The organism is Brevibacillus jepli (assembly GCF_047229145.1).
In the GTDB taxonomy this organism is placed as follows: Bacteria; Bacillota; Bacilli; order Brevibacillales; family Brevibacillaceae; genus Brevibacillus.
The window spans coordinates 1-56337 of the sequence record NZ_JBFEFW010000034.1; the positions used below are offsets into that span (position 1 = coordinate 1).

Sequence of the window (56337 nt, forward strand, 5' to 3'; positions counted from 1 at the left end):
ATGAACCGCCGTATACCGAACGGTACGTACGGTGGTGTGAGAGGACGGGGGTTAGTCACCCCCTCCTACTCGATTGCACAAAATTTGGGTCTGTCACTGCTACCTTAATCCCAGTTTTTCGGATGGTAAAGATAGGCGGTAAGCTTGTCATTAAAGCAGGCAAGACCCTTGACGAATTGTTTGAATGCAATTGCTTCACAGCCGGAACGAAAGTTTTGACAGATGAAGGGGAGAAATCTATCGAGGATATTGAAGTAGGGGATAAGGTTCTTTCGAAGTCTGACGAAACGGGAGAAGTAGCGCATAAAGTGGTCGTACGGCTATTCCAGAAACAGACAGACGAAATTTACTACCTCCATGTAGGAAATGAAATCATTGAGGTTACAGATGACCATCCGTTCTGGTTGGATAGCAAGGGTTGGACACTTGTCAAAGATCTGAAAGTTGGCGACTTGCTTGTTTCGAGTGACGGTACTAAACTGGCAATAGACAAGATTGAAAAAGAACCAAGGGAAGCCACTGTCTATAATTTTGAAGTAACTGATTATAACTCTTATTTTGTTTCGAATCTTGGTCTGTGGGTCCATAATTGCAGAGTAATATCATCTAGATTCGCAGATAACCCTATTTCATTTCAACTACAGACCCTGGATGACAATTTATATAATAAATGGAACAAAGGTTCATATGAAACAACTGGTGATTCACTAATAGACCATTATGACAGGCATGCTAAAGAAGTTGGAGCAAGTAACCTCGCTTAATATGTAAGAAAGGCTGATGGTTTTATGCAAAATCTCAAAGGGTCGAAAACTTATACTAATCCTGGTGGATATACAGAGGGGGCTGTGAAGTATGTTAAGAACGGAAAATACATCATTTTGGCTCCAGATAAAACAATATTATCTTTTGGGACTGTTAAATAGATAAAACAGGAGAATTCATTAATGGAAAAATGGAAAAGTATCGTTATTGATGGTGTTACAAGTATTGATAAAGTGGTTGCAAAGTTCAACATTTGGTCAATTAATAAGTTGCCATTTCCAAAGTTTAAAGTGAAAATTCGTGAAGAAAAATCAGGTGTACTCTTTGGTTCAACAAATGTCGCAGTCAAGAGTGACATTGATGGAGAGCCAGATTGGATAAGTGGACATGGAAGAATTATAGCTGAGGCGTTAGAGGATACAATAATAAGTTTTTTTAGCACTTTGGATGGATTTACAGATTTGGTGGAAGAGGATTTTGTGTGGGCCGATATTCACGATTTTTGATAAGTTCTTTATAAGATCTTGAGGGATATTGGTCAAGACCCCAATATGTAGACATTGAGAAAAACCCCGACCTTTAGGCCGATAGCTGACGCCTGAATTCTACGGGCGTCAGCTTTTTTAATTTTCTTTGCGGCCGATTATGGTTGTAAAATTGGATATACTCTTCAATTCGTCTTTGTGCCGTCACGGTTATATCGTTCAATGCTGGACAGCAGCCAAACTGTGTAATGAGCTGATGGAGGCCCAATCAGAGAGGCGTTTGCTTCAATTGGAGAAACAATGGTTAAAAGTCGATCTAGCCATTCTTGATGAGGTAGGGTTTGTTCCTTTAAGTAAAGCAGGTGCTGAGCTACTATTTCAATTCTGTGCTATTCGCTATGAAAAAGGAAGCATGATCCTTAAAGAGCAATTTGGACTTCGCTAACTGGACTCAAGTGTTCAAGGATGAACAAATGACGGCCGCTTTAGTGGATCGACTTACACACCGAGCTCACATTTTTGCAATGAACGGCGATACTTACCGATGTAAGCAAAGCCTGAAGCAATCGTGATCATGAAAAAGTTACCCACACGTCGGGTGGAATAATTTTTGCCGTGGTGGTCAATTTTTTGATGAGCACGATGGTCAACTATTTGATTGACATTCACAAAGGAAATCATTTACCAACTGAAAGTAGACGATCAAGTCATCGAAACAACCGAAAATCACCCATTTTGGGTCGAAGGTAAAGGCTGGGTGCTCGCATTTCAACTACAGGTAGGCGATAACCTTCACTAGAGCAACGGGAACATCTTGGAGATTGACAACATCAAGATTGTTAAGAATAATGTTAAAGTTGCAGTTTACAACTTTACTGTAGCAGATTTTCATACGTATTTTGTAAGTAGTTTGGGGATATGGGTTCGTAATATTACTTGTATTGACCCCAATACATTAAGAATACTTGGTGATGCCATCCTTGATAAGATGGAAAAGATAGGTGGGCATACAATTGAAAGGCACGTTTCCATGACTAATTCAGAATTGATAAAGCGAGCAAATCAAGGAGATAAACCGGGAGACTCAGGAAAGGATGCAACATCATATCCAGATCTAAAAACAGCTACTAAAGCAACACAAAATATATACGGGCAAATGCAGATGAAATAGCAAAGTGGTTAAATAATCCTACTGTAAAAAATGGTTTATCTAGACACTTTGAGTACGAGCATAATTTTGAAGTTGGGTACGGGGTGTACGCAAATAGTAAAAACGTACAGTACGGTATAAATTCAACACAAATTTAGATTAAAAAAGATACCACTAACGAGTATGGATTTGTTATTTCAACTTCGCATCCATTGCTGAATTCAAAATAGTGGAAGAACTGGCGGGGATATAATGTCAAAAACTATAAATATTACTATATCCGATTTATGGACAGCTAATATAAAAAATCCAAGGGTACGCCAACCCGTTTCCAGTTTCGATATGACTGAAAATATTTATATAAGAGTTAGGCTAGTCGTTGAGATGTCTGGAAAAACCATGCCTGGAATGGGTTACTTCGGTGAAGATGATGTAGATATATTTGAGTGGTTGAACATACTGCAAATGGTTAAAAATGAACTTGTATATGATAAAAATAAGACATTTAATTACCAAGTACCTGAGCAGGGCGAACCAATCTATCAATTTTCCCGTGAGGATAAATGGCTTTATAGCTCAATAGTCGCTTCTGCTGTCACAGGTGCAAAAGCTAATCCTTACTGGAAAAGGGTTCCTTGTTTATTTGCAGAGTTTATTGAAGAGCTTGATTTAATTCTAGGAAAATTATACAGATTATTAAAAACAGAATCCCCTAAGTATGCAGATGACATTTGGAGAAAACATGTTTGGATGTAGTGATCATCGACCTATGAGATAATATGCATCCCATTGACCTCTGGAAAGAAAATCTCCCGCAGCCAGTGGTCGATCAAGGCAATTTGAATGATCGTAATGAAGGAGATTGAAAAATGGATTTGAAATTCGAAAAATATAAACAAGAAATACTTCAGTTAAGTGAATTACTAAACATAAAGATCAATAACCTGGAAGGGATAGATTGTTTTCTTCCTTTTTTCACAAGAATCAAAGAGGATTCTTCTATACTTATAATAAAATTAGATGGGGAAAGAGAGAAAAACCTTTTCACACTAATGATTTCAGGGAATTTGCTGGGGCAAGGTGAGTATATAAGAGCAGAGACTTCTGACCTCGAAGGAGGCCTAAGCTATATTTTTGTAGAGTATGCCAAAAAAGTTTGGCAGTGGGAGCCTTTAGAATAAAGGGGGGAGTAATGATGACGAGAGAAGATTATATGAGAGAACTCTCAGAGCTATTCGACAAACAATTGAGCAACCCATTTCCTTATGGGGACACAAAGATAATGGAAAAAGAGTTGGAAGATCATTTTTCCGCACTTCAAGAAGATCATATATTTACCGCTGACTTTAGTGATTATTGTTCAGCTATTGCAGGGACGATTAGCTATATTGTAAAGGATAAGGCAATAAACATACCCAAAGGACAGATAGATTACATACAAAAGAGTTTTTTTGAAAGTTTTCCTCAGTATTGCTTTATCAAAGAAAGCTTAGGTAAATATCCAAATCTGTATAGCGAATATACGAGTTATGAACAAGCGAGGAAGTTAATTTTAGATTTTCTTAGCAAACATAAAGAGTAGAGTAAGAACATGTCCTGGACCGAGAGTTCGATCAGGAGGAAGCCAAACGCTTCGTCGTCAGCGATCTGACGTATGTGAAGGTCCAGAACCGAAGGCATTACATTTGTGTGCTGGTCGATTTGTTCAATCGAGAGATCATTGGGCATAGTGCAGGTCCATACAAGGACGCTGCACTGATTTCCCGCCCTTTTGCGACGGTACAAGACGATTTACGCCAGATTCAGTGGTTTCATACCGACCGTGGTAGCAAGTTCAAAAATCAAAAGATGGACGAGCTTTTGGAGACGTTTGAAATCGGCTGATCGCGATGAACTTCCAGAGTCTTCGTCATCTGGATCTGGAATTATACGATTACGTGAACTGGTTTAACAAACATCGTATTCATGGGACCTTAGGCTATATGACGCCTGTTCAGTATCGCCAAGAAGCCCTTAAAAAAGTTGTTTGATTCACTGTTGACAATCCAACTAACCGATTAGTTAATGGGGGACACGGACAAGAAAATATAGACTATTTAATTGTTTGCAGAATATAAAGGTGTTCGTGTTGGTATTATCAAAAACAACGGCTCAATTGGTACAGTAACCCCAGATAACAGTAGTCAACCATGAGGTGATTTTATTGAAAGAACTAGATATGATTAAAAAAATCATCGAAAAAAGAACATCCCTTCATCCGGATGATCCAAGAATCGTAGAATGTTGGGGTGAGCTTACAAAAATTTTTTCTAGAAATGAACAGTTTGTTATGGATGTTCTAGAGCAATGCTCTGAAGAAGAAATATTTTGGCTAAGTGAAATCTTTGAAGATATATCTTTGTATCTCCAAAGTAGATCATTTATACGTTTTCTACGATCTATCCAAAAGAAGTACCCGAATATTGATATTGAGCTAGATATTCAATATGCAGAAAAAGTACTGGAAGATAAGAGTTGTTAGTGTGCGCACCTTGATGGATTATCCTCTATCAAGGTCTTTTCTTTTTCTTATAAATCGTAATAATTACGTTTTATATTGACTTTGGTCATTTCAATGCGTTATGATAACAAACAAATCGAAATCATTACGTTTTAAACCTGATCAAAAAGGAGAAGCTTCCATGAACACGAACAACAATAAAATCCCCGTCACAGTCCTAAGTGGGTACCTGGGAGCAGGCAAAACAACACTGCTGAACCACGTCCTAAACAATCAGGACGGGCTACGAGTCGCCGTGATCGTAAACGACTTGAGCGAAGTAAATGTAGATGCCGTTCTTATTTCTTCTGGCAATGGTCTTTCACGTGTGGACGAAAAGGTCGTGGAGCTGTCTAATGGCTGCATTTGCTGCACCTTGCGAGAGGATTTGCTGACGGAGGTCGAGCGGCTGGCCTTGGAAGGACGGTATGACTACATACTGATTGAATCGACGGGGGTAGGAGAGCCGGTTCCTGTCGCCCAAACGTTCACCTACATAGACGAAGAAAATGGCATCAATTTATCGTCCCTGTGCCGACTGGACACGATGGTGACCGTGGTGGATGCGTACCGCTTCTGGCATGACTTTTCCTCTGGCGAAAACCTTTTGCACAGAGGGCAGGCAGTCGGCGAAGACGATACCCGTGAGGTGGCGGATCTTTTAATCGACCAGATTGAATTCTGCGATGTGTTGATCCTGAACAAATGTGATCGTGTAGCTCCAGACGATTTGATACAGCTGGAGGCAGTGCTGCGCAAGCTTCAGCCGAATGCTCGCTTCATCCGCACTGTTCGCGGGCAGGTAGACCCGCAAGAAATTTTGAATACCGGCCTTTTCGACTTCGAGGCTGCCAGTCAATCAGCGGGATGGCTTGCCGAGCTGCAAAAGGAGGAGCATACACCGGAGACGGACGAGTACGGAATTTCCTCCTTTGTCTATCGTGGACGCAGACCGTTTCATCCAGCGCGATTTGAAAAGTGGTTGGAGGCTTGGCCAGAAGAAGTCGTACGTGCCAAAGGCTTTTTCTGGCTGGCAACACGAAATGAGGTGGCAATGACACTCAGTCAGGCGGGACCATCCATCGAAATCGGAACGGCAGGATATTGGACAGCAGCGTTGTCGGCAGAAGAGCAGCAAGCGATTCTGGCAGAGGAACCGGACTGGCAACAAACATGGCATCCTGTCCATGGAGATCGCACAACAGAGCTCGTCTTCATTGGAATTGATTTGAACCAGGAGCAAATCGCGAAATATCTGAATGCATGTCTCTTGACGGACGAGGAATATGAGGCGGATTGGAGCAAGCTGCATGACCCACTTCCCTCAGCAAATGCCGTAATCGAGACGACACTTTAAGTTTTAACCCAAAAAAGGAGGCTGACATCCATGCGCGTGAACGTTACCTTGCAATGCACCGAAACAGGAGATCGCAATTACATCACATCCAAAAACAAGCGGAACCATCCAGAACGATTAGAACTGAAAAAATACTCACCCCGTCTGAAGCGCTATACTCTTCATCGAGAGACGAAGTGAACACGAAAAAAGCTCTCCCCAGGTCCCAAGATCAAGGGAGAGCTTTCCTTTTACAAAAGAATCAAAGCCAAGATAGCTACCACAACAATCCCCGTAACACCCTCCACTAGTGTCGCTAATGTCTGCGCACGATAAGCGGTGGTCAAGCTCATTTTGGAGAATTGGGACACGACCCAGAAGTAAGAGTCGTTGACATGGCTGACGACCATTGCACCGCTGCCGATTGCCATGACTGTCAAGATTTGACCGATCGGCACGGTACCCATCATGGCGTCCAGCCCCAGTGATGGCAAGAGCGGCATGACGAGAGTAGAGGTAATGACGAGTGAGGCTGTCGAGCTGCCTTGGGCTGTTTTGATCACGGCTGCAATCAAGAAAATCACAATCAATCCGCCGACGCCGACTAAAGCAGTGTTGCCATCCAGCAACGATTTCACATAGTCGGCAATCGGAGTCGCTTTGATAACGGCGCCCAAAGCACCACCAGCACCTGTAATCATGATGATAATAGCTGAATCCAGTAGTCCGGCACTCATCCAGTTGGTCAACGTTTCTTCATTTCGTTTTGGTAATAAACCGAAAATTGCGAACAAAAGTCCGATAAATAACGCATTCACAGGTGCACCCAAGAAAGAGAGCAGTGTATGGGTGAAGCCGCTTGTTAACAAAAGCTTTTTGTCCTCTGCACCAACTCCTACAGGGAAGTTGGCAACAGACCCGATTGCCATGAGCAGAATCGGGATGAGGATAGGAGCGAAGGCAGCGAAACCAGACGGCAGCTTGCCGAAACGCGCTTTGTATTCCTCAAATGTTTCTACCGCCTCATCCAAGTCAGCAGGGAGTTTGGCAGCGACTTTTCGTGCCCATATATGCCCGGCAAGAGCGACAGGGATGGAGACGATCAAACCGACGAAAATAACCCAAATCAAGCCTTCGGGTCCGATTCCTACATTGGTGGCAGCGGCAATCGGGCCAGGTGTAGGGGGTACCAGCGTATGAGTAGCGTACAGCCCAGTGGAGAGGGCGACTCCCAATGTGATAACGCTTACACCAGTGCGTTTGGCTAAAGATTTTTTTAGCGAAGACAAAATAACATAGCCGGAGTCGCAAAAAACAGGGATGGAAACGATCCAGCCGATGATGCTCATGGCGATTGCAGGATGGCGATCTCCGAGCAGACGCAGCACGACTTCCGCCATTTTGACGGCTGCCCCTGAGTTTTCCAGTATCTTTCCGATGAGCGTACCGAAAATGATCACGAGTCCGATGGAAGTGATGATTCCACCGAAGCCACCTGCGATTTCTTTTCCGATATCCGCAATCAAAGGCTTGTCGATGCCGCTAAGCGTGCCGGTGAGGTTGGTGAGCAGGGCAAAAATATACGTACTAGAAATGATAGATAAGAACGGATGGAGCTTCCACTTTGCCGTTGCATACACGATAAACACAATGCTGATGACGAGGAGAAGCAAAATAATCGGACCTAGCTGTACGACTTCAGGACTCATGACAAACCTCCTTTTAAGTAGTGGATATTATTTCAGGCTATAAATACGCATGACCTGCTCGGCTGTCTGCTCCAGAAGCGAAGCGGCTTCGCGCATCGATTGCTCCTGCGCCATCGGCTTGTTGGCGATGCTGACAACGGCGGAGATGCCTTTTTCATAGAGGGCATCGATACCATCGCCAATGGACCCAGCGAGGACGATGACCGGAATGCCGTATTGCTGCGCGACCTGTGCGACCCCACAGGGAGTCTTTCCTTGGGCCGTCTGGAAGTCGACTTGACCCTCTCCTGTGATAACGAGATCGGCTTTGTCCATGGCTTCCGCGAGTCCGGTTGTCTCGATAACGATCTCAATCCCGGATCGCAGCTGACCGTCCATAAAGGCGAGAAGAGCACCAGCGACACCACCCGCAGCACCTGTCCCCGGCAGATCGTGAATCGTAATGCTTCGGTTTTTTTCGATCAGGTCAGCGAAATGGCGCAAATGTTCGTCCAGTTGCAGCACCATTTCCGGTGTGGCTCCTTTTTGTGGGCCGAAAACATGAGAAGCGCCATTGGGTCCAACAAAAGGATTGGTGACATCGCACGCGATAATGAACTGACAGTCGGCCAAACGTTTATCGACTTGACTCGTATCAACGCGGCTCAGTCGTGATAGTTCACCTCCTCCAAAAGAGAGTGGCTGATCGTCCTGATCGAGGAGCATGTATCCGAGAGCTTGGAGCATGCCAGCCCCGCCATCATTGGTAGCGCTTCCACCGAGTCCGAGAATGAACCTGCGGCAGCCCTGATTCAGTCCGGCCGTAATTAATTGACCGAAGCCGTAGGTCGTGGTGACTAGCGGATTACGCTCCTTTGCAGATATCAAGTAGAGACCAGATGCAGCAGCCATTTCGATCACACAGGTGACACCGTCACCCAGGATGCCGAATGGAGCAGAGATCTCAACCCCGAGCGGGTTTTTTACGGTGGCTGTCAGTACTCTTCCATTAGTGGCATCGACCAGGCATTGCATAGTCCCTTCTCCGCCGTCAGCCATTGGCTTCACAATCAGTTCACTATGCGGGAGTACGCGTTGAATCCCGTAGCGGATGGCTTCGCCTGCTTGTTTGGCGGTCAGGCTGCCTTTAAAGGAGTCCGGTGCTATAACGATTTTCATGACGGTGTTCCTCCTGTTCAGCCAAGGGTCATACCGACCTGCTGCTAATGATGATTACTATACAAAAAGAGCCTTCCCAAAGCATTTTGCAAATCATACAAAGGATTGTGTCGAAAAATATTCTTTTTTGTATGAATTGTCTAGTCAATGAAAGCGGAGCAATTCCAGTGCCAGCTGAATTTTGAAGGCGTCTGCAAAATGGCGGGGCTGTAAACCCGATATTCGCTCGATTCTTTCCAGTCTGTAGAGCAGGGTGTTACGGTGAATGTTCAGGCGTTGGGACGCAAGCGTGAGGTTATGATCTGACGAAAAAAGAACCTGCAGCGTTTCGATAAGCTCATCGTGTTTGACGAGAGCCCCCAAAACTTCCTCAATCACACGTCGTCGGGATTCGTCTTTTGTCTCCAACAGGAGAATTTCCAGTGCGGCATCGTCGTAATGACAGATCGACCCCTTTTCGGGAAAGCGTTCGAGGACGTATAGCGTTTGCTGCGCTTCCTGAAAAGACTGCTGTAAAAGGGAGAGCTCAGCATATCCGTGCCCCATCGTGACAAGAAGCTTCTCCTGACTCAGAGGCTGAAAGAGAGCCAACAGCTTTTCGGCGCACTCGTACAAGTAGCGCTTTATTTTTTGCGGTCCGTAAAGCTTGCGCAAATCGGTGACAATGATCCATCGGTTATGATTGACGGCTGAGACGCAGACTTGATCCGCGTACTGAAAGCATGCTGCCATTTTGGATTGCCATTGCTTGGTCGAAGAAGACCTCGCTGTCCAATCGTTTTTGCCGCTTGTTCGTACGATGACAATCGAGCGTGGTCCGCTTAAATCGAGCCCGAGCAATTTTCCACGTGATTGCACGACTTCCGGGGAGGAATCGAGTGTCCCTGAAATCATATCCTGCACGAGGAAATTGAGAGAGCGTTCCTCCAGTGCCATCTGCTCCGTCAAGTACGCTTGCTGCAGCATCATTTCCGTCATCATTCGCACGGCTTTGCCAAAAGGAACGACCTCTTGCGGGGAACCCGAAATGCCAATTACTCCGACAATCTCCTGCTCAAAAAAGATTGGCATGTTGATACCCGGACGCGTACCGGACCATTTCTTGCTCTCCTGCGTAGACAAAACAATTTCTTCGCCCGACTTGATGACTTGCTGTGCAGCTTCATGGATGGTCGCGATCCGTGCGGGATTGCTGGAGCTGATGATGATGCCGTCTCGGTTCATAACATTGATGTTTAACTGAGTGACTTCCATCGTTCGTTTGACGATCTTGTCGGCCATCAATTTATTGAGTTTCATTCGAATGGTCTCCTTTTGGGCAAAAAGACTGTCCCCCGCGTCTATAGCGAAGAACAGTCTTGAATGAGTTAGGCATTCTTTTTCAGTGCGACATCTCCGGGTTGTGCATTTTTATCGGAGAAGAACCACTTCATCATTGGCGGTGTGACGATAGTCGTCAAGAGTACGACGACAATCAGGACGGCAAACATGTCATCGGACAGCAAATTGTTTTCCAAACCAATCGCAGCGATAATGAGGGCCACTTCCCCGCGGGATACCATGGCAGCACCGATGGCCATGGAGTTTTTCCAAGGGAATCCTGTGATCTTGGCACCAAATGCACCACCGACGAGCTTGGAGATGATCGCGATAACACTCAACATTACAATCAGACCGAGATTGTCTACGATTCCAGAGAACTGTGCAGTTACCCCGATCGAGGTGAAAAACACCGGAACGAAAACAGCGTAACTGATGGTTTCGACCTTGTGCGTTACTTCTTGCTTGAATTTGGTCAAGCTGATGGCAACACCGGCGATGTAGGAACCGATGATTGCGGCAACCCCTGTATATTCAGCAAAGTAAGCGAACATGAAACAGATGATAAGCGCCGCGGAAATGACAGATTCGGTGACCTGCAATGGAGCGAACTTTTTCAGTATCCACGGGACAACCTTCCAGGAGAGAACAATGACGATGGCGAAAAACGCAACCTTTTTCAAAACCACCATGCCGAGATTCACGTCGCCGCCAGCAAAGCTCATCAAGAAGGCGAGTGCCAAAATGACCAAAACGTCGTCAATAACAGCGGCTCCCATGATAGTTGCGCCTTCTCTTGATTTTAGCTTGCCCAATTCCTTCAGTGTTTGTACAGAAATACTTACACTAGTAGCGGAGAGCAACAGACCCAGGAAGATCGATTCGATGTTGGAGAGACCGATCGCAATCCCGGCGCCATAACCGAGTGCAAGCGGCATGACAATCCCTGCGACACCTACACTGGTTGAAGACTTGGCGGTGCGTTTGAACTCATCAATATCGGTCTCCAAGCCCGCGATGAACATGAGCAGGATAACCCCGATTTGACTAATTTCCTTGAGGATTTCTGTGTCCGTGACCAGTCCGAGAACGGTCGGACCCAAGACGATACCGATGAGCAGTTTCCCCAAAACGGATGGCTGCCCCAGCCGCACACTGATGTCCCCAGCGATTTTGGAGGCAATCAAGATGACAGCTAGCTGAAAAATAAGCATGTGGTTTCCCCCTTTTTACGAAATAAAAAAGAGCCCGCGATCACAGACTCCTTTTTGTCGGCTAAAAAAAGACAAAAAGAACCCTATGATGACAGGCTCCTCCAGAAACGAATCAAATATTCAATTGACGATATACAAACATTTTAACATCCTGGGCAGAAAAAGTAAACACTTGGTGACAATTGGTCCACAGCGTGTGAAGATATAACAAAAACTGGAGGAGGAGCAAGCATGGCAAAAATCAGTAAAGAAAATGCAGAGCATTATATTTGGGGCGATAATTGCGATGGCTGGCATCTGGTCAAAGGCCAAGAGCTCAGCGTCATCCATGAGCGGATGCCGGGAAATACAGAAGAAGTACGTCACTATCACGAGAGGTCGCGGCAGTTTTTCTTCGTACTGTCAGGACAGGCTATGCTGGAAGTGGATGGCGTACGGCATGTGCTGGGCAGGCAAGAAGGGGTAGAAGTGCCTCCGGGAGTCAAACACCAGATGAAAAACGAAGGAGCAGAGGATGTAGAATTTCTCGTGATCTCTCAGCCGACAATAAGAGGAGACCGTATCCAGGCAGATTAAAGAAAGCCTGACCGTCAAAGTGGCGGCCAGGCTTTTTGTATGCGTCAAGCTTATTTGAAATTGGTATAATCGGACATTTGAGCGAATATATCTGCCAACGCGTGCATTCCTTCGAATGTTTGGTAAGCGAAAATTGGCAGACCCACTACAAATAACAAAGCTTCTCCGATATATTTGGCGATCATATGATCAACCTCCTTTTGGATGTGTGTTACGCCAAGCGATCCAAAACGAAAGAATCATATGTCCCCATTTCGCCGTCTGTATGCTGTAAGCGCCTGAACAAGCGAAGGCGCTGCGGTTGCCTTGCCGCCATTGGATAAGTCTCAACCAACAAAAGGTTAATGGTAGGTCGGTACGTATCCGAAGCGTTCTGATGAAGAGCCCGGTTTTGCAGGTAACACTGTCTGAGACAAAAAGCAGAAGTGAAGCATCCTACAAAAAGCGCGACCAAGGCGAAGAAATCTTCCAGCGAAAACAGCAGCAATAGCATATCTTCCATGGCGATTCTCCTCCTTTCGTATTCATCATTCTACTCTTGTTCACAATGTCGAGCAACCCCGAAAAATCGTGAGAGCGGATACATTGGCACTTTGCCAACTATTTCAATTTATGAATGGATAGATTGACTCGGTAGTTCCCAAAAAGCTGGAACAGCATGGCTTCGAACAAATCATTGCCATCGAAGAGGAGTATGAATGGCAAGGGATTCATCTGCATCGGACAAGTGGTCGACACGGTACGGGTGAAATTGGTCAGCTGATGGGGCCAGTGTATGGCTTTGTCTTGGAGAGAGCTGGTGAACAGACGCTGTATGTGGCGGGTGATACGATTTGGTGTGGGGAAGTGGAGCAGGCCATTGCTGAGTATCATCCGGGTGTGATCGTCGTTTTCGCAGGTGCGGCCCGGTTTTTGACGGGAGACCCGATTACGATGACGAAGGAAGATATCGCCCATGTCGCGGTTGCCGCTCCAGAAAGCCGTATTCTCGTTGCCCAGGGGCTTTTGACGTTGTCGAAAAATAGGCTTATCCATCATTTGACAAACGAAAATCAACGTAATAAACTATTTTTACGTAAATGATTAATGTCATGAGGTGTTGTTGTGGCGCACGAACAACTGGAAACATATGTAGTCGAGAAACCGGAACAGGCGATGGCGTTATTGAACCCACTCCGTGCCGAGATTTTAAGCCGTTTGGCAGAGCCTGCTTCGGCAGCAGAAGTCGCACGTGGTATCAATGAAATCCCGCAGCGCGTTAATTATCATTTGAAGGCCTTGGAAAAAGTCGGCCTGGTTAGGCGGGTAGGAAGTCGTCAGGTGCGCAATCTCGTCGAGGTGCTATATTTGGCGATTGCGCGGACGTATGTGCTCTCGGAAGGACTGAACTGGGGGAATGATACCGTCCAGCAAATGAAGGATCAAGGATCGTTGTCTCATTTGGTCCAGACAGCAGAACGAATCAAACGCGATGCCATGCTCTTGCTGGAGCGGTCCGACCAAGAGGTGGAGGTTCCGAGTGCCTCTCTGAATGCGAGTATTCAGCTTGCCAGTGCTGAGCAGCGCAGTGCTTTTGTTGAGGAGTACGTTCAATTGGTGAATCAGCTTGTGACGAAGTATCAGCCAAAAGAAAAGGGACAAGAAACGTATCAGGTCGTTCTCGCGGTTTATCCAAAACAAGGAGGAGACGAGTCATGAAGGCACAAGCGACAGAGTCTAACAGGTCCAAACCCGTAATCGTCTGGGAAAATCGTATCCAGCCACAATCTGATCAGGTCATTTCCATGCCAGCCCGAATCGGAAATGGAGTTGCTGTCGAAAGCGAAGCAGCTGTTCAGACATGGTCAGTGGGTCCGGCGAGTAATCCGGCAGTGGTGACGCAGGTCTCTTCTGGATTCCACAAAAAATCGGTGGCAGTACCACAAGCAACCAGCATGCGAATGGCCGCATAAGAAAATCGAACGTAAACAAGCGAAGGAGGGCTTTTCATGAATCTCATTCCGGTAGTAGTCGAGCAAACGAGTTATGGAGAGAGGTCCTATGACATTTACTCCCGGTTGTTGAAGGATCGCATCATTTTTCTCGGTAGTGCCATAGATGATCAGGTAGCCAATGCAGTCGTTGCTCAGCTGCTGTTCCTGGCAGCAGATGACCCGAAAAAAGACATTCACCTTTATATCAATTCGCCTGGAGGCTCTGTCACAGCTGGGATGGCGATTATCGATACGATGAAATTCGTAGCGCCTGAGGTGTCCACGATCTGCACGGGGATGGCAGCGTCTATGGGCGCGATGCTTCTCGTAGCAGGCGCGCCGGGCAAACGCTATGCGCTGCCCAATGCGGAAGTGATGCTCCATCAGCCATGGGGAGGCAGCCAAGGACAGGCGAGCGATATCAAGATCGCAGCAGATCGTATTCTGCGACATCGCAACATGCTGTATACGATCATTTCGGAGCGTACGGGAAAGACAGTCGAGCAAATCGAAAAAGACGCAGACCGCGACTACTTCCTCACTGCCGAGGAAGCGCTCGAATACGGCTTGATTGATAAAGTAATCGAGAAATTGTAGAGCTGGGGGTGCCGGGGTTGAAGATCCTGTTTTTGGGGGGAACGCGTTTTATCGGTCCACATGCAGTAAAGCGCTTGGCAGAATCAGGTCATGAGGTTGCGATATTTAATAGGGGACTGTCCCTCGGCGCAGCCTCTCTTCCACAAGGTGTCGCCTCGATCACGGGGGATCGTGCCAGGCTCGGTGAGTACCGGGCGGCTTTTCGCTCCTTTGCTCCCGATGTCGTTATTGATCTGTTTCCGTACACAGAAGCGGATGCCCGCCTGCTGATAGAAACGTTTCAGGATATAGCAGGTCGTGTCGTAGTGATCAGCAGCTGTGACGTGTACCAGGCTTTTGGGCGGGTGAACAAGATCGAATCGGGTCCGATTACGACAGAGCCGCTTACGGAGGAGTCGACGCTTTGCGAGAATCGTTACCCGTTCCGCGGAGCCAGGCCAGATCGCGATGATTATGACAAGGTGCTCGTGGAACAAGTCGTAATGGGTCACAAGAGTCTGCCAGGCACGATTTTGCGCCTGCCGATGGTATATGGCCCACAAGATTACCAGCATCGTGTCTACCCGTATCTTCAGCAGATGCGTGACGGGCGTCCGTTCATTTTACTCGAAGAAGGCTTTGCCTCGTGGCGTTGGGCACGTAGCTACGTAGAAGACATTGCGCATGCCATTTGCCTGGTGGCCACCGACGATCGAGCAAAAAATCAGATTTACCACGTGGCAGAAGAGCAATGCTTGTCGATGCGAGAGTGGATTGAACGAATCGGCAGCGTCTATGGTTGGGAAGGCAAAGTGATTACAGCACCTTCTGCTGAGCTGCCAAATGAGTGGGTCCCACAGATCGAAACGAAGCAGCATATTCAGCTGGATACAGCAAAAATCAGGCGTGAGCTGGGGTATACGGAACAAGCTTCCGCAGAGGAGTCTATACGACGTACGATTGCATGGGAGCTCGATCATCCTCCTGAAAACATTTTACAAGGGACTAACTACTTCACAGAGGATAAACTGGTTGCGAAGCTCGGAATTTAATTCACAGTATGATACAACCGTCAGGATTTTGCCTGGCGGTTTTTTGTTTGCACATCAAATTGTTTGAAGGAAAGGGGAGCCGGGAATGAACAAGAGTAGCAGATGACGGGAGGCTCACCTTGTGAAAATCAGAACAAAAATCATCCTGGCTTTTGGTGTTATATTGGCCGTCATGTTCGGCTCAGGCACTTATATGTATGTACAAACGTTGGCAATCAAGGCTTCTTACACAGAAATCATCGAAGAGGAAGAATTGCTGACAGACCTGCGTGAAATGCAGTTTGTCCTGACGGGTAGAAATAATGACGAACGCGCCTATTTGTTAACGGGTGATGAAGAGTTTCGGAATGAACTGAAGGAAAAGGCAGCCAAGGTGGACAGCCTGTTTGCTAAAATGAAGGATTCGCTCGGGACTTCTCACCATCGCGAAGATTTAGAGGAGGCCGAAAGATTATACAGATCCTATCTGGAGTCGAGCCATAAAGCAGTGGAGGCACTGGATAAAGGGCAACGTGAAGAAGCCATCTCCCATCACTTCGGTCTCGAACGTCAATCGAGAAAAGAAATGGATTCCGTTGTGAGTGAAATGGTAGAAGAGGTACGAAATGAAATCGACGCAGATCAACAAGAGATGGCTGATAGCGAAGGAATAGCGGCCATGATTCAGCTGTTTTTTAATGCGCTGGGAATTCTTGTAGCCATCGTGGTGGGTGGTCTTCTGGTTCGCTCGATTGTAGCTCCTCTCCATCGGGTGAACAAACAGCTTCATGCTATCGCAGAGGGAAAAGGAGATTTGACGCAGGAATTGACTGTCTTTTCAAAGGACGAGATCGGACAATTGGCGGGCTCATTCAACCAGATGCTAGCCAACCTGAGAGAGCTGATTTCACAGATTCGGGAGCATGCCCAACAGGTTGCAGCCGCGGCTGAACAACTGACGGCGAGCTCGAAACAGACGAGCCAGGCAACGGAACAGATTGCTGTCACGATTCAGGAAATGACAGAAGGAACCGACAGGCAATCTCAAAACGTGGAGGAGAGTCAGCAGGAGGTCGAGGAAATATCCGCAGGCATTGAAAAAATTGCGGCCCGTGCACAAAGCGTGTCTGCTGCGGCAGCTAGTACCTCCGAATTGGCGACAGAGGGGAATCGAACTATCCAGATGTCAGTTTCCCAGATGAACGGCATTGGAGAAACGATGGGGCAGCTGACTGCACTGGTGGGTGGTTTGGGAGCACGCTCCGAGCAAATCGGTCAAATCGTCGAGGTCATTACGCAAATTTCCGGTCAAACGAATCTGTTGGCACTGAATGCCGCCATTGAAGCGGCGAGGGCGGGCGAGCATGGAAGAGGCTTTGCTGTCGTTGCGGATGAAGTGCGAAAGCTGGCGGAGCAGGCATCTGCATCTGCGCAAGAAATCACCCAGCTGGTAGCGACTATCCAAAGGGAGACGAGCGAAGCGGTCCTGACCATGGAAAAAGGCTCTCAAGAAGTGACAGCTGGTATGGGTGGTGTCGCACAGGCAGGAGAAGCGTTCTCCCAAATTCGCGATGCTGTTGTGGGAGTGACCAACGAGATTCAAGAGGTATCGACCGCCGCGCATACGCTTACGGAAAGCACAGGCAAGGTCGGACAATCGATGCAGATGATCTCAACTTTGGCGCAATCGGCGGTCTCCCTCACCTTGGGAGTATCATCTGCGACAGAAGAACAGCTTGCCTCGATGGAGGAAATCCACTCCTCTGCTGAATCGCTTGCGAGCCTCGCAGATGATTTGGAAAAACTGCTCGGACATTTCAAGGTATAAAGCTATCGTCAGAAGATACACCCCTTAGAATCGACAGAATGATTCTGAGGGGTGTTTTTTCGTTTACGCCAATCGCCACAAAGCCAGTCTTCGATATACGAGAAAAATCACGAAATTCCCAACTGCCGCTGCCAAAAAGACAGCCCAAGGCCCGAGCGACAGGGTCACCCAACCAGAACCATATATCGAAAAGACCATCCCGAGCTTGAAGATGGAGCCTGTGATTCCGCTAATTCTCCCGATCATATGAGCAGGCGTGGTCTCCTGGCGAAAGGTCCAAATACAGACATTTTCAATCGTGCTGATCAGACCTATGAGAAACAGAGACAGACAGAGCATCCACGTACTTTGCGCGAACACCATGAGTAGATAGGAGCAGCCGAGCAGCAGGATGGTCATGCCCATGATGCGACCGATGGGATAGCGCCTCCGCAGATAGGCAACTACTGAGCTACCGAGAAGACCGCCAAGTCCAGCGACGGAAAGCACCAGCCCTAATGTGGAATTGTCCAGCTTCAGATGATCCTTGGCAAAGAAAATGATCATGGCGTCGTACATGCCCGAGGTCGCATTGAGAAAAATCACGAGTACCGTAATGTGCCATAACGGTCGATTGCCCAAGAGCTCCTTCCAGCCATTTCGCAGCTCCTGCCAAAAGCCGCCTTGGGAGGGGGCAGGCGCATCTGTACGATCCAAGAGCGATATGGCGATGAAGGCCAGTAAATAGGCAACACCTGTAATGAGCAAACCTGTGTGCAGCGTCGACAATAGCAAGATGAACCCGGTCATTGCAGGCCCCATAATTTCTATAAACGTGCTCATAAATGAAAAGCGAGCGTTGGCGGAGGTTAACAGAGGGGTAGGCACAACCAGCTTGATCATGCTGACACGCGCGTTATGAAAGCCGTAATTAAACGCCATCAGGAGAAAGCCGGCAACATAATAATGAATAACCTGTGCATGTCCTGATTCGGTCAGCCCGTATAACACAAACAGCAAGACCATCTGGCCCAAAACCATCCATTGCGACCAGCGTTTTTTGGAGAAGCGATCCACCCACACACCGATGAACATGGCAAGCAGCAGATTCGGCAAAAACTCAATACTTTTCATGGTCGTCATCGTGACAGGTGATTGTGTCATGTCATACAAAATGAGCGGCAAGGCCAGTTCGTACACCTTAGCTCCACACGCTAAAAAGGCAGACGTGAAAAAGAGGACGAGAAAGGGCCGATTCCGCCAGATCGACATGTTCTCGTGCGCTTCAAGCTTCGTGGCGGGTTTGTGATTGGGCACTGGCATGAAAAAACCTCCTTCTTCGATCTCATTGTAGCTAGAAAAAGGGGAAGAAAAAGGGTAGAGTGTTGGGTGAGTATCGCCCCCTTTTATGGTTAGACATCTACCGTTTACGTAGAAAGAGTGATCATCCCTATGCAAAGTGCCTACTATTACTTGCGCTTGCGTCAGCATTTTGTCTCTGCGGCAGAGGGTGAACAGCAGGAGGTTACGCTTGCCGAGCTGGCTCGGATTTTTTGTTGCTCGATTCGCAATACGAAGAAAGTCATCAAGCAAATGGAGGAGCAGAAGTGGATTGCGTGGAGCCCGGGAAGAGGACGAGGCAATGTCTCGCGGATTGTCTTGCTATACGGGATCGAGCAGATTGTTTTGCCCATTGCCAAAGAACATATACAAGATGGCGATTTGGAAGGAGCCATGGAGCTGCTCAATGATTTCGCGATCTCTTCCAAAGGAAGGGAGCGTTTTTTTGAATGGCTCTCCGGGCAGTTTGGCTTCATTCAAGAAGAAACTCACGAACGCAAGCTAGATACGCTCCGAATGTCCTTTTACCGGACGATTCCGGCGCTTGATCCTGCCTTTGTGAATAGGCGTACAGAGTCACATATGGTGAAGCAAATCTTTGATACTCTCATTCGCTATGACGAAAAAAATGGATACATTCATCCCGCATGTCGCCCATCATTGGGAAGTAAATGAGACCGGAATAGAATGGAGCTTTTATTTGCGAAAAGGAGTGTTCTTCCACCACGGACGTGAACTGACCGCGCATGATGTTGTCTGGACGCTAGAGAGAATTGCTGATCCGAAGACGGGTTCACCCTATCGCTGGATGCTGCAAGATGTAGAGAAAGTGACAGCAGAAAAAGAGACGATGGTAAAAATCTTGCTCAGGCGTCCCAATCAATTGCTGTTGTCCATTCTGGCATCGGATCGACTGTCGATCGTTCCAGGAGATGTTGTTGCGGAAAAGGGACAAGCATTTAGTCGCTTGCCTGTGGGCAGTGGACCATTTTCGCTGGTAACGAATGACTCCCAGATGTTTATTTTGGAGGCCGTCCCCACGTATTTTCTCGGGAGAGCTCATTTGGATCGGGTGGAGATTTGGGTTGTTCCCTCAAGCAGCCAGGATCTAGGCAACGAGGATTACTTTCGGAAACGTGGAGACGTCCACTTCCAAACGTTTTGGAATACACTCGGACCGATGGATCAATGGCAGGAGCTGCAAAACCTGGAGAGAGGCTGCACGTATCTCGCTTTTAACCTGAATCGTCCAGGACCGCAGCAAGCTCTCGCTTTCCGGCAAGCTCTGGATCGGCTCATTGTTCGTGAGAAAATGATCACAGAGCTGCGAGGCAATCGGTACGCGCCTGCCTACGGATTTTCACCTGAAAACAAGGACTCGTGCGGTGATGAAGCGGGCTTGGATTTCGAGGTCGATCGGAGCCTTGATTTGATCGATCATCGCGTGTATCAGGGGCAGACGTTGCGGTTGTTTACATATGAAGGAGCAGGCAACGAAAATAATGCGGATTGGCTTGCGCAGCATTTGGCGGAGTGTGGCATCCATGTTGAGGTGACCGTCCTGCCGATTGAGGAATTGAAGAGACCAGAGATTATCCAACAGGCGGATATGGTGATTGCTGGTGAGGTTTTTGATGAGCAGTGGGTGTTAGGCATGGTGGAGTTCTTCAAGTCCGACATTAGCTTTTCACGGCAGCTGTGGAGCCCTGCTTTGCGCGAGCGTATCGATCAGGAGCTGGACGCCTTGATGCTGGGGAAGGGAGAAACGGGGCAGCATCATCACTTACAGGAGGTTGAGAGACTGCTGCGTGACCAGTGCGCGATGTTGTTTTTGTACCATACACGTCAGCATTCTGCTTATAACTCAGCTTTATCTGGTGTTTCGTTGAATGCACTTGGTCTCGTCGATTACAAAAATATTTGGTTTCGGCAGTAATCACAGAAGATGAGTCTGTCACAGCGGCGTCAGTTACGCTATGATAAGGCTTGCACGTCAAAAGGCGGAGGGGAAAGTTATGAAACGATTCCGATTTGATCAGCAAGCAGGCAAAACGATTGACCGCTTCAATTCCGTCCATGCCACTATTTCTCGTGTCGTGCGCACACCCGAAGCAGTTACGATTGGATGTATCCATTTGGAGGCAGGCGGGGTTGTCGGCTATCATCCGGCTGTTTGTCCGCAGCTCTTTCTCGTGGTGAATGGAGAAGGCTGGGTACGCGCCGAGGGCACGGAGCGCATTCCTATACAGAGTGGGCAAGCAGCATTCTGGATAACAGGGGAGGATCATGAATCAGGGACGGAGACCGGAATGACAGCGATCGTAATCGAGGGAGAAGGACTTGACCCGGAGAGCTTCATGCCGTTATTGGAGACGTAACACCCCTAGGTATGATGGTATTTGTTTGCCATTCCACCAACTGTACATAAGCTCATAGACTACCCTAGAAAGATGGTGTGAAAGGCGAATGAATTGGAAAACACATATGGCACTCGGTGCCATCGCAGGATACTGTGCCTATCCCTCGTGGAAAGGGAGCGTCATTGGCGCAACGATGGCACTTGTGCCTGATATCGATCAAGCAAATAGCAAGCTCGGAAACTTGATGGGACCTGTGTCCAAAATGCTGCAAAAAGGATTCGGTCATCGGACGGTGACGCACTCCTGGGTCATTTTGTTCCTTCCGTTTCTGATATTCGGTGATTCTCCGGCTGCTATGGCGGCATTGTGGGGGATATTGTCCCATCTGATTAGCGATATGCTGGTGGGGCGCATTCAGTTATTGTGGCCGTTGCGATTTGGATGGCTCGGCATGCGGGTGTCCAAGTCGATGTACCGGACTGTGGATCGAATCGTGTTTTATGTAGCGATCATTTATATCGTGATCAGAGGTTATCAGTAAGAACAAGAAACCCCGTCTTTATCATAGACGGGGTTACTCGTTATGGCCGTATTCGCATCATGCCATTATTGCATGAACTGTTGTACGAGCTCTGCGTTGTCAGCCATGAATTTGTCAGCGTTTTGCATGACTTCTTGTTGTGCTTCCATCATTTGTTGGTCAGTTACAGTTGCGAAATTGATGGAGTTGTCAGCAGACATAGCTGGAATTTCCAGTGCTTTGCCGAATTCTGCTTTGGACTTCAGCTTGAAGCTAAAGCCTTTTGGCATATCTGGAGTAGGGTTCGAGAAGTTCACTTTTACCGTGCCGTCAGAATCTACACCATTGTCCGTCTTCGTCTCGTTCACGGTAACATTACCGGTGAGAGCAACGGGGTTGGAGGAATATTCGTCTGCCACAACGAGGGCAAAGTTATAGTTTCCGGTTTTTTTCTTGTCTTGCTTGGTTGTCTCGAAAGTAGTAGAGAGGTCCAGAATTGGCTGGTCGGTCTCTTTCGCCAGAATGCTGAACTTGCCCTTTGTCTTGTCTTTTTCTTCTGTCGTTCTGTACGTGAAGGACATTTCGCCACGTTGCAGATCAGACAGGTTGTGCAGGGAGTAGCGGTAGTACGTTTCTGCACCCTTATCGTAAGAAACACTGCTGTAGACCAGATGATCTTTTTGCTCCTTGCCATCGAACAAGAGCTTGCGGGACAAGATTTGATGGTCGCCGTCTACGAGCACGACCATTCTCAATTGGTCGGTAGATTTCGTGTCCGTATCTTGTGTGTCCTTGATGATGTCATCAAAGACTTGCTCGTAATTTTTCTTGAATTCTTCTTTGCTGATTTCTTCTACTTTGTAGCCACTGTCGAGCATCAGGGTAGCCACATTGTGGTAGCGGCTGTAGATCAGGTCAAACAGCTTTTGGTCTGCTTTTGCCTTCTCAGCGATTTGTTTCGCCAGAGCCATTCCTTCTTCGGCATTAAACGTAACGGTGATCTCCCGTGCATCTTCCTTGAGTCCTTCTTCGGAGAAGGAAACGTCTTTTTTGATGCTTACCTGGCTGTCTTTGATGCTGTCAGCATACATCATGGCATACGGAGTCATTACCGTTTTGAGTTCATCTTGGTTAAAATTGATCGCTTCATGTAAATCGCTATAGCTTACGAGGCGCTTCGGCAGTTCCTCGCCCAGCTTTGCCTTAAGTGCCTTTTGATCTTTCAAGTCCATATAAGCGTATTTAGAGTAGAACTCTGGCAGCTTGAAGCCCATTATGGAATCATGCATGAAGTACTCAAGAGTAGCCAGCTTCTTATCTTGTAGGTGAACTTCCAGGTTACCTGCTTGCTGTTTTTTCTGATCATCGATGTTGCTTTGTATCACGAGCTTCGTTTTGCCCAGCATATCGAGAAATTTTTGCGCTTGCGGGTCTGGGATCGTTGCATCTAGGGCAAGTTCACTTACCTCAGTTGTGGAGTGAACAGGCTTTTCCACGTATGGCTTCATGTAATCTTGGTATTCTCCATAAGCCTTGGATACGTCGCTGGAGAATTTCATCATGCTCTCTGCTTCCGCTTGCAGGTAAATCGTTTTTGCGCTCTTAAACAAATCGTACTTGGCATAGGCGGTCCCTAATCCACCCAGCACAACGACAGCCGCTGCCCCCGCGATCAACCATACTTTTTTCTTGCTTTTGCGCGGTGGGTTCACGTTTGTTGCAGTTTCCATCATTTCTCTCCCCTTTGTGCTCTCTCTCTTTGGTGAATACGATGTGCAAATGTATTGCGCACTCGATTTTGTATTGTACCATAAGGAGAATGAAGGGGAACGATTTCCAGTAAATTTCTTCAAAAAAGAGGAAGAAAGACCCAAAAGTTGCATTCTTCTTGCTTTTGTATTCATATAGAACAAAGGAAAAAACGACAGCAGGGGGGAGATCACCGTGGATTTTCGGGTGCTGCAAACGTTTATGGTGGCGGCCACGACAGAAAATTTTCACCAGACAGCAGAAGCGTTGTTCATTGCACAGCCGACTGTCAGCCAGCATATACGCCAATTGGAAAAGGAACTGGGTATCGAGCTGTTTGAACGGGTCGGAAAACGCGTTCGGCTGACGGCTGCGGGCAAGCGCTATTTGCCACATGCAAAAGGACTGATCGAACAGTGGCATAGCAGCATGGAGGACTTGCAGGCGTGGCGACAGGGCTATCGGGAGAAGCTTCAGCTGGCAGTTTCCCCGATTATTGCCCGCGCCCGGTTTTCCCATTTGCTGCATCGTTACACCAAGCTCTATCCCGATGTAGATATCTCGATAAAAATTGTCGACTCGGTGGAAATCGGTCCGCTTGTTCAAAGTGGACAGGCTGATTTGGGCTTGACCCGGATGGTTCCGGGAGAATTCCAGTTGTCTACATATCTTCTGTATGAAGATCCGGTTGTCTTTGCGGTTCCTCACAGCGGCGGAGATATGGAAGCACCCTTGCCTGATTGGGAGCAGGAAGTGCAAGCGAACCGTTTGCTGACCCACAATCATCCGGGCTATTGGGATGAATTGCTGCTGCTCCTGCGCCAGAGGGGCTTTTCCCTGCGGACGATGGCTGTATCGCAGGTAGACATTACGAAACGGTTTATTGAAGATGGCCTGGGTGTCTCCTTTTTGCCTCGGACAGCTGTCGATCGGGATTTGTTCGAGAACCGCTTTATCGAGCTGCCTACGCCCGGACTTGTTTTGCCAAAAGTCGCGTCCTACTTGCTCGTACCCAAATCAGGGATAAGCGAGCCCGCGCAGCACTTTGTTGAAATCTTGCGGTCTCTGTATCCGCCGATGCCGCTTGTCGTTCCAGGGGACGGACATAAAAGATAACAGCGCTGTAAGATTCTGTTCGGGTTGTATGCGGGTAGACGTGGCCTGATTGCTCAAATACGGGAGCATAAGCCATTATGGAGATGAATCGCTGTGACCACCCTGGTGATCAGTCTTCCTATCGCCATAGGGATCGTTTGGGCAAGTGGTGTCGTCTTTGGACCGAAGCTCGAACAGGTGAATGCGATTTTGGTTGATTTAAGCACGTTGCCCACGGCGTTATTCTTTATAGCCAGCTTGTTCTTGCTGTTGGATAGAGAGCTGGTTCGAAATTTCTCCAACCGTTTGCCTACACGGGACAGATGGGGTTAAGCGCTTTGACCGGGGGCCGATGGAAAAGCTGTGGCGCTTCCTGACGTATGGACGCAAAAAGAAGACGATTCCAGCGCCTGCTAATTGATTGTAAAAAGTGATCAAAACCCCGTTTTTCTTCTATTTCCCTTTATGATTTTTAATCGATATACTGGAGGGTAAAAGAGACGAAAATGGAGTGGTGATGATGACAAAACAACATCCTTTGGCAATTGGTTTGGATGGTATCGCCGTAGCAGAAACAGACCTTAGTTTGGTAGATGGAATTAATGGACTGTTGGTGTACCGCGGTCACTGGGCACGTGATTTGGCGATTCACCACACATTTGAGGAAGTGGCACACCTGCTCTGGTTCGGACATTTGCCAAGCGAGCAGGAGCTGACTGCTTTAAAAGATAAGCTCAAAGCAAACCGTGAGCTGCCGGAGCACGTAAAGGGAATTCTGAAGCTGATCCCGGCAGATGTAGATATGATGAGTGTGCTGCGTACAGGTGTTTCGGCGTTGGGCAGCTCCTCGCATGGCTTCCCGCCAACCATCGATGAGGTGATTTCGCTGGCTGCCAAGATGCCGACAATCGTCGCCTATCGCTTCGCTTGTTTGGAGGGCCGTGAGCCACTTGCACCGAATTCAGAGCTGGATCATACAGCGAACTATCTGTATATGCTCAAGGGAGAAAAGCCGAATGCGGCACATGTTCGCGCATTGGATGCCTACCTGATTTTGACGCAGGAGCATGGCATGAATGCCTCGACATTCTCCGGTCGTGTCGTCAGTTCTACCGAATCCGATCTGATTTCTTCCATTACGGCGGCAATCGGCACCCTGAAGGGTCCTTTGCACGGCGGTGCTCCATCTGAAGTGACGGAGATGATTGAGGCAATCGGCACGAAGGAAAATGCGGAGCCATGGCTGCGCAACAAGCTGGAGAATGGTGGACGACTGATGGGCTTCGGACACCGCGTCTATAAAACGGTTGATCCGCGTGCAACTGCGCTGCGCGTAGTCGCTTCCGAGCTGTCGTCCAACGATCCGTGGTTCGATCTGGCGACACATGTAGAAAAAGTAGGCTTGCAGCTGCTGGAAGAGTACAAACCAGGCCGCAAGCTAAATACAAACGTAGAGTTTTTTGCCGCAGCTGTCATGCGCGCGGTGGGATTGGACGATAATTTGTTCACACCGACATTTGCTGTCAGCCGTGTGGTTGGTTGGAGTGCGCATATTCTGGAGCAGGCAGGCAAAAACCGCATTATCCGCCCGCAATCCAATTACATTGGCACGATGCCAGAATAATCGAGAAGTGCCTTGTACAAAAGCTATCTGTTGCTGCAGATAGCTTTTTGCGCTTTGTCCAGAATGAAGAAGATGATAGTACCACCTAAATAAGAAGGAAAGGCTGTCGATATTATCGACAGCCTGAGAAGAGTTTTAAAAAACTTTATGCTTCTCCCTATCTTATTTCGATATTACTCACCTAGGTTAGTCAGCATCTTCATTAATTGCTTTCTGGGGTAAATAAGATAAGCAATATGAATAGAAAAAGAAATACTGTAGCCCATCTAGTATATGATCCAGCAGGTCCGGTTCCTAGTTGAACTACTGCTTGTGGAGGGTTATTTGCGGCGTTTAACAGAGCAAATGGGTCTGTCACATCAACATTTGGTATTCTTGGAGGAACTACATTTTGAAAAGCACCTGGGTTCAAAAATCCACCTTCATTTAAAGTCTCATTAGCAGCATCTACTAAAGCGAGAAACGAAGACTCTTGGTTGTTTTCACTTCTTATAAACTTTTCAAATCTTTTTCGTGTTTCCTTAAAATTTGCTTTTGTGTTTTTCTTTTTATTTGACATTATTGTGCATCTTCCTTTCATTTGTTGTCCTATAAAATATGTTTGAGAAAATAACTTGTACATTATGTAAACCTATATGAGGATTAGGGAAATATACAATTATAAAAGATTGTTGAAAAAGCCCTGGCTTTTAACGGGGTTTTTATCTACATTTCAACATATGAAAGGCTGTCGACTGTATCGATAGCCTGAGAGGATGAATTTTCGTTCTCTTTTCTTTTTTAACGATCGAGGTATGTGACCCGCACATTCTGGGATTGCAGAACAAGCTTACTTTTGGCATGATAATAAAAAAAAGTAAGGAGTGGAACGCATGGCTTTGTTGTCTACCCCGTTTCAATTCAAAGGACTTACCTTGAAAAATCGGATTGTCATGCCACCGATGTGCCAATACTCTGTGGATGCACACGATGGAACGCCAACGGACTGGCATTTTGTGCATTACGTTTCTCGTGCAGTAGGTGGAACAGGTCTGATCATCGTGGAAATGACAGATGTGGAGCCAGACGGCCGAATTTCCAACGGCGATTTGGGCTTGTGGTCTGACGAACAGATTCCTGCATATGCGCGGATCGTCTCCGAGGTTCGTAAATATGGGGCTAAAATCGGCATTCAGATCGCTCATGCGGGCCGCAAAGCGGAAGACGCGGAAGTGCCTGTATCTGCGTCCGCGATTGCTTTCCCAGGATCACGCTACAAAACACCACGGGCATTGACGACAGAAGAGGTCAAGCAAATGGTCGTCAAGTTCAAGGATTCGGCGAGACGTGCAGTGGAGGCTGGTTTTGATACCATCGAAATCCACGGTGCGCACGGATATTTGATTCACCAGTTCCACTCCCCTTTGACGAATCAGCGTGACGATGAATACGGGCGGGATAAAGCGCAGTTTGGCGTGGAAATTATTCAGGCGATCAAAGAGGTCATGCCAGCTGACATGCCGCTGATCATGCGTGTCTCTGCCGTAGAGTACGTGGATGGTGGATATGGGCTGGATTACAGCACGGAGCTGTGCCGCCGTTACAAGGAGGCGGGCGTAGACATTTTCCATCTGTCCAGCGGTGGGGAAGGACCGATTGGCTCAGGAGGCCGCCCGGGTATTCATCCTGGCTATCAGGTACCATTGGCTCGTGCGATTAAGCAGGCACTGGATGTACCTGTTATTGCAGTTGGCAACCTCGATGATCCAAAAGTGGCGGAAGCATCGATCGGCAATGGCGACACAGATCTGGTGGCAGTCGGACGCGGCATGCTGCGTGATCCTTATTGGGCACTCCATGCCATTCATGAGCTGTCGGCGGATGAGCTGCAACCACCGAAGCAATATGCAAGAGCGTTTTAATCGTAGCAGGAGAGCAAGTGGCTTCCTTTCGACTGTAGCAGTCGGAGGGGAGCCCTTTTGTATGGTGACTCCCTTGACACTTTTTGGCAGTCGTTTTATTATAAATGTCAGTCAGTACTGACAATCAATTCTGGGAATGAGGGTAACCATGAGCAGCAGCAAAAGCCATACAAGCAGCGAAAAACTGATGATAGCCGCAATCGATCTCATCGCGGAAAGAGGCTACAACGGTGTAACCACGCAAGAAATTGCCACAGCGGCAGGGCTGAGCGAGAAGACGTTGTTTCGTCACTTCGGCAGCAAGCGGAATTTGCTGGAGAGCGCCTTTGACCGTTTTCATTACACGGAAGGACTGACAAAGCTTTTCGCAGAGAAGCTTGTGTGGGATTTGCGCGAGGATTTGCTTTTAATCAGCCGATCGTATCACGAAATGATGAACCGCAATCGGAAAATGATTTTGATTAGCATCAAGGATGAGGCACATTTGCCTGGATTCCGCGAGCGCACCCAAAAGCATCCGCGACAGCTGATGGTACTGTTTACAGATTACTTCAAAGAGATGGGCAAAAAGGGCAAGATGATTCAAACAAATCCGGAGGCACAGGCGACAGCCTTCATGGTCATGAATTTCGGGGCGTTTTTGAACGATCTGGATGGCACTAGCAATTTTTCAGGGGTTTCGCTGGAGGCATTTATCGAAGAGAGTGTAGAGGTTTTCGCTAGGGGTTTGACTCCCTAGTTTTTTTACCAACCAAATGTCAGTCGGTACTGACAGTCAAATTACGAATAGCAAAGTGAAGGGGAAGATGCGGCATGGAAGCTACAAAAACGCAGCAAAACAGGGAAATATTAATCCGGATTTTGATGTTTACCTTGGTTATTTCCTCCATGAGTGCTTTGGTTTTTAACATTGCACTCCCCGAAATTAGCAAGGAGTTTGGTTTGAGCATCGCGCAGGTGAGCTGGCTATCGACCGCGTATGGATTGTTATACGCGATCGGAACCGTGACGTATGGCAAGCTGGCGGATCGATACAAGCTCAAGAATTTGTTGACGTTTGGACTCTTGGTGTTTACGGCGGGCTCTTTTTTCGGTTTGGTCTCCGATTCCTTTGCGATGGCCCTCTTCGGAAGATGCTTGCAGGCAGTAGGGGCGGCTGTCATTCCGGCTACTGCGATGCTCATTCCTTTGCGATACTTCCCGCCTGAGCGCAGGGGTTCTGTTTTAGGAAGAACGGCAGTAGGATTGGCTCTTGGCGGTGCACTCGGTCCTGTGGTCGCGGCGTTAATCGTCAGCTTTGCCCATTGGCGCTGGCTGTTTTCTATACCACTCCTGATCTTGCTTACATTGCCGTTATACCGCAAATATTTGGAGGATGAGGAGATCACGTCTGGTGGGAAGTTTGATTGGGTGGGCGGCTCTTTACTCGCGATCAGCGTGACTTCACTACTTTTGGGAGTGACGAATGGATCGTGGTGGTCTGCATTGGGCAGTTTGGTTACTTTGCTCCTGTTCATCGTACGAATTCGTTCGGTAGCCGATCCGTTTGTACAGCCGAAGGTTTTTGCCAACAAGCAGTATACAGTCGGGATTCTCATGGCATTTCTCATAAATGGAATGGGGATATCGCTTTATTATCTCAGTCCGCTGCTCTTGGCTCAGGTGCAGCAGCTATCGACGAGCTGGATCGGGTTTGTTATGGTTCCAGCGGCCATCGCTTCGGCATTGCTCGGACGCGTGGGAGGAAAGCTCGCAGACCGGCGTGGGAATGCTTTTCTGTATTTCGTTGCGTCTGGCTTACTGTTTGCCTGCTTTGGCCTGCTGTCCACTTTCACAAGCATTTCGGTTGTAGGCATTTCACTCTTTTTGATCCTGGGCAATATAGGGCAGTCCTTCATGCAAATCTCGATGGCGAATTCGATCTCCCGAACGTTGACCAAGGAGCAGGCAGGAGTAGGGATGGGGATATTTTCGATGCTGAGCTTCATTTCCATGGGGGTCGCCTCTGCTGTATACAGCAAGGTTATCGATCTTGGCGCGACAACCAATTGGAACCCGGTGAATCCGTACGCGAGCGGCTTTATTTACAGCAATATTTATTTGATCATGGCCATCTTGCACGTACTTCTTTTGGTATTCTACTATTTTCAGTTCGGTATGGCGAAGAAGCCGAGCCTTCAGGCGGAGCGTTGATCGTTGATCGTCGTTCATTCATGCTTAATAAAATATGTGGTAGACTAAAACAAAAAAGGAAGGAGGTGCCTGTTCGTTGCGAGAGCTTTCTACCCTTCGTTTTACCGATGAAGAATCTTTGTTCATCCAAATCTATCACTTTTTAAAAGACGAAATATTGTGTAACCATATCGCGTATGAAGAATTTCTCCCCTCGATAAGAAGCTGTGCCCAGTCTCTTTCGGTCAGCAAAAACACCGTGGAAGTCGCCTATCAGCTGCTGGTATCGGAAGGCTACATCAGCAGCATTCCGAAAAAAGGGTATCAGGTGACGTACAAAGCAGGACCTTCTTCCGAGCGTCATCCAGCCGATGTGGGAGAGCCTATTGTCCCGGACATCCGCTATGATTTTCGTTACGGCAATATTGAGCTGGGCGCATTCCCGTTTCATTCGTGGAATAAGCTGCGCAACAAGCTCATCGCCATCCATCAGCACACGTATATGGTGGAAGGGCTGCCACAGGGCGAATACGTCTTGCGCAAGGAACTCTCCAAATTGCTCCATGAGACGAGAGGAGTCGTCTGTACACCAGAGCAGATCATTATCGGAGCCACGCCGCAGCAGTTGGTGTCCATTGTCGTTCAGCTTTTGGACAGAGAGAAGCATGTCATTGGAGTAGAAAATCCGGGCTATGACGGCGCAAGAAACACATTTCTCAATGGTGGCTATCACGTACACGGCATTTCCTTGGACTCGGAGGGCGTTTCGGTAGAAGATTTGTGTAAAAGCGGGGCAAACATCATGTACGTGAGCCCTTCCCAGCAATTCCTTAACAAAATGACGATGCCTCTGGCGAAAAGAAATGAGTTGACCTTGTGGGCACACTCTCAACCTCATGCTTATTTGGTGGAAGATGATTACGAATGGGAGTTCAAATATCAAGAGAGCTACATCCCATCCATTCAGAGCCTGTCACCCCAAAAAGTTGTCTATATTGGGAGGCTTTCCAAAGCGTTGTTGCCGCACGTAAACGTCAGTTATCTCGTCCTTCCCTACGAGCTGTTATCGCGTTTTCACCAGCGCATGTCTGAATACGATCAGCCGGTTTCCAGATTGGATCAGCTGACCGTAACCGCTTATTTGACGGATGGTTACTGGCACAGACACGTGCAGCACATGCGAAAAAACTACGCTGACAAGCGGGAGGCATTTCTACAGGCAATCGCTCGTTACATGGATGGCCGTGTAGAAGTAGAGGGGAAGGATACGGGACTGCATGTCTTTTTGACCGTGAAAAAGCAGGGGACCGAGGCGGAGCTCATGGAGCGTGCATTGGCTCATGGCGTAAAAGTTTACGGAACGACGCGATACTGGCTGCATGACACGAGAGAGCATCCAATCGTATTGCTCGGGTATGGTGCCTTGACTCACGAGGAAATTCACGAGGGCATTCGATTGTTGGCAGAAGCCTGGTTTTCCTGACGTGATGTTCTTCTGTCCCACTCATCTTGAACGATCTGTCCCTTTGGTACCTGGCTGCTATCCCTTACGATGGACAGGACAGCGACAGAAAAGGTGGGGGAAAAATGAAGTTCATTTTCGATCTGGATGGGACGATCTGCTTCAAAGGTCAGCCGATCTCAACGAACATTTTGGATTGCCTGCTTGCACTTGAACAAGCGGGACATAGCGTAGGATTCGCCTCTGCCAGACCATACCGTGATATGCTGCCCGTTCTTGATGAGCGGTTTGCCAATCATCTCCTCATCGGCGCGAATGGTGCGATGACACATCACCAAGGGAGCTTGCAGGGCTACGTGCCGATCCCGGATCGCTTGGCGAGTGAAATTATTAGTATCCTGAATGATTACCGCGCGCAGTTTTTCATCGATGATACGTGGAATTACGCGCATAATTGTGCCGCTACCCATCCTTTTTTGAGCCAGATCGATCCGAAGCGGTCAGCCAGTCGTGTAGACGTGGATCAGTTGAATGCGGTTCTGAAAATCTTGATTTTATCATGTGATCGCTATGAAGAACTGGTGGCGAGAATCAAGGAACTCGACGTCACTTTGCATTATCATTCGGCAGAGGGCATTCTCGATTTGACTTATCGAGGTGTAAACAAATGGACTGCTCTGCATCGGTTCGGTGCTGCAGAGGAGCCTTTCATCTGCTTTGGCAATGACATGAATGATCTGCCCCTGTTTGAAAGGGCACATCATTCTGTATTGATTGGCGAAAATGAACCGTTGCTTCCCTTCGCAAAAGAAAAAATCTCCCTAGATGATCAGGTGGAAGCATCCATTATCGCGAAGTTACAGGAGCTGGGTGCGGCGTATGAACTCGCTCGTCCTTAAACTTTTTGGGGAGGCTAACAAACGATGAATCAATCGGTGGAAAAGAGACATCAGGCGCTGCGCGAAGCAGAGACCAAAGCGGAGTTTTTATTTGCGACAATCGAAGAAAAGGGCATCATCCGCAGCGGCGTGACGGAAAAAGATATCAACAAAGAGATTTACGAGCTGGCCTTTCAATTGTTCGGAATCAAGAAATACTGGCATAAGCGAATTGTACGAGCGGGAAGAAACACGCTGTATCCGTACAGAGAAAATCCACCGAATCTGACTGTCTCTCCCGAGGATATCGTTTTTCTCGATTTCGGGCCGATTTTTGAGGACTGGGAGGCTGATCTTGGTCGGACGTACGTTCTCGGAAATGATCCGGTAAAATGCAAGCTGCGCGACGATATTGAAAAAGCGTGGGATGAGGGCAAGGCGTACTTTTTGTCCAAGCCAGATATTACAAGCAGCGAGCTGTTTTTCTACATGTGCGAGCTCGCCAAAGCATATGGCTGGGAGTACGGTGGACCGCACGCGGGGCATCTCATCGGTGAGTTCCCGCATGAAAAGATTCAGGGGGATGATATCGACAACTATATTCACCCCGACAACCACAAGCCGATGAGGGAGCCTGATCAACAGGGGCGGCCGCGCGATTGGATCCTGGAGGTTCATTTTATTGATCGGGAACGGGAGATTGGGGGATTTGTGGAGAAGCTGTTGACGGTGGAGTAAGGATAGCTCTCATTGAGCTGAGACAATTACTTTGAAAATTGTTTCATTCGGTTTGTTAAGCTAGCTTGTCCACGCAAGATTAAGAGTAACAACAAACAACTGCCGATCAGTGCAACTTCGATCATCCGCCACGCCTCCTTTTTCATAAATTGCGGGAGATTCCGATGGTTCGTCGGAGTCTCTTCTTTTTGATCTTTTTCACTAGCATCTCGCCCAACATGATGGAGAATGACTGATTTTCTGCGCCAATACATTCAAGTATTTCTTTTTGCATTTGTGTACCCCTTGTCGGGTCATATTTAGCTGCTTGGCTACCTCTTCCTCCGTGAATCCTTTATCACAATACTCTTAATGATGAATCGGGGTTTTTCGGGAATTTGCATGAGTAACTCCTGCACGTATATGCTCGAGTCTAGGGAATTCATTGAGTTTTCGCCAAATACCTCATCAATCATAGTGGTTTCCCGATTATATCGAGTTTTAGCAGCGTATTGCATCCTCCAAGCAATTCGTTTAAGGACTCTTCTACAACGCTCTTTCATCATTTCATCTTCCACTAAAATCACCTGCCATAATGTTTTTGCACTTCCAAATGAAACGGCCTCACATTCCCCCTGGAATTTCTCGACCCTCATATATATAGGAAAATAACGGGTGCAAAAAGAAACCATAAATTGAAAAAATTACTATTTTTCTTTATACTCGAGACGGGCATGACGTTTAAGGGAGGGATTACATGTGAAAAAAAACTTGATGATTCCGATTGTTTGTTTCGTGGGTTTAGTTGCAGGGTGTTCACAGTCAAGTCAACTATCACAGGAACCTGCTTCGCAGCAGCAACAAATGGTTAAGCAAGAGGTTCCTCAAGGCTTTGTACCATTGACATTGACGGAAGAAAATAAAACGAAAATAATGGCTGATGCGAAGGAAATTGGTATACAGGATATCTATGTACCTCTATTTGTTAGAGAGGGTTTATCCTTACAGGAAATTTCCAGTAGCGAGCAGACAAAACAAATTTCTCTCCTATTCGAAAATGAACAGGGTGATCAAAGACTAGAGATTAGTTTATCCCCTCAAAAAGTTTTACTTGGGGGTGCCCTTATTCAACTGCAAGAAATCAAACTCGATAACGGTACTCCTGCAAAATGGATGTCCTTCTCTAATCATAAGGACAATGTGGAGGCTGCCGTTGCAGAACTATATTTTCAATTAAAAAGCACCCATGTAGCTGTGAGTGATGACTCCAACCAATTTAATAAGGAAGTAGAACAAATGGCTTCTACTCTCCAACTTCTAAAAAAATAGTGTAAAAAGATGGTTTCTATTTCTCCTGTTTTTTTTTCCTAGATAGGTGAAGGCGAACTCACGGAGAAGCGTTTGCAGACTTCTTGCAAGGAAAGCGTTACTCCAAATTAATTGATTACCTGAAGGGGACAAATAATCCTAAGTCATAAAAATGTGCACGTTATATTGCTGATGCAGGTTACGGCGGTACCAATCATGACAAATACTACGATGAAGTTATTGACTACCTGGAATCCGTTCGTAAGCGTCTCTAACCTGTTATCCAAAAACAAGAAGCACCTCAAAACGGGTGCTTCTTGTTTTTTACAGGCCTCTACTTAAATTGAGTTCTAAATCAATTTGCTTTTTTAACCATATTCCATACTCTTCCACTTGATAAATTTTCCATTCCTTTAGTTTTTGTGGGTTTTGAACGCCAACAAAGGCATCATTAGGAACGGTAGGTTCTAAGAAAAGCACGATGTCCTTTCTCGGGAATTCGTTGACCCCAACTTCTGGAATAAAAGGCTCTCTGACCAATCGAATATACGTATGGTCTTGCGTGCTTTCTCCCTCATCTTGACTTCCTTGGAGATAAGGTTGGCTCTCTTGTAAAAAAGGTAGCTCCTTCTCATCTTTTGTGCCTATCAGCTTGCCATCCCTCCGATAAGCAACGGTGTACAAATCCATCGAGTTTTCGAGAAGCCCATCGCATATAAGGGAACTGTCCGAGACAAATATTTCCTTTCCTCTCTGGATGATGATTTTGCTTACTTCTGGATGGTTTTTTGGAGCCTCGGAATCAACAATCGGGGTGTTTTGATGGTGGATTTCTTGACCTTGAGTGCCAACTCCGCATCCGGATAATAATCCAATACAAACAGCACTAAACAATAGCCTTTTCATATGACCTCCATCAGCATATTTGGTGGTAGAAATATCAATTCCTTTACTAATTGGAACGAGTATCTCACTTATATTTAGGGAAAATATGGATAAATTTTACTTGGATTAATGATAAAACGCCTTTTCCAATTAGGAAAGGGCGTTTTTGTTTTTGTATTTCATTGCTTGAATATCTTCATTATATCGTAAATAGGTAAAGACGTCCGGGAATGGCAGCAAGGAGGAGCCAAGGCAAAAGAACTGGCTCCACAAGGCTACGTCGGCATTCCTGCCGGGTATGAACAGGCACTGGCTGCCACTGATTTTATCGAATGTTTCGCTGATTTTGCTTCCCGAGGAATCCTCTCTTATCTCCATTCCAAACGCTGCTAGCACTTAATACATCACCATGTTCCCAGTCTTTTTCATATGCGTCTCCGCTAGCTTCAACAACATGACAGTCGCTGTCACCAGCACCAGCAAGACAGCGGCTAGCAGTCCCATACTCGGCAACATTGTCTGCAACGACGCTCCCTCCATCAGCAGCTCGCGAATCAACTGAAGCGCGTAAGTCAGGGGAAAGCAAAAGGAAATGACCTTCGCCCAAACCGGAAAGGCCATCGGTGGCAGGCGGACCCCCGAAAAAATCAGCATCGGCTCATCCAGAATGGTATACAGGAAGCTCGAATCACGTGAAAACAGGAAAAGTACACAGAGGAAGCCACCCCAGACGATGGCCGAAGCCAGCAAAATGAGGAAGGCAAGCGGAGGCGCCCACCAGCCGCTCAGCTGAATGCCATCGACAAAAAACAAGGCTAACAGGACAAAGCAAAAGAACAGCCAGACCCCCTCGATCAGGGAAGAAAGTGAACGCCCATACAGAAAAGCGAGCCGGTTGACCGGGCTAATGAAGATCATTTCCATCGTTCCTGCTTGGCGTTCAAAGCTCATTTGCCATGACGACTGCACTAGACACCAATAAAAGATATAGCCCAAATAGCCAGTTAACAGGAACAACGGCAGCTGCTCGTAGCTGACGAACCGGGCAAGGGGCGAATCCGACCCAAGCCGAAACGGGGCGAACGAATAATACGCGGTCACGAAATTGATGACGGGCCAGACTAAGAGCGAGAAGTAGATCATTTTGCTGTGAAAAGAATGGCGATGCTCCTTGATGATTTCCGCCAAAAGCAGGCTGCCTAGCTGTTTCATGCGCCCCTCCGATCTGCCATGTGCAGGATGACGTCCTCCAGTGATGGCTGTTGGGTAGAGAGGCGCAGGACAGGTGATTGGTGGGCAGCCAAGAGGGAAAGCAACGGAGTCGTCATGTCCGTTTTTCCCCGTAACGTCACTTCCCATGTCTGCTCGTCTGTTTCCGCGATCTCACGCGAGCCACCGTAATGCAGAGCCAGCTGGCGCAAATCGTAATCGAGCGAGTCGGAAAGAGAAGGGATGACGACCTGCAAAGCTGTATCCAGACTGAGCGATTTGGTTAGGTGCTCAGGTGTATCATGCGCGACGAGCTTTCCTTTATCGATGATGTATACCTCGTCGCATAGCTCCTCGACCTCCTGTATGTAGTGACTGGTCAACAGAATCGCTTTTCCATGCTGAGAAGCGAGCTCACTCACATGCTTGCGAAGCTGCCGAGCGATGGGGGCGTCTAAGCCAAGAGTCGGTTCGTCTAGGAACAGGTAACGCGGATCATTGATCAGGCCGCGAGCAATCTGCAGTCGTTGCTTCATGCCTTTGGAGTAACGCTCGACAGGTGTGTTGGCCGCATCATACAGACCGACCTGCAGGAGCAAGGTATCGATCCGATCGCGTAACGCTTGCCCTTGCAAACCGTACAGACTGCCGAAATATTGCAGGTTTTCCCGCCCTGTCAGCCGCCAGTACAGCATGCGTTCGCCGCCCGCAATCATATTGATCTTGGCTTTTACGAAACGATCGTCCGCTACTGCGTCATACCCGTCTACCGTGATGGTACCGCTGGTTGGGGTAAGCAATGTGGAGCACATCTTGATCGTCGTCGTTTTTCCTGCGCCATTAATGCCTAACAGCCCGATAATTTTGCCAGGTACCATACGAAAGGAAAGATCGGAAACAGCCTCGACCTCTGTCCATTGCTGATGGAACCAGCCTTTTTTCTCCTTTACCCGGTACACCTTCCGTATATTTTCTGCAATCAGCATGATCGTTGACCTCCCAGTAATCTCGTTATCCAAAAATCGATTCCATGACGCGTTTTTCCATCCGGCGGATGCCCCACACACCGATGACGAGATAGATGAGGGAGAGGGCCGCCATATGCAACAGCTGTGGTGAAACGGCGGTTAGTGGCGCGCCTTGAATCACGCATTGTCGAAAAGCGTCCAGTGCAGGTGCGAGCGGCATGATGAGTCCGAGCGGCTGAAGCCATTCTGGCAGGTACGGAATCGGAAACGTCACTCCACTCACAAAAGCCATAACCGCAAACAGGGTGTTTTGCGTGATGTACGTATCGCGAAACCATAGCATGAGACTGCCCAACACGAGGGCCTGGCAGAAAAATGCGCCAGTGGACAAAACCCAGACAATGACGGCGCTCCACACGTTCGTATGAGTGAGAGTGAGTCCGAATAATGCCCCTACAACCACAATCACCGAAAATTCAAACAAAGTACGCATGAGCTGCTGGGTGACATTCCCCAGAAAGTACCCTCTGCGCAGAGAGGGCGTGAGCAAGACAGCCTCCAGGGTTCCCTCCCGCAGCTCGGTAATAAGCGAGCGGCTGACATTCATCAAGGTCGAGACGGCAAAGGCATAAAAGGCCCCTCCCAGAATGGCGTACGACAAGTAATCGGGCGAACCGGTCATTTGCACGAAGCTCTCGTTCAGCTGTCCGACAAAGACATAGTGATAGGCAAAGAAGGCGAACAGCACCGTATACACCCCGGAAAAAATATGTCCGATCACAAATGACCAAGGATAGGCACGGAACATCACACGTGTATTGCGGATAAAAGTTGCTTTGGCGACATGAAGCACGCTATTTCCTCCGTTCTGGGGGATGTGGTGAAGCAGGTGGAGAGCCAAGTCCGGGAACAGGCATATCAATAAACTCATGCAGATCAACCGCGAGCTGCTCCAGACGCGAAGCAATGGCACGGTAAAACACGTAACGGCCTCGACGTTCACTCCAGACAAAGCCTGTGTCTACCAACAGATTCAAGTGCTTGTTGACAGCAGGCTCACTAATGCCGTGCAGGTCAGCCAATTGCTGCGTACAGTAGGGGTGAGCCAATAACGATTTGAGAATCGCCGTCCGCGTCGGATCGCTGAACACCTTCATTTTGTTGATAAAATCAGCGGGAATAACCGATGTGGCTGAAGTACCGGGAACGTCAACGGACAAGCACACCGAGATATGGTCCTCGTAAATGCCGAGCAATAAGTGGGGTGAGACAAAAGTAGAGACTCGCAAATGAATACGAGCCAGCTCAGAATAGCCAAACGTATACGTCTTTGCCTTATGGAATTGTACGAAGTCTTCGTGCACCTTCAAGCGAGGATGTACGTGCGACAAAAAACCATTCGGATCTAGCTTTATCTGCTCTTGTGCTTCATGTACGGCACGGACAAGCCATGGTTCAATCCGACGCTCCTCTGCCTGAAAATGAGGGAGGTAGTCGTAGCAAAACTCCAAAAAGCTGCGCTTAGTCGACAACGGATGGCGCAAAAGCTCCCGATGCTCCGGTTTTAGTTCATCAAATACCTCGTCTGTCCGTCCTTGTATCCATGCGTGCAGTTGTCTGGGATGGTAAACAGGCCCAATCATGAGCTGCGCAAAATCGCCAGCATCCATTGCCTGCACATGCTCCAGTGCAGCTTCCACGGAATGCTCGAACGTTTCCTCCCAAGGCACCAGGAAATCCATAGCATCGAGAAACTGATTGGACATGGAGCTGAAATAGCGCAGCTTTTCCAAGAGCGAAGCAGGCATAACGGTGAGCAGCTCCTCCGCCCAATTCAAGCGGGAGCTGTGATGCTTTGGATTGGACAGCACGTGAAGACTGAGCAAAAACTCATAGCCGGGTATGTAAGCCACGTTAAGATGCTTGCGTAGCCAAGTAGGCAAATCTTGCACGGAGCATCCTCCTTTCTCTTTTGATTAACCAATGGGTGAATTCAATTTGCAAGCGGGCAAAATTGAAGAAATTATGCAGGAGGGGGGCTTCGATGTCAAGAGAAAAGAAAACAACCACGGCTCACGGGGAGCACGCGGTTGTGTATCAGATTACCTTTCAGGAAAACTAGAGCCGAGCATCTGCACGCTATGCTGCATCGTTGTCAATTCAGCTTCAGGAAGTGACTGTTCTTGATAACGGTATTGTTGATAGTAACGGGTAATGTTTGCAACTGCATCCAGTTGGCCTGCATCTAACAAGGACTGATTGCGTAGACGATTGAGAAATTCCTGTGGTGTCTCATGCAGCTCGATCGGCATTCCTTGCTGCTCCATGAGGACGAGAAATTGATAGTAGGCGTACCGGGTGGGGTCATCCTCTGGGCCGACTGGCTGTTTGAACCATTTGGCAGTGTCGCCATCTGTACTTTCTTCACGAACAGAGGGTGGAACAGCGGTCAACACGGCTGTATGAGCAGCAACTGCTTCTTTCTCCTGTGTAGTTGTCCCTGTGAAGCGCTTTTTCCATATGTATCGGCCGAGCAGCAATACACCGATGAGGATGAAGCCAGCGATGAAGTATGGCTCTAGAACAGAAATGAGTGATTCTCCAAGCGGTATTTGTTCCTTGGGCCTCTCTGCATCTCTTGCCATCATGTTGAGGAAGTCATTAATGTTATCCTGCTTTGTATTCGCTTTTTCGGCCAGTTTCTCCATCAATTCCACGATGAGAATCAGCACGGGCTCAAAGAGCGTGTACAGTCCAGTAGCAAGTGGCTCTTTAATCGAAGTCCATATCCAATGGAGAAGAGCAAGAGTGATAGAACCGACTGCCAAAAAGCCAGTGATCAAAACAAGGCGAGTGCCGAGCACTTGACTGGCAAGCATCAAGCTGAGGCGAGCAGGCAGTTGCGTAGGGAGAGATTCTTCCCGCAGCACGAATGCCCCGATCGCAATTAAGACATAACTGAGTGAAATGAGCACGAGCATGGAAAAAGAGGCAGCGGGTGAATAGGAATCCGAGTCAACAACCGAGGTGTAAAGTACCGTTATCACGAGCTGCATCAAGCCCGCCATCAAAGCCAGAACAAATCTGCGTTGCAGACTGTATCGTCCGTATCCTTCCGAGGCCGCGCTTTGGACTCTCCAAAAATAAACAGCAGCCAGTATCAAAGCGATAAGCCAGGAATCGTAGAGGTAAAAGCTGGATACACCGACTGCAAGCACGATTGGATACAGGATCAGGTGGAGCATCAAGCGACCGCCGCCACCATGATACAACCAGCTTCCACCTATGAGCAGAATCGCCGCGACGAGGCAAAACGAGAGCAGTTGACCAAAGCCTGCTGTCATATAACCGAACAATACCAGGCAAACGCCAATAAGCAGTGCTTCCAGCCAAAAGGCGAGCGTCCAGCGGCCCATTAACGAGAGTGTCATCGCATCACCATCCTCCTTTTTTTCAAGCGAGAATGGTCAAAGCGCTTGATGAAGACAGTGTCAGAAGAGACATCTACCACAGCAACCTCATGACCGCATTGAACAAGGCGTTCCGCCGAGGCTTGTACCGATTGATCCATACGCGGTGTCACGATAAGAATGGCTTCCTTCACGGTCGCCCCCTCCAACCGCCGGAGAAGTGGTACCAGAGGTGTCGTCACGAAATGGTGCATTTGCGCCAGATGAGTCATGACGTGCAGGTGGTGTGCTTTACCACTGCCCGCAGGTAAATGGAAATACTCACGTCCCCGTTGCTTCACGTTGAGATACAGCTCGTATCCGACCGATTTTCTTCGGCACAGGACAGACAAAGTCGCAAGACAAGAGATTGTCCGTTCATTTGCGGCTTCGTTATTCTTTTGCAGCATCGCTTCATAGTAGGGCAGGATATGCCCGACGATCCGCCAGCTTGGATGAGCCGTATACTCGAAAAGTCTCGTCTCCAGTGAGCCTGTTTTGGCGGTTGCCTTCCAATGGATGTGCTTGAGGCGGTCGCCTGGCATATAAGGCCTGATACCGCGTTGAAAAGTGACATCGTCCTGCTGTCGCTGACGAGAAAGACGATTCCCGTCTGGTTCCGTTTCATTGAGCACAATGGGAAAGAGAGCAAGCGGTGACGGATAGACCAGCAAGGAAAAAGAAGTAGACAGCGTCATAGCGGTGAGCTCCTCGCCAAATAACGGTAACGTTTCTGATTGAACATCTGTCAGCCAGACCGTGCCTCGCTTGTTCGGGATGAGAAGCAAGGTGCGAGTGGCACTTTGGCGCATCGGCAGGTCAAAGCGAAGGCGAACGTTGGTCCGATGATTGTATGTTCGCACCTCGTCCGCACCGTCGACAGATACATGCTCCGGCAATGTAAAGCGAAGCCAGGTCGCAGGCAAAGGCAGCCACGAACGATTGTGCAAGCGAACCGTAATGGTTACGGGTTTTCCAGACATGACGCGCGTAAGATCGCTGGACCATTCTAACGTCACCCATTTGGACATGGATTTGGCCCACCATTCTTGTGCGGCAGGCATGAAAAAGAAAAAGCCCCCCAATAAAAAGAGAAACCAGTGACCGGAAAAAAGGGCGAAGAGAAGCAAGACAAAACCGATTACATGGAAGGTCTGCTTGGTGTTCATAGCGCTACACGCTTTCTTCGACAGGAGCGGGGACGCTGGTCAAGATTTGCTCCACGACTTCCTGCTCCGTCACATGCAGCTCTGCGTCCATGGAGAGCCGAATACGATGGGCAGCCAGACTTGGGAACACTGCTTTCACATCATCCGGCAAAACATAGGTGCGACCAGAAACGAATGCGTATGCCTGAGCTGATCGCAACAGGGCGAGCATGGCACGCGGACTAATGCCCACCTCTACAGAGCGATGCTGGCGGGTCGCTTCCGTCAGGTCAATGACGTAGTCTTCTACCGCTTGGCTGACATGAACGGTCGTAACCTCTCGCTGCAGAGCGGCGATTTGCTCGACAGTGATAACTGGTTCGATGTCTTCTAGTGGTGATGTGCTGCGGAATCTCCGCAATATTTCCTTGGCATCCTCTCGCGTACCGTAGCCAAGCGACAGCTTGAACAGAAAACGGTCCAGCTGAGCTTCCGGCAGCGGATAGGTCCCTTCCGATTCAATTGGATTTTGGGTAGCGATGACCAGCATGGTCGAGGGAAGAGGCAAGGTGACACCTTCAATGGTAACCTGGCGTTCCTCCATGCATTCCAGCAAGCCGGATTGGGTCCTGGGCGTCGCACGGTTTATTTCGTCAGCGAGCAAGATGTCAGCAAAAACAGGTCCCTTACGCAGTTCGAATTCACTTGTGCGCTGGTTGAATACATGTAGTCCGACGACATCAGACGGCAGTAAATCTGCGGTAAATTGCAGGCGGTTGTATGAGCCGCCAATCGCTTGCGCTAGCGTTTTCGCCAGCACGGTTTTTCCCATTCCAGGCAAGTCCTCCAGCAATACGTGACCGCGAGCGAGCATAGCTGTTACCAATAGGCAGATTTGGCTTTCTTTGCCCACGATGACACGACTGACGGCGTGCAACAGGCTATCCAATGTCGGATGAGTCATGAAAATCCTCCTTTTCGTATCTATAATGAGGAGTCATACGGTTCTCATTATACAGGGAATATCCTGTTTTTTACAAATTTTTGAAATAGTATACCGGTTAATGACGCGATTACGATACATGCACCTACGGAGATGTAAAGAGGACGAATCCCAACCTGATCACTGAGCTGTCCGCCAAGCCAAACTCCGACGGGCATCGTCGCGCGCACGATGAGCAGGCGGACGGACAGTACACGCCCCATGAGCTCAGAAGGAACGTGAAGCTGATACAGGCTTGTACTATGTACCTGAAAAAAAGGGGCAAACAGACCAGCCAGTAGCTCGATGGTGATGGCGAGCCATAAGTCATGTGTAAAGCCTAATGCGACAAAGCTTGTGCCACCCAGTACAAGTGAGCCCAGCATAATGAGAGGCTGTCCGAAGCTTTTTCCGAATCGTGGCACTAGTAAGGAGCCGAATAAATACCCCAACGGATAGCCAGCCAAAAACAAGCCGACGTGAAACGAGGTGCCGTGAAGCTCGCCTGCTACAAAAGGCAGATTCAGTACGAGCGTGACCCCTACAGCAAACTGGACGAGAGCTGAGTACAGTCCGAGCCAGAGCAGAAGCGGCTTGTGCCAAAAAATGGAGAGACCTGCCTTGAACATGACGAACCACGTTTGCTTCGCTTTGGACGACTCCTCGGAGACATTTTGACAGAGGACAAGGAAGAAACCGCTCAGTGCATAGCTGATCGCGACGAATGCGAGGACTGATGCACCGCTGATGCTTGCGACAAGCACCCCACCCAAAGGAGGACCTAGAATCAAGGAAATTCGCAGGGCGCTATCCAAATAGGCATTTGCTTGGAGCAACTGCTCTCTGTTGACAAGAGCAGGGAGGAGTGCCTGGCTAGCGGGCACGTACAGCGGCTGAACGAGACCATTGATCAGGGCAGTGAAATACAGCGGCCATAGCGAGTCTGTCCCGGAAGTAATGACGGCAAAGGACAAGCCAAACGCAGCAGCTCTCATCCATTGAGAAAAAATCATGACGCGCTTTTTATCAAATCGGTCGATGTACGGTCCGGCGATCAACTGGATTGCAAGTGAAGGCACGAAATAGAGTAGCCACATCTGTCCGACGGCGCTTTGTGAGCCTGTCGCCTGGTAAATTAACCAGCTATTGGCGAGAGTACCGAGGGAGGCTCCCAGCTCGGAGATGAGCTGTCCGAAGAGAATCCAACGGTACGAACGCTGCTGCCAGACAGAAGCCGGTACTGCTGCTTGGGCTTGGTTCATGGAGTACTCCTGTCCAAGAATTCATCCCACAACAGGGGGAGCTTGTCCAATGTTCGGCGGCGGAGTCTGTAACGGGACCCTACCGTTTCGACGAGATGAGCCGAACGCAGCATGGAGAGGTGATGGTGTACAGTCGATTTTGCCATAGAGAGATGATCCGTCATTTCTTGCAGGCTCAGATCTTTTTCCGCCAGCATTTTGACCATGCGCAGCCTATGCTCATCGCCCAGTGCCTTTAATGCTTGCACCAGTGAAGGAGGTGGCTGATAAGGATCTGCGACATCACGCAAATTTTCATCGGCAACAGGGTAATAAAAAATTTTCGTCCCCACTGCATCCGCCTGTACCGTCCAAGGGCGATAGATTGCTTGTGGGATCAGCAGCACTCGTGTCACGGCAGGTTCAGGGAGATAGCTCGTTCCTGTCGCATACTCCACCAAGGCTTCTGAGCTGAGCTTCCCTAGCTTGCTTTGCTTTTGTGACCAATCCCGCTCTAGCATGCGAACGATTTCTCCTTCACGCGGCCTGATGTGAGTGGTATACCACCCTTCCATCAAAAGGAGAATATGACCCCGCAGCTCTTCTGCATTCACAGAAGCAATATGTGCAATGTACGATTCGAAAAAGAGGTGCGAGCGGCAAGCCTCCTGCATAATGGCAAGGTCTGCCTCGCTTCCTCGTGCAGCGTTCCGACGTGCTTCTTGCAAATGTTCTCCTAAAAAAGGGAGTGCCTCGTATCGCAGCTGTTCCGTGGAAAGCTCTCGGACATACGAGAGAAACGAATCCAGATCAGCGAATGGATATAGATCGAGCAATTGCAGAAGCGTCTTCCACGTATTGTGCTCCTTCGCATAGTCAACCTCTCGTCGGACGGATGGTGCTAGCTCGTCCAACAACTGACGCCAGTAAACAGAAGGGTGTTCCATTGTGTGGTGCAATTGATCGTAGGTAGCGGCAGCGATTCCCAAAGCAGCTTCGAATAAAGGAGAATACGAGATCTCAACCCGATAGGTGGTACGTTCACTCCCGATGTTCAAAACTTTCACGTCTATCAACCCCTCCAACATTTTCTTATATCAGCATTATAAAAATATCGAATTATAAATTCAATAATTTTCGAATAGAGTTTCGGATGTTTTTATGCAAGACTATAGTCCCGTTGTAGTTTGATAGAGTTTTATAGGCGGATAGGTCTATATGACTGGAAAGTTATTTCGCCATTCGACATTTTTCATATATTGTCTTGCTTCGCTCATTTACGGTACGATAGATATGTATTTTCAGATTTGTTTGGACAATAGGATTGGAGCCTATCTCGGATGAACCGACTATTATATGAGTTCCGCCTTGTCATGTACCTCTTCCAATGGGTCTTGCTATTGGCTTTTTTCTTTTTTTACATGAATGCACCGAATTGGGATTACCGTGTTTTTATCTTATCTCTCATGGTTACTACCCTCTACGCGGTCATTCTCGTCTATGCGATTCCGAAGAGGTCGTGGTTTTTGCTTGGAATCATTGACATGGCAATTGCCTTATTTTTTATCGTCCAGACAGGTAAATGGGACAGTCCTTTTATGCTCTTCGCCTACACGACGCTGCTTTGGCTGATGCTTATCCTGCGGTTAGAGCAGCTTCTTCTCATTGTTGGATTGTTTGTTGTCGCCATCTCGCTTCTCCCGGAATTCATTGACTTCACCATGATCCTCTCTCAGACCAGACTCAACCAACTTCGATTGCTGCTAGATATCACCATTTGGGTCAGTGTTTTATTTTGGGCTCGCGCCGTTTTACGGCTGATGCGGTATCTCTACGCCAAGTCCTATCAAGTCTATTTGTTTCTCGTAAAAGTCGCATCCGTACCTGCCAGCCATCTATGCTCAGTGACAGAGCGCATGGTACGGAAAGTCTTCCATGCCCAGCAAGCGTATTTATGCTTGTACCAAGAGCATGATGCAGAGGGGAATTGGAAGCGCGAGTTTTTTCTCAATACACTGCTCGATGCCGGTGCAGATAAGTGGAGACGTTTTTCTGTGCAGGCGCTCAATGACTATACGGGCAAAGAGGATTCGTACGCATGTATCCCGCTTCGAATGGATGGGGAAGCGTGGGGGTGCTTGATTTACTCCATAAATCCCAAGCGAGGCTTGTACCGGATTGATCGAATTTTGTTGCTGTTTATATCCGCGATCATTTGTCAGCAAGGGAAACAGAATCGTGCACGTTACGAAATGGCGCAATCGCTCCACAACGATATGCGGCGAAAGCTAGCACAGGACATGCATGACGGTCTCGCCCAACAGCTGTTTTTTTTATCCGCACAGCTATACCAGTTGAAGCGCACCATCCCGGAGGATATCAGGGACACGGTAGACGAACGGATCGGGCAGATTGAGGAGAGGATCAAGTGGTGTCATCAAGAAGTCAGGCACACGATCACTCATTTGCGTCAGTTCCGTGAGTCCGAGCAAATTGCTGAGGCCATCGAGCAATTGCTCAAACGAATGACGGCAGGAACAGACCTGCAAATTCGTTTCTCCGCCAAAGGGCATGTGATCGAGGAGGAGCTGGTGGTGCTCGATGCGATCTACCGAATGGTGGAGGAAGCTGCGGCAAATGCGATCAAACACGCCCGTGCCCAAAATTTGTCGGTCAGTGTGGAGGCTTCCTCGGTGCAAGTGAAAGTTCGTGTGAAAGACGACGGGATCGGATTTTTGCCTGAAGAAAAAGACGGAGCAGATACGTACGGAGTCATTGGGATGAAGGAACGAATCAATGAGGTAGGGGGAACCCTGCACATTCGCTCCAAGCCCCAAGAAGGAACCGAGGTTACTGCGATCATACCGAGAAGAGGAGTGGAGATGTTTGGATAAAGTGAAATTGTTATTGGTGGACGATCATCGGATTGTACGTGAAGGGCTGAAAATGATTCTGGACAGCTCCCCCCGGTACACGGTGATCGATGAGGCGAGCGATGGCGATGAGCTGGTGACGAAAGCACTCGCGCTTAAGCCGGATTTAATCGTGTCTGATCTGAAAATGCCCGGGGCGTCCGTCATTGACAGCTGCAAAATGCTCAAGGAGCAGCTCCCCGACATCAAGCTGCTGATTCTGACGGCTTATGACGAGAGTGAGGATGTTTTTCGTGCATTGGAATCGAATATAGACGGGTACATCATGAAGGATACAGTGCCAGAACAAATCTTGCATACGATGGACATGGTCATGATGGGATACTCTTGCTTCCAATCCAAGCTCCAACGAAAAAAGAAGGACGAAAACGATATCGCCTTCACCGATCGGGAGCAGGAAATTTTTCAATTGATCGTCGAGAACTTGAGCAATCAAGAAATTGCCGCGCAGCTATACATTTCGGAAGCGACAGTGAAGACGCATGTCAGCAGTATTTTACGCAAAACGGGACAGCCGAATCGTTCACAGGCAGTGTTGTATGCCTTGAAAAAAGGACTCGTCAAAGTTCCACGCTAACAGATGACTTACCCGCATTCCTAGAAAACAGTGAAGAGGGGGTTGTCTATGAAACTCCGAATAAAGAACCGTAACTACTCATCGATTTTGGCGAATGGGATGTTCTACTGGATATCCATTCTCGTCAGTCTGACTTCCTTCATGGCATTATTTTTACATGTACTAGGCATTATGGCATCGGAGTGGAACGCACAACTTGGACTTGCGGCATGCGCAGCTGTTAGCTGGACCGTATATGTGCTGCACAAGCGATACGTGATTCCGGATATGTACTCGAATCATATTTCTGCCTTTTTGGGGCTATCCTTGTTGTTATTTTTAAGCTTGTATAATCCGCATCAGTTCGCGGGTATATGGTTTGTTTTTTTGCTCTATCCGATCTTCCTCAGCTTCTTTCTCGACCGTGTACTTCTGGTTGTTTGGGGAGCGGTCAGCTATTTCATTTTTACGTGCTCGCTAGGCTATGGAAATGAGGAGACCATCACCTTGAACGTCTTCTTTTCGATGATCATGGCGGGAGGAAGTGCCTTATGTGCTTGGGCTGGACATTTGACCATGATAAAGGTGGCGGGGGAGTCCAGGCTGTCTGCAGAGGCGTACAATCGTGAAGCGGCTATTACGCTGCTCAATACGCTCGTGCCGATCGTGGAGAGGAAGACACAGACAAGCAGCAAAGAAATTGAACAAATGAGCCGCTTGATGAAACGGATGCTGCTCGAATTCCCGCAGGAACAGGTCCAAGACTGGGAAATCAAGCTCCTCTCGCTTCTGCATTACGTCAGTCGGATCAAGTTTCCCGACTATGTATTTGAGACAGGGGAGAAGCTGACGACATTTGAATTCCAGATCATTCAGGAGCATTGCCTGTTCGGGCATGAAATGTTTCGGGATGATCCGGCCTTTACCCGTGTGGTGTTTGCCTTACAGGATCATCATGAGAAATATGACGGGTCAGGGTATCCGAACAAGCTAAAGGGAGACGACATACGCTTGTTGGCGCAAATACTTGGGATTGTAGAATGCTTCTTGGCCATGACTGCGCCGCGAGCCTATCGGGAAACGGTGAGCTTGGAGCAAGCGTTTGAAGAGATTTGCGGGATGGCAGGTACTGCCTACGACGAAAAAGTAGTGCGAGCGTTTGCCCGTGCTGTACAGATTCATTCTCCTACCCGGGTATCGAATGTCCCGCCCATGGTCGGGTAACATCTCAGACTGACAGCTACCTCACAACCAATCTGATTTCGGATGGGCATGAGCCTCTACTCTTGCGAAAATAATAGAGAGGGGAGGAACATGAGCATGATGCAGAAAAAATGTCTGGTCTGTAAGGAATTATCGTACAGCAGTGGCGACTCGTATTCGTGGTATTGTCCATATTGCGGGACAAATATTACAGAGCAAAAGGCGATCCCTGCCGAGCACGATGCCGAATTACTACCAGCAAAAGGCGCGTATCAGTTCCTCTTGAGTGATGTAAAAGAAGATACTAGCTGTTAGTGAAAGCTGCCCATGTGGCAGTTTTTTTTGTTCCCTCCTCCTTCAGTATGAGATGCGGTCATTCTGAACGCTAAAAATGTTCCAACTTGTGAGTGCGCACAGTCCTTCCGGTGGTGGAAGATGAAGTCCATACAACCACGTACAATGAAACAAAGAGGTGAGCGGTGTGGGAAGAATCTGGGTAAAGCGTACATGCATCGTGTTACTGGCATTTTTTATGATCATCAATCTTTTTTTATTCGCGAGTAGCCGCTTGAACGCTGATGGTATTCCTGGAATCGGCAAGTGGAAGGTGCTATCTGTTTTGACAGGGAGTATGGAGCCGTCCATTAACACCGGAGACATGGTCATTGTGAAGCGCTATGAAAGCACCGTCCCGCAGATGGGTGATATTGTCACGTACTGGAAGGACGATCAATCTCGTTCGTTAATTACGCACCGCGTCATACAGCGGCTGGAAAACGGTTATCTCCAAACAAAAGGCGATGCCAACCAGGAGGCGGATGGCGGCTGGACAGATCCGAACAGACTGATCGGTCAGGTCGTATTTACAATCCCGTTTGCTGCTTTACTACAACAGCTATTGAAACAGCCTTTGGTCATGCTACTTATTCTCGCAGGTTTTGTCATGTATCTCGTTTTCTCAAAAAGACGCACGACAAACCAGCCGAGCAACAGCCAAGATCCGATTCAAACGTAAAGAGGTTGCGAAACGAACGTGGAGGGGGAGACAAGCATGAAGTGGGAACAAGTGAAGAATTGGCCGTGGAAACGAATTTTGGTGGGGACAGCATTCATCAGCTCAATCGCTGCCAGCACCAGTTTTGGTACATATGCTTACTTTACGAGCCAGGAACAGAGCAGTGCTACCTTTGCTGCGGGCAAGCTAAAAATCAGCCTCGGGGAGAGCATGGCGAAGTTCCAGGCAGAGGATGACCAACCGTTTTTACCGGGCGTCCGTCTTGAGAAGACATTGCGCGTAGAAAACGAGAGCGACGTGCCAGTGAAGTACGCCCTGCTGGCAGAAAAAGCCGCGGGTGATGATGTTGTGTACGATCAGCTGGTGGCGGAGATTCGCAGAGGCAGCGATGGTGAACTGCTGTACCATGGACGAATCAGCACGCTGACACAAGCCAATGTCATCATCCCTGAGCTGGAAAAGGGTGGACGGGATGAGCTGAATTTCACCGTGTACCTCCCGGAGAGCACAGGAAATGAGGTTCAGGAAAAATCAGCGGACGTCAATTTCGGATTCCTCGCGACCCAGCAAGAGAATGGTGATTACTTCGCGCAAGGCGGGCCAGTCATGACATTTACGCCTGCTGACTTGAGTGGATCGGCTCTTTTGGAGACGATGCAACTGGCGAAACGAGTAGAAAAAGAGGAAAGTGCCAAGGATGCAGACGGTGCCGGTCAAAAACGGATGACCTTTATCTTGGCGGAAGGCTCCTATGATTTGAGCGGATTGGATTTGCCGAAAAATATTACGTGGAAAGCAGCACCTGGCAAAGAAGGGAAAGTCGTCATCAACGCTAATGAGCTGGAAATAAGCAATGCGTCCTTTGAAGGAATCCGCTTTGATGGTAGCGGGACAGGCATACTGGTTGGTTCCAATGTCAGCTTCCGCAATTGTACATTTGACGGCGGATTGGATGTAGCGATCCAGACCAAATCAGGTGGCAAGCAGGCTGATGCTCAAACAGAAGCGGATACGGACACCAATACAGAAGCAGGCAACTACCTGGAAGGCTTGACGGTAAAGGACAGCGTCTTCGAAGGGCCAACGCAGGCAATCGTTCTCGATCAGGCGATCCGCGCCGTACTTTTGGCCAACAATACGTTCAATGGCGGAGATCACGCCGTTGTAATCGCCAATACAGAAGCTACACAAGTCCAAATCGTGAATAACGATTTTACGAAAGTGAACAAGCACGCGGTTGAAAGCGACGGAGTCCGGGTAGGTGATGGCATTGACGGATTTAAGGAGATCGCGCAGGAAGGCAACGCAACACCGAAGCTGGCTCTCCATCTGCAGAAAGCGGACATGTATCTGGAAAACAACAAATATGAGTAAGGAACAAGACAGTCGTTCGAGAAAACGGGAAAAATCACGCGCGAGCAGAAGAGCGTTGCGTGATCAGGCTATTGGATGTGTATTTTTAATCGGGGTGACCTTGTCTTTGTGGGGGCAACCGGCTACCACTTACAGCTGGATGTGGGAGGAAGCAAAGGATGCCGGACATGAATTCGCTGTCGGTTTGCTCGATATTTCACAGAGCAGCTTTGGGAGTGAGTGGCAAGTGGTGAGGGGAGGGAATCAGACGGTAGACTTGTCCCGGATGATTCCTGGTGACTCCAGGAAAATAAAGGCGACCCTGTCGAATGGGCAAAGCGATCTCGATTTCAATTACAAGATCGTAGCAAAGGTAAAAGATGCGGGAGTACCCGGATCGGCTCAAAAGCTGGAAGAAGTACTGCGGATGAAGATTGAGCAGGACAAGGAGGTCATTTATGATGGCTTGGTACGCGAGCTTCATCAGAGCACAGCGGGTCTGATTCAGCCAAATGGAACAGAAAAAACAATGAACGCCGATGAAGCGGATCAATCATTTTTCATTACTGTTTATTTGCCAGAAGTAGGTGTGGATCATTCATTCCAGTCTCTTAGTGCAGAACTGGAAGTGCGGTTTTTAGCGAAACAGGCGACAGCTGATTCGATTTTTGCGGAATAAGGGGATGGGATCTTGAAAAAACTGGCGATCGGGCTGGTTGCAGCTACTCTTGTGCTGAATATTGGCCACCTGGAAACGACCTTCTCATTTTTAACCAGTGAAAAGAAGCAGCAGTCCCCTATTTCTACTGGAACCAATGAAGATGTATTTGTGACGGACGTGGAAGAGCTTGTTGTAACGACAGAAGTGACCAAACACAAAACAGTGGTCCGGAAGCGAAGTGCGAGCGGCACTACTTCACAATCTTCTCATACGACGATTACTATCGATGAAGGCGTAGCACGAATCACCTTTACGCCCAAGCGTGAGCATCTGGTTTTGGGCTTGGAAAATGTAACAGTGACAGGCATAGCTGAAGACGAAGTAAAAGTCGAGCTGATAGAACCAACTGAAGGAGAAAAAGAAGAAGGCTTCCAGTTTCGCATCACCCATAATCGGCAAAAGGTTGGGCAAAAATCACAAACGGAAAAAGGGGAGCTTCAAGTCACCGCACTTGGGGGATTCTACACCAAAAAGATTCCACTAACGATTCGCACATCGTATAGCACTACCACAGATATAGAAGAAGAAACCGAACCAGATCAACCGAATCAACCGAATCAACCGAATCAGCCAGGACAACCAGACCAGCCATCTACACCTGAAACGCCTGCACCTGGAGGAGGCTCATCGGAAACGTCTCCTCCACCGCCAACAGATGGTGGGTCGCCTACAACACCACCAACGGATTCAAGCGGTCCGGCACCGCCAACTCCAGAGGAACCGGAGGAAGACGCACCTCCACCCGATTCACCCTCTACGGAAACCCCTTCTTCGCCTGGCGATGATGCGGGAGAAGCTGGCGGCGATTCGCAGCCTGTGGATTTGGCCAAGTGAGGGGGCCGCAAAACGGTCATGACCGTTTTGACTGACCGCTAGCGGTCAATTTTGTTTCATGAAAAACGTCGAGATGTTTCAATCCCCCGATGAGAGGGGACGTTTTTCACAAAATACCCCATACTTGCCCAGCGATTTCATGTCGCTGGGTCTTTTTAGTAGGAGAGGCCAACTCATACTTCAGGATGAGCTTGATCCAACCTGATGATGGAAGTTCGCGTGAAGGAAAATCCGTACAATAAGATCAATGAACTGAAACGGAAAGTGAGGAATGGATTCGTGGTCATTCTCAAAAAGTGCTTATCCTATGCAACTACTCTTTTTCTTGTGCTAGTCATTGCTCTCTCCGGATTTCTATTTGCGAGTAAACTGAACGGTGGAAAGACAACCTTGTTTGGTAGCGAGATTATGGTAGTGCTGAGCGGATCAATGGCACCGACTTTTGATACGGGCAGCATCGTCGCAGTGAAGCCGGTCAAGTTCGAAGACATCAAGCAAGGCGACATTGTCACCTTTAAAAACGAAGACGATTTGACGATTACACACCGGGTTGTGGAGGTCGCCAGCCAAGGGCTAATTACGAGAGGCGATGCCAACAACGGGAATGACACCGTGCCTGTCACGCAAGATCGATTGATTGGACAAGTAGAGTATTATGTACCGTTGCTCGGCTATTTAATTGAATTCATCCGTTCCAAAGTAGGGATGCTCGTATTTTTAGGGGTTCCGGGAATCTATTTAATCGTAAGCCAAGTCATGAAGCTATTCAAAATGATGAAGGAAGCTGGGGCACAAACGAGCTGATTATTATCTGGAACTTTCCGTCAAGGTGAATGCCTTGGCGTTTTTTTCTGTCTGGATGTTCTTCTCTCATACTCAAGTATGAGGAAAGGTAGCGGAGTAGTTGTAGAGTGAGTTCATCCGACTTCTCCTACTTTTTTCACCCTGATGCAGGAAGTTGGAAACGGGCGAAATCAGTAAGATTGTAAGTGTAAGGCACACCAAATACGGGGTGCCACAACGAAAAGCAATCATCCCATAGGAGGAATTATCCAATGAATTTGAAGAAACAATTCGCAGTAACGTTGGCTTCAGTAGGTTTGGGTGCAGCACTGATCGGCGGCGGAACTTTTGCATACTTCAGTGATCAAGAGAAAGTGGAAAACACCTTTGCAGCAGGTACTTTGGATCTGGCAGTCAGCCCTAGCGTAGTATTTGACCTCAAGCACATGAAGCCAGGAGATAAAGCAAAAAGATCTTACAAGATCACAAACAACGGAACGTTAGACATTCAAAATGTGTTCTTGACTTCCAAGTACACAGTGACAGATGCAAATAATAACAACGCCGGAGAAGATCTGGGCAAACATCTGAGAGTAAATATTATTTATAACATCGATAACAGAGACACAATCGTTTGGTCGGATACACTCGCAGAATTGCAGTCAAAACAAGGGAAAGATCGTCCTGACCTCCTGAAGTCTCTTTTTGAGCGCACTGGTGAATTGCTGAAACCAAAAGAAATTGATGATATCCGCGTTGAAATCGAATTCGTTGAAAACGATAAAGATCAAAACGTATTCCAAGGTGACTCGGTCAAATTGGATTGGACATTTGATGCTACACAAACAAAAGGAAAAGAAATCTAGGATAAACGATAAATCGATGGTAAACGAAGGTGGGAGCTTCCCACCTTCGTTTTACAAATGAGGAGATGACCTATGAAAAAGTGGAAGAGTCAGTTTATGCTCGCACTCGCGGCAGTGGGCGTAGGTAGCGCCTTGGTAGGAGGAGCAACCTTTGCTTACTTCAGCGACCAAGAAGTGGTCAACAATACATTCGCTGCTGGCACGCTCGATTTATCCGTGAACAAGCAAGTGGTGTATGATGTGAAAAACATCAAGCCGGGAGATTATATGGTTCGCTACTTTACCATTAAGAACTCCGGAACACTGGACATCGAAAAAGTACTGATGCATTCCAAATACACCGTAACGGACGCAAAGGGTGACAACGGTACAGAAGACTTCGGCGACCATTTGTATGTAGAGTTTTTGACGAGTGATGGACAAGTTATTTTGTTAAACGAATCCTTGGGAGAGCTGCAACGGAAAACAACCAACGGCCAGTCACCTGACATCTCGACCCTGTACACGAGCTTGAAGAAGCTCCCGGTGGGCGATGAGGATACGATCGCAATGAAAGTTCATCTTTAAAGAAAACGGCAAGGATCAGAACGTATTCCAGGGCGACAGCTTAAGCCTTACGTGGAATCTGGAAGCGTTCCAAGGCAAAGGATCAGAATTGTAATACAAGCAAAGAAGCACGTAACTCTGTCAGGGAGCTACGTGCTTCTTCTATTATTATATGTTCGCTATTATCCAACCGTAGATAATTGCGACGCACGCTGCAATGCTTGCTCCAAATCAGAAATGATATCGTCGATGGATTCTGTACCGACTGATAGGCGGATCAGTCCAGGGGTCACGCCGGCAGCCACCTGTTCCTCTTCCGTCATCTGCTGATGTGTTGTGCTGGCTGGATGAATGATAAGTGACTTGGAGTCCCCGACATTCGCCAGATGGGAGAACAGCTTCACAGACTCGATCAAAGTCTTTCCTGCCTCAAGACCACCACGAATACCAAAGGTCAGAATCGCTCCAGCGCCTTTTGGCAAATATTTTTGTGCCAATTCATGATGGGAGTCTGACGCAAGCCCCGGATAACTCACCCACTCGACTGCAGAGTGATTCGCGAGGAATTGTGCTACAGCCAAGGCGTTCTGGCTATGCCGCTCGATGCGCAGATGCAAGGTCTCCAATCCTTGGAGGAACAAGAAGGAATTGATCGGGGCGACTGCTGCTCCAATATCTCGCTGGAGCTGGACGCGTGCTTTGATAATATACGCGAGTGGACCGACAGCTTCGGTATAGACGACGCCATGGTAGCTTGGGTCTGGAGTGGTCAGGCCCGGGAATTTTCCATTGTTCCAGTCGAATTTTCCAGAGTCTACGATGATACCGCCAATGGCCGTTCCGTGGCCACCGATAAATTTGGTTGTGGAGTGCACGATA

General features: G+C 48.1%; 68 protein-coding genes (1 of these 68 only partly in view). 46 read left to right on the forward strand and 22 right to left on the reverse strand.

The annotated features are described in order from the left end of the window. Positions 1-764, forward strand: a 764-nt coding sequence (locus tag AB1L17_RS26440; protein ID WP_412847937.1) for a polymorphic toxin-type HINT domain-containing protein, incomplete at its 5' end; no start/stop codon positions are given. A gap of 183 nt (positions 765-947) precedes the next feature. Beyond that, complete coding sequence (locus AB1L17_RS26445) at positions 948-1271, forward strand: hypothetical protein (RefSeq protein ID WP_412847938.1); 324 nt, start codon at positions 948-950, stop codon at positions 1269-1271. A gap of 73 nt (positions 1272-1344) precedes the next feature. Here AB1L17_RS26445 and AB1L17_RS26450 read toward each other — a convergent pair whose 3' ends face one another. Then, complete coding sequence (locus AB1L17_RS26450; RefSeq protein ID WP_412847939.1) at positions 1345-1458, reverse strand: IS3 family transposase; 114 nt, start codon at positions 1456-1458, stop codon at positions 1345-1347. Between AB1L17_RS26450 and AB1L17_RS26455 the strand changes: the two genes are divergently transcribed. The 11 genes from AB1L17_RS26455 (at position 1411) to rpmG (ending at position 6476) form a co-directional block, all read left to right on the forward strand. After that, positions 1411-1695, forward strand: coding sequence for an ATP-binding protein (locus AB1L17_RS26455; protein ID WP_412847940.1), 285 nt, complete (start codon positions 1411-1413; stop codon positions 1693-1695). The genes AB1L17_RS26450 and AB1L17_RS26455 overlap by 48 nt on opposite strands. Before the next feature lie 28 nt (positions 1696-1723). Then, positions 1724-1822: an ATP-binding protein gene (locus tag AB1L17_RS26460; protein WP_412847941.1), complete on the forward strand. Its 99-nt coding sequence runs from the start codon at positions 1724-1726 to the stop codon at positions 1820-1822. Between the two features lie 242 nt (positions 1823-2064). Further along, positions 2065-2421 (forward strand): RNase A-like domain-containing protein, encoded by a 357-nt coding sequence (locus AB1L17_RS26465; protein ID WP_412847942.1) that lies wholly within the window; start codon positions 2065-2067, stop codon positions 2419-2421. 231 nt (positions 2422-2652) lie between these two features. Beyond that, on the forward strand, positions 2653-3156 hold the full coding sequence (locus AB1L17_RS26470; protein WP_412847943.1) for a hypothetical protein: 504 nt from the start codon (positions 2653-2655) through the stop codon (positions 3154-3156). A 113-nt stretch (positions 3157-3269) separates the two neighbouring features. Continuing rightward, positions 3270-3581, forward strand: coding sequence for a hypothetical protein (locus AB1L17_RS26475; protein ID WP_412847944.1), 312 nt, complete (start codon positions 3270-3272; stop codon positions 3579-3581). Positions 3582-3592: 11 nt separating this feature from the next. Beyond that, positions 3593-3982 (forward strand): YxiJ family protein, encoded by a 390-nt coding sequence (locus AB1L17_RS26480; protein ID WP_412847945.1) that lies wholly within the window; start codon positions 3593-3595, stop codon positions 3980-3982. Positions 3983-3996: 14 nt separating this feature from the next. Further along, on the forward strand, positions 3997-4284 hold the full coding sequence (locus AB1L17_RS26485) for a DDE-type integrase/transposase/recombinase (RefSeq protein WP_412848005.1): 288 nt from the start codon (positions 3997-3999) through the stop codon (positions 4282-4284). A gap of 5 nt (positions 4285-4289) precedes the next feature. Then, the gene (locus AB1L17_RS26490) at positions 4290-4430 is read left to right on the forward strand and encodes an IS3 family transposase (protein WP_412847946.1); all 141 of its coding nucleotides are present in this window, start codon (positions 4290-4292) and stop codon (positions 4428-4430) included. Positions 4431-4603: 173 nt separating this feature from the next. After that, on the forward strand, positions 4604-4921 hold the full coding sequence (locus tag AB1L17_RS26495) for a hypothetical protein (RefSeq protein WP_412847947.1): 318 nt from the start codon (positions 4604-4606) through the stop codon (positions 4919-4921). Between the two features lie 160 nt (positions 4922-5081). Beyond that, positions 5082-6296, forward strand: coding sequence for a GTP-binding protein (locus AB1L17_RS26500; RefSeq protein ID WP_412847948.1), 1215 nt, complete (start codon positions 5082-5084; stop codon positions 6294-6296). A 30-nt stretch (positions 6297-6326) separates the two neighbouring features. After that, a complete protein-coding gene (gene rpmG, locus AB1L17_RS26505) occupies positions 6327-6476 on the forward strand; it encodes a 50S ribosomal protein L33 (protein ID WP_007726139.1) in 150 nt (49 codons plus the stop codon). A 50-nt stretch (positions 6477-6526) separates the two neighbouring features. Here the strand turns inward: rpmG and AB1L17_RS26510 are convergent, their stop codons facing one another. The 4 genes from AB1L17_RS26510 to AB1L17_RS26525 all read right to left on the reverse strand — a co-directional run bounded on the left by AB1L17_RS26510 (position 6527) and on the right by AB1L17_RS26525 (position 11676). Then, a complete protein-coding gene (locus AB1L17_RS26510) occupies positions 6527-7954 on the reverse strand; it encodes a GntP family permease (RefSeq protein ID WP_412848006.1) in 1428 nt (475 codons plus the stop codon). 57 nt (positions 7955-8011) lie between these two features. After that, complete coding sequence (locus AB1L17_RS26515; RefSeq protein WP_412847949.1) at positions 8012-9142, reverse strand: glycerate kinase; 1131 nt, start codon at positions 9140-9142, stop codon at positions 8012-8014. A 144-nt stretch (positions 9143-9286) separates the two neighbouring features. Next, entirely contained in the window at positions 9287-10441 is a 1155-nt protein-coding gene (locus AB1L17_RS26520; RefSeq protein ID WP_412847950.1) for a CdaR family transcriptional regulator, read from the reverse strand. Positions 10442-10509: 68 nt separating this feature from the next. Further along, on the reverse strand, positions 10510-11676 hold the full coding sequence (locus AB1L17_RS26525) for a cation:proton antiporter (protein ID WP_412847951.1): 1167 nt from the start codon (positions 11674-11676) through the stop codon (positions 10510-10512). Between the two features lie 231 nt (positions 11677-11907). Between AB1L17_RS26525 and AB1L17_RS26530 the strand changes: the two genes are divergently transcribed. Then, the gene (locus AB1L17_RS26530) at positions 11908-12252 is read left to right on the forward strand and encodes a cupin domain-containing protein (protein WP_412847952.1); all 345 of its coding nucleotides are present in this window, start codon (positions 11908-11910) and stop codon (positions 12250-12252) included. A gap of 50 nt (positions 12253-12302) precedes the next feature. Here the strand turns inward: AB1L17_RS26530 and AB1L17_RS26535 are convergent, their stop codons facing one another. Further along, positions 12303-12437 (reverse strand): hypothetical protein, encoded by a 135-nt coding sequence (locus AB1L17_RS26535; protein WP_409176832.1) that lies wholly within the window; start codon positions 12435-12437, stop codon positions 12303-12305. A 26-nt stretch (positions 12438-12463) separates the two neighbouring features. Further along, positions 12464-12754, reverse strand: a complete 291-nt coding sequence (locus tag AB1L17_RS26540) for a hypothetical protein (protein ID WP_412847953.1) — start codon at positions 12752-12754, stop codon at positions 12464-12466. A gap of 260 nt (positions 12755-13014) precedes the next feature. Between AB1L17_RS26540 and AB1L17_RS26545 the strand changes: the two genes are divergently transcribed. From AB1L17_RS26545 to AB1L17_RS26570, 6 genes are all read left to right on the forward strand, one after another. Beyond that, positions 13015-13335, forward strand: a complete 321-nt coding sequence (locus tag AB1L17_RS26545; protein ID WP_412847954.1) for an MBL fold metallo-hydrolase — start codon at positions 13015-13017, stop codon at positions 13333-13335. 21 nt (positions 13336-13356) lie between these two features. Next, entirely contained in the window at positions 13357-13950 is a 594-nt protein-coding gene (locus AB1L17_RS26550; RefSeq protein WP_412847955.1) for a winged helix-turn-helix domain-containing protein, read from the forward strand. Continuing rightward, entirely contained in the window at positions 13947-14204 is a 258-nt protein-coding gene (locus AB1L17_RS26555) for a hypothetical protein (RefSeq protein WP_412847956.1), read from the forward strand. Before AB1L17_RS26550 ends, AB1L17_RS26555 begins: the two co-directional genes overlap by 4 nt. Positions 14205-14240: 36 nt before the next feature. Continuing rightward, entirely contained in the window at positions 14241-14822 is a 582-nt protein-coding gene (gene clpP / locus AB1L17_RS26560; RefSeq protein ID WP_412847957.1) for an ATP-dependent Clp endopeptidase proteolytic subunit ClpP, read from the forward strand. 8 nt (positions 14823-14830) lie between these two features. Further along, entirely contained in the window at positions 14831-15853 is a 1023-nt protein-coding gene (locus tag AB1L17_RS26565) for an NAD-dependent epimerase/dehydratase family protein (protein WP_412847958.1), read from the forward strand. Between the two features lie 121 nt (positions 15854-15974). Further along, positions 15975-17660, forward strand: a complete 1686-nt coding sequence (locus AB1L17_RS26570; protein ID WP_412847959.1) for a methyl-accepting chemotaxis protein — start codon at positions 15975-15977, stop codon at positions 17658-17660. Between the two features lie 63 nt (positions 17661-17723). On the opposite strand, the gene AB1L17_RS26575 is transcribed toward AB1L17_RS26570, so the two are convergent. Continuing rightward, complete coding sequence (locus AB1L17_RS26575) at positions 17724-18962, reverse strand: MFS transporter (protein ID WP_412847960.1); 1239 nt, start codon at positions 18960-18962, stop codon at positions 17724-17726. Between the two features lie 129 nt (positions 18963-19091). Here AB1L17_RS26575 and AB1L17_RS26580 point away from each other — a divergent pair, with 129 nt between their 5' ends. The 4 genes from AB1L17_RS26580 to AB1L17_RS26595 all read left to right on the forward strand — a co-directional run bounded on the left by AB1L17_RS26580 (position 19092) and on the right by AB1L17_RS26595 (position 21881). Beyond that, positions 19092-19655 (forward strand): SgrR family transcriptional regulator, encoded by a 564-nt coding sequence (locus tag AB1L17_RS26580; RefSeq protein ID WP_412847961.1) that lies wholly within the window; start codon positions 19092-19094, stop codon positions 19653-19655. Then, positions 19609-20916, forward strand: coding sequence for an ABC transporter substrate-binding protein (locus tag AB1L17_RS26585; protein WP_412847962.1), 1308 nt, complete (start codon positions 19609-19611; stop codon positions 20914-20916). Before AB1L17_RS26580 ends, AB1L17_RS26585 begins: the two co-directional genes overlap by 47 nt. Before the next feature lie 79 nt (positions 20917-20995). Then, on the forward strand, positions 20996-21358 hold the full coding sequence (locus tag AB1L17_RS26590; RefSeq protein ID WP_412847963.1) for a cupin: 363 nt from the start codon (positions 20996-20998) through the stop codon (positions 21356-21358). A gap of 88 nt (positions 21359-21446) precedes the next feature. After that, complete coding sequence (locus AB1L17_RS26595) at positions 21447-21881, forward strand: metal-dependent hydrolase (RefSeq protein WP_412847964.1); 435 nt, start codon at positions 21447-21449, stop codon at positions 21879-21881. Between the two features lie 65 nt (positions 21882-21946). Here AB1L17_RS26595 and AB1L17_RS26600 read toward each other — a convergent pair whose 3' ends face one another. Further along, a complete protein-coding gene (locus tag AB1L17_RS26600) occupies positions 21947-23593 on the reverse strand; it encodes a hypothetical protein (RefSeq protein WP_412847965.1) in 1647 nt (548 codons plus the stop codon). A 211-nt stretch (positions 23594-23804) separates the two neighbouring features. On the opposite strand from AB1L17_RS26600, the gene AB1L17_RS26605 reads away from it, so the two are divergent. From AB1L17_RS26605 to AB1L17_RS26615, 3 genes are all read left to right on the forward strand, one after another. Then, positions 23805-24725: a LysR family transcriptional regulator gene (locus tag AB1L17_RS26605; protein ID WP_412847966.1), complete on the forward strand. Its 921-nt coding sequence runs from the start codon at positions 23805-23807 to the stop codon at positions 24723-24725. Positions 24726-24818: 93 nt separating this feature from the next. Continuing rightward, a complete protein-coding gene (locus AB1L17_RS26610) occupies positions 24819-25037 on the forward strand; it encodes a hypothetical protein (RefSeq protein WP_412847967.1) in 219 nt (72 codons plus the stop codon). A 187-nt stretch (positions 25038-25224) separates the two neighbouring features. Beyond that, complete coding sequence (locus tag AB1L17_RS26615) at positions 25225-26328, forward strand: citrate/2-methylcitrate synthase (RefSeq protein WP_412847968.1); 1104 nt, start codon at positions 25225-25227, stop codon at positions 26326-26328. A gap of 202 nt (positions 26329-26530) precedes the next feature. Here AB1L17_RS26615 and AB1L17_RS26620 read toward each other — a convergent pair whose 3' ends face one another. Beyond that, the gene (locus AB1L17_RS26620; RefSeq protein WP_412847969.1) at positions 26531-26887 is read right to left on the reverse strand and encodes a hypothetical protein; all 357 of its coding nucleotides are present in this window, start codon (positions 26885-26887) and stop codon (positions 26531-26533) included. A gap of 313 nt (positions 26888-27200) precedes the next feature. Here AB1L17_RS26620 and AB1L17_RS26625 point away from each other — a divergent pair, with 313 nt between their 5' ends. The 7 genes from AB1L17_RS26625 (at position 27201) to AB1L17_RS26655 (ending at position 34787) form a co-directional block, all read left to right on the forward strand. Further along, complete coding sequence (locus tag AB1L17_RS26625) at positions 27201-28229, forward strand: NADH:flavin oxidoreductase/NADH oxidase (protein ID WP_412847970.1); 1029 nt, start codon at positions 27201-27203, stop codon at positions 28227-28229. A gap of 148 nt (positions 28230-28377) precedes the next feature. Continuing rightward, complete coding sequence (locus AB1L17_RS26630) at positions 28378-28968, forward strand: TetR/AcrR family transcriptional regulator (RefSeq protein ID WP_412847971.1); 591 nt, start codon at positions 28378-28380, stop codon at positions 28966-28968. A gap of 74 nt (positions 28969-29042) precedes the next feature. Next, positions 29043-30422 carry an MFS transporter gene (locus tag AB1L17_RS26635; RefSeq protein WP_412847972.1) on the forward strand — a complete coding sequence of 460 codons (1380 nt, stop codon included), beginning with the start codon at positions 29043-29045 and terminating at the stop codon, positions 30420-30422. A gap of 76 nt (positions 30423-30498) precedes the next feature. Continuing rightward, a complete protein-coding gene (pdxR, locus tag AB1L17_RS26640; RefSeq protein ID WP_412847973.1) occupies positions 30499-31884 on the forward strand; it encodes a MocR-like pyridoxine biosynthesis transcription factor PdxR in 1386 nt (461 codons plus the stop codon). Positions 31885-31988: 104 nt separating this feature from the next. Next, positions 31989-32762 (forward strand): HAD-IIB family hydrolase, encoded by a 774-nt coding sequence (locus AB1L17_RS26645; protein ID WP_412847974.1) that lies wholly within the window; start codon positions 31989-31991, stop codon positions 32760-32762. 24 nt (positions 32763-32786) lie between these two features. Then, on the forward strand, positions 32787-33479 hold the full coding sequence (locus AB1L17_RS26650; RefSeq protein WP_412847975.1) for a M24 family metallopeptidase: 693 nt from the start codon (positions 32787-32789) through the stop codon (positions 33477-33479). A 738-nt stretch (positions 33480-34217) separates the two neighbouring features. Next, complete coding sequence (locus AB1L17_RS26655; protein ID WP_412847976.1) at positions 34218-34787, forward strand: hypothetical protein; 570 nt, start codon at positions 34218-34220, stop codon at positions 34785-34787. Between the two features lie 303 nt (positions 34788-35090). Here AB1L17_RS26655 and AB1L17_RS26660 read toward each other — a convergent pair whose 3' ends face one another. The 11 genes from AB1L17_RS26660 to AB1L17_RS26710 all read right to left on the reverse strand — a co-directional run bounded on the left by AB1L17_RS26660 (position 35091) and on the right by AB1L17_RS26710 (position 45715). Continuing rightward, positions 35091-35672 (reverse strand): hypothetical protein, encoded by a 582-nt coding sequence (locus AB1L17_RS26660; RefSeq protein ID WP_412847977.1) that lies wholly within the window; start codon positions 35670-35672, stop codon positions 35091-35093. A 129-nt stretch (positions 35673-35801) separates the two neighbouring features. After that, a complete protein-coding gene (locus AB1L17_RS26665; RefSeq protein WP_412847978.1) occupies positions 35802-36047 on the reverse strand; it encodes a hypothetical protein in 246 nt (81 codons plus the stop codon). Beyond that, positions 36048-36863 (reverse strand): ABC transporter permease, encoded by an 816-nt coding sequence (locus tag AB1L17_RS26670; RefSeq protein WP_412847979.1) that lies wholly within the window; start codon positions 36861-36863, stop codon positions 36048-36050. It abuts the gene before it with no gap. Beyond that, on the reverse strand, positions 36860-37846 hold the full coding sequence (locus AB1L17_RS26675; protein ID WP_412847980.1) for an ABC transporter ATP-binding protein: 987 nt from the start codon (positions 37844-37846) through the stop codon (positions 36860-36862). Before AB1L17_RS26675 ends, AB1L17_RS26670 begins: the two co-directional genes overlap by 4 nt. A gap of 25 nt (positions 37847-37871) precedes the next feature. Further along, the gene (locus AB1L17_RS26680; protein ID WP_412847981.1) at positions 37872-38681 is read right to left on the reverse strand and encodes an ABC transporter permease; all 810 of its coding nucleotides are present in this window, start codon (positions 38679-38681) and stop codon (positions 37872-37874) included. 1 nt (position 38682) lies between these two features. Next, complete coding sequence (locus AB1L17_RS26685) at positions 38683-39780, reverse strand: ArsR/SmtB family transcription factor (protein ID WP_412847982.1); 1098 nt, start codon at positions 39778-39780, stop codon at positions 38683-38685. Between the two features lie 150 nt (positions 39781-39930). Then, positions 39931-41259 (reverse strand): DUF4129 domain-containing protein, encoded by a 1329-nt coding sequence (locus AB1L17_RS26690; RefSeq protein WP_412847983.1) that lies wholly within the window; start codon positions 41257-41259, stop codon positions 39931-39933. Beyond that, entirely contained in the window at positions 41256-42446 is a 1191-nt protein-coding gene (locus tag AB1L17_RS26695) for a DUF58 domain-containing protein (RefSeq protein ID WP_412847984.1), read from the reverse strand. Before AB1L17_RS26695 ends, AB1L17_RS26690 begins: the two co-directional genes overlap by 4 nt. A 4-nt stretch (positions 42447-42450) precedes the next feature. Then, the gene (locus AB1L17_RS26700; protein WP_412847985.1) at positions 42451-43389 is read right to left on the reverse strand and encodes an AAA family ATPase; all 939 of its coding nucleotides are present in this window, start codon (positions 43387-43389) and stop codon (positions 42451-42453) included. A 47-nt stretch (positions 43390-43436) separates the two neighbouring features. After that, the gene (locus AB1L17_RS26705; RefSeq protein WP_412847986.1) at positions 43437-44669 is read right to left on the reverse strand and encodes an MFS transporter; all 1233 of its coding nucleotides are present in this window, start codon (positions 44667-44669) and stop codon (positions 43437-43439) included. After that, positions 44666-45715, reverse strand: a complete 1050-nt coding sequence (locus AB1L17_RS26710; RefSeq protein ID WP_412847987.1) for an ArsR/SmtB family transcription factor — start codon at positions 45713-45715, stop codon at positions 44666-44668. Before AB1L17_RS26710 ends, AB1L17_RS26705 begins: the two co-directional genes overlap by 4 nt. A gap of 273 nt (positions 45716-45988) precedes the next feature. Between AB1L17_RS26710 and AB1L17_RS26715 the strand changes: the two genes are divergently transcribed. From AB1L17_RS26715 to AB1L17_RS26770, 12 genes are all read left to right on the forward strand, one after another. Then, positions 45989-47542 (forward strand): sensor histidine kinase, encoded by a 1554-nt coding sequence (locus AB1L17_RS26715; RefSeq protein WP_412847988.1) that lies wholly within the window; start codon positions 45989-45991, stop codon positions 47540-47542. A 1-nt stretch (position 47543) separates the two neighbouring features. Next, positions 47544-48158, forward strand: coding sequence for a response regulator transcription factor (locus AB1L17_RS26720; RefSeq protein WP_412848007.1), 615 nt, complete (start codon positions 47544-47546; stop codon positions 48156-48158). Positions 48159-48206: 48 nt separating this feature from the next. Beyond that, positions 48207-49361, forward strand: a complete 1155-nt coding sequence (locus AB1L17_RS26725; RefSeq protein ID WP_412847989.1) for an HD-GYP domain-containing protein — start codon at positions 48207-48209, stop codon at positions 49359-49361. Positions 49362-49457: 96 nt separating this feature from the next. Then, on the forward strand, positions 49458-49655 hold the full coding sequence (locus AB1L17_RS26730; RefSeq protein WP_412847990.1) for a hypothetical protein: 198 nt from the start codon (positions 49458-49460) through the stop codon (positions 49653-49655). 166 nt (positions 49656-49821) lie between these two features. Beyond that, a complete protein-coding gene (locus tag AB1L17_RS26735) occupies positions 49822-50355 on the forward strand; it encodes a signal peptidase I (protein ID WP_412847991.1) in 534 nt (177 codons plus the stop codon). Between the two features lie 36 nt (positions 50356-50391). Continuing rightward, positions 50392-51729, forward strand: a complete 1338-nt coding sequence (locus AB1L17_RS26740) for a TasA family protein (protein ID WP_412847992.1) — start codon at positions 50392-50394, stop codon at positions 51727-51729. Further along, entirely contained in the window at positions 51722-52387 is a 666-nt protein-coding gene (locus tag AB1L17_RS26745) for a hypothetical protein (RefSeq protein ID WP_412847993.1), read from the forward strand. Before AB1L17_RS26740 ends, AB1L17_RS26745 begins: the two co-directional genes overlap by 8 nt. Before the next feature lie 12 nt (positions 52388-52399). Next, entirely contained in the window at positions 52400-53263 is an 864-nt protein-coding gene (locus tag AB1L17_RS26750; RefSeq protein ID WP_412847994.1) for a hypothetical protein, read from the forward strand. Positions 53264-53467: 204 nt separating this feature from the next. Next, positions 53468-54067: a signal peptidase I gene (locus AB1L17_RS26755; RefSeq protein WP_412847995.1), complete on the forward strand. Its 600-nt coding sequence runs from the start codon at positions 53468-53470 to the stop codon at positions 54065-54067. A gap of 251 nt (positions 54068-54318) precedes the next feature. After that, a complete protein-coding gene (locus AB1L17_RS26760) occupies positions 54319-54912 on the forward strand; it encodes a TasA family protein (RefSeq protein ID WP_412847996.1) in 594 nt (197 codons plus the stop codon). Between the two features lie 72 nt (positions 54913-54984). Then, a complete protein-coding gene (locus AB1L17_RS26765; RefSeq protein WP_412847997.1) occupies positions 54985-55479 on the forward strand; it encodes a TasA family protein in 495 nt (164 codons plus the stop codon). After that, the gene (locus AB1L17_RS26770; RefSeq protein ID WP_412848008.1) at positions 55472-55573 is read left to right on the forward strand and encodes a TasA family protein; all 102 of its coding nucleotides are present in this window, start codon (positions 55472-55474) and stop codon (positions 55571-55573) included. The genes AB1L17_RS26765 and AB1L17_RS26770 overlap by 8 nt, the downstream gene beginning before the upstream one ends. A 67-nt stretch (positions 55574-55640) precedes the next feature. Here AB1L17_RS26770 and AB1L17_RS26775 read toward each other — a convergent pair whose 3' ends face one another. Then, positions 55641-56337, reverse strand: partial view of a homocysteine synthase gene (locus tag AB1L17_RS26775; RefSeq protein ID WP_412847998.1) — the 3' portion only. It continues 608 nt past the right edge of the window; only the last 697 of its 1305 coding nucleotides appear in the window; its start codon lies off the right edge, out of view — the gene reads right to left on this strand; its stop codon occupies positions 55641-55643.

What these genes read in the sequence shown, in the direction of transcription:
- AB1L17_RS26580 (WP_412847961.1), top strand. Translation starts at nt 19,092, where the DNA reads ATGCAAAGTGCCTACTATTACTTGCGCTTGCGTCAGCATTTTGTCTCT.
- AB1L17_RS26725 (WP_412847989.1), top strand. Translation starts at nt 48,207, where the DNA reads ATGAAACTCCGAATAAAGAACCGTAACTACTCATCGATTTTGGCGAAT.
- AB1L17_RS26595 (WP_412847964.1), top strand. Translation starts at nt 21,447, where the DNA reads ATGAATTGGAAAACACATATGGCACTCGGTGCCATCGCAGGATACTGT.
- AB1L17_RS26585 (WP_412847962.1), top strand. Translation starts at nt 19,609, where the DNA reads ATGGATACATTCATCCCGCATGTCGCCCATCATTGGGAAGTAAATGAG.
- AB1L17_RS26755 (WP_412847995.1), top strand. Translation starts at nt 53,468, where the DNA reads ATGATGGAAGTTCGCGTGAAGGAAAATCCGTACAATAAGATCAATGAA.
- AB1L17_RS26625 (WP_412847970.1), top strand. Translation starts at nt 27,201, where the DNA reads ATGGCTTTGTTGTCTACCCCGTTTCAATTCAAAGGACTTACCTTGAAA.
- AB1L17_RS26545 (WP_412847954.1), top strand. Translation starts at nt 13,015, where the DNA reads ATGGGGCCAGTGTATGGCTTTGTCTTGGAGAGAGCTGGTGAACAGACG.
- AB1L17_RS26645 (WP_412847974.1), top strand. Translation starts at nt 31,989, where the DNA reads ATGAAGTTCATTTTCGATCTGGATGGGACGATCTGCTTCAAAGGTCAG.
- AB1L17_RS26715 (WP_412847988.1), top strand. Translation starts at nt 45,989, where the DNA reads ATGAACCGACTATTATATGAGTTCCGCCTTGTCATGTACCTCTTCCAA.
- AB1L17_RS26690 (WP_412847983.1), bottom strand. Translation starts at nt 41,259, where the DNA reads ATGACACTCTCGTTAATGGGCCGCTGGACGCTCGCCTTTTGGCTGGAA.
- clpP (WP_412847957.1), top strand. Translation starts at nt 14,241, where the DNA reads ATGAATCTCATTCCGGTAGTAGTCGAGCAAACGAGTTATGGAGAGAGG.
- AB1L17_RS26650 (WP_412847975.1), top strand. Translation starts at nt 32,787, where the DNA reads ATGAATCAATCGGTGGAAAAGAGACATCAGGCGCTGCGCGAAGCAGAG.
- AB1L17_RS26460 (WP_412847941.1), top strand. Translation starts at nt 1,724, where the DNA reads ATGACGGCCGCTTTAGTGGATCGACTTACACACCGAGCTCACATTTTT.
- AB1L17_RS26745 (WP_412847993.1), top strand. Translation starts at nt 51,722, where the DNA reads ATGAGTAAGGAACAAGACAGTCGTTCGAGAAAACGGGAAAAATCACGC.
- AB1L17_RS26515 (WP_412847949.1), bottom strand. Translation starts at nt 9,142, where the DNA reads ATGAAAATCGTTATAGCACCGGACTCCTTTAAAGGCAGCCTGACCGCC.
- AB1L17_RS26445 (WP_412847938.1), top strand. Translation starts at nt 948, where the DNA reads ATGGAAAAATGGAAAAGTATCGTTATTGATGGTGTTACAAGTATTGAT.
- AB1L17_RS26695 (WP_412847984.1), bottom strand. Translation starts at nt 42,446, where the DNA reads ATGAACACCAAGCAGACCTTCCATGTAATCGGTTTTGTCTTGCTTCTC.
- AB1L17_RS26540 (WP_412847953.1), bottom strand. Translation starts at nt 12,754, where the DNA reads ATGGAAGATATGCTATTGCTGCTGTTTTCGCTGGAAGATTTCTTCGCC.
- AB1L17_RS26760 (WP_412847996.1), top strand. Translation starts at nt 54,319, where the DNA reads ATGAATTTGAAGAAACAATTCGCAGTAACGTTGGCTTCAGTAGGTTTG.
- AB1L17_RS26500 (WP_412847948.1), top strand. Translation starts at nt 5,082, where the DNA reads ATGAACACGAACAACAATAAAATCCCCGTCACAGTCCTAAGTGGGTAC.
- AB1L17_RS26740 (WP_412847992.1), top strand. Translation starts at nt 50,392, where the DNA reads ATGAAGTGGGAACAAGTGAAGAATTGGCCGTGGAAACGAATTTTGGTG.
- AB1L17_RS26575 (WP_412847960.1), bottom strand. Translation starts at nt 18,962, where the DNA reads ATGCCAGTGCCCAATCACAAACCCGCCACGAAGCTTGAAGCGCACGAG.
- AB1L17_RS26490 (WP_412847946.1), top strand. Translation starts at nt 4,290, where the DNA reads ATGAACTTCCAGAGTCTTCGTCATCTGGATCTGGAATTATACGATTAC.
- rpmG (WP_007726139.1), top strand. Translation starts at nt 6,327, where the DNA reads ATGCGCGTGAACGTTACCTTGCAATGCACCGAAACAGGAGATCGCAAT.
- AB1L17_RS26765 (WP_412847997.1), top strand. Translation starts at nt 54,985, where the DNA reads ATGAAAAAGTGGAAGAGTCAGTTTATGCTCGCACTCGCGGCAGTGGGC.
- AB1L17_RS26705 (WP_412847986.1), bottom strand. Translation starts at nt 44,669, where the DNA reads ATGAACCAAGCCCAAGCAGCAGTACCGGCTTCTGTCTGGCAGCAGCGT.
- AB1L17_RS26520 (WP_412847950.1), bottom strand. Translation starts at nt 10,441, where the DNA reads ATGAAACTCAATAAATTGATGGCCGACAAGATCGTCAAACGAACGATG.
- AB1L17_RS26620 (WP_412847969.1), bottom strand. Translation starts at nt 26,887, where the DNA reads ATGTCAAATAAAAAGAAAAACACAAAAGCAAATTTTAAGGAAACACGA.
- AB1L17_RS26635 (WP_412847972.1), top strand. Translation starts at nt 29,043, where the DNA reads ATGGAAGCTACAAAAACGCAGCAAAACAGGGAAATATTAATCCGGATT.
- AB1L17_RS26525 (WP_412847951.1), bottom strand. Translation starts at nt 11,676, where the DNA reads ATGCTTATTTTTCAGCTAGCTGTCATCTTGATTGCCTCCAAAATCGCT.
- AB1L17_RS26660 (WP_412847977.1), bottom strand. Translation starts at nt 35,672, where the DNA reads ATGAAAAGGCTATTGTTTAGTGCTGTTTGTATTGGATTATTATCCGGA.
- AB1L17_RS26530 (WP_412847952.1), top strand. Translation starts at nt 11,908, where the DNA reads ATGGCAAAAATCAGTAAAGAAAATGCAGAGCATTATATTTGGGGCGAT.
- AB1L17_RS26470 (WP_412847943.1), top strand. Translation starts at nt 2,653, where the DNA reads ATGTCAAAAACTATAAATATTACTATATCCGATTTATGGACAGCTAAT.
- AB1L17_RS26675 (WP_412847980.1), bottom strand. Translation starts at nt 37,846, where the DNA reads ATGCTGATTGCAGAAAATATACGGAAGGTGTACCGGGTAAAGGAGAAA.
- AB1L17_RS26600 (WP_412847965.1), bottom strand. Translation starts at nt 23,593, where the DNA reads ATGATGGAAACTGCAACAAACGTGAACCCACCGCGCAAAAGCAAGAAA.
- AB1L17_RS26590 (WP_412847963.1), top strand. Translation starts at nt 20,996, where the DNA reads ATGAAACGATTCCGATTTGATCAGCAAGCAGGCAAAACGATTGACCGC.
- AB1L17_RS26700 (WP_412847985.1), bottom strand. Translation starts at nt 43,389, where the DNA reads ATGACTCATCCGACATTGGATAGCCTGTTGCACGCCGTCAGTCGTGTC.
- AB1L17_RS26480 (WP_412847945.1), top strand. Translation starts at nt 3,593, where the DNA reads ATGATGACGAGAGAAGATTATATGAGAGAACTCTCAGAGCTATTCGAC.
- AB1L17_RS26615 (WP_412847968.1), top strand. Translation starts at nt 25,225, where the DNA reads ATGACAAAACAACATCCTTTGGCAATTGGTTTGGATGGTATCGCCGTA.
- AB1L17_RS26455 (WP_412847940.1), top strand. Translation starts at nt 1,411, where the DNA reads ATGGTTGTAAAATTGGATATACTCTTCAATTCGTCTTTGTGCCGTCAC.
- AB1L17_RS26535 (WP_409176832.1), bottom strand. Translation starts at nt 12,437, where the DNA reads ATGATCGCCAAATATATCGGAGAAGCTTTGTTATTTGTAGTGGGTCTG.
- AB1L17_RS26555 (WP_412847956.1), top strand. Translation starts at nt 13,947, where the DNA reads ATGAAGGCACAAGCGACAGAGTCTAACAGGTCCAAACCCGTAATCGTC.
- AB1L17_RS26475 (WP_412847944.1), top strand. Translation starts at nt 3,270, where the DNA reads ATGGATTTGAAATTCGAAAAATATAAACAAGAAATACTTCAGTTAAGT.
- AB1L17_RS26630 (WP_412847971.1), top strand. Translation starts at nt 28,378, where the DNA reads ATGAGCAGCAGCAAAAGCCATACAAGCAGCGAAAAACTGATGATAGCC.
- AB1L17_RS26670 (WP_412847979.1), bottom strand. Translation starts at nt 36,863, where the DNA reads ATGAAACAGCTAGGCAGCCTGCTTTTGGCGGAAATCATCAAGGAGCAT.
- AB1L17_RS26730 (WP_412847990.1), top strand. Translation starts at nt 49,458, where the DNA reads ATGATGCAGAAAAAATGTCTGGTCTGTAAGGAATTATCGTACAGCAGT.